Genomic DNA, 57,671 nt, shown 5'->3' with positions numbered 1-57,671 from the left:
ATTGAAAAATTAAGTATTTATAGAGTCAAGCTGAGTAGATTTAGAATATAAACAAAAAAACCACCCTAATTAGGGTGGTTTGAGGCAAGCTAATAATGGTAAGCGGATGATTAATAGCCAGAATTCTGTACTAATGACTTATTCGTGTCTATTTCTCTTTGTGGAACTGGGAGTACTAATGAATTGGCATTATAGTCAACAGCACCTACCTTTAATTTATTTCTTTTTATGTCAAGATAATTACTTCCTTCAAATGCTAATTCAAGTCTTCTTTCTTTGATGATATCAGACAAAGTCAAGCTAGCTAGATTATTTGCTTCTGCTCGTGATCTAATTAAATTAATATCAGATAAAGCAGTTGCACCTATTGAAGTACCTAAGCGAAAGTTACATTCTGCTCTGGTCAAATACATTTCTGATAAACGGATAATCGGTAAGTCTGCATATCTATCTGCAAATTTCAAAGTAAATACATTTCTATTGAGAACATTGAAGAATTGGCCTCTAGTGTCTTCAGGCGAATATAATGCTAAATGTTTCGATTGAACACGTATGTCTCCACGTCCTTGGTTAGAAGAAGACGCATAGAATGTATTTAAATCATTAACACCGTCTTGGTCTGTAACTATAATTCTGAAAATTAACTCTTCAGCGTTAGCATCGTCATTGAAGGCATCTTCAAAAGTAGGAGCTAGGCTGTGTGTACCAGAAGTAATTACTCTGTTAGCAGCATCACGAGCTAAAGCGTAGTTTCCTTGAGCTAAATATACTCTTGATAATATTGCTGTTGCTGCGTTTTTTGTGGCAAATCCAGTATTTGTTAATGATGAAGGTAGCAATTGTTCAGCTTTAGTCAAGTCTTCTAATACTTGTGTGTAAATCTGAGCCACAGTAGCACGAGGACGACTATCGTCACTTGTAATACCACGTGTAGGTGTTAACACCAAAGGAACTGCTAGGTTAGTGTTGTTGTCGCCATCACCCCAAAATTTACCGTATAAATTTACTAGTTCGAAGTATAAAAGTCCTCTAATAAAACGAGCTTGTCCTTCTACAGAAGGTTTTTCAGCTTGATCCACTTTATCAATAGCCGAAAGTACATTGTTTACTCTGTTAATGGTATTGTAACTATCCATCCACAAATTTGTGATATCACCATTTGTTGTACTGATTGTTTTTCTCCAAATTTCATCTAAGGTAGTAAAAGTACCACCAAAGACAACGTCTCTGTCATCTACCAATAGTTCTTTGATATACTGGTTACCACCACCAAGGACGTTTCCATCACTCAACCCATCATAAGCACCCACTAAAGTTACTTGTACATCTTTTGATGTATTAAGGGCTGCTAATTCATCAATACTAACTTTGGGGTCAATATCAAGTTCTTTGTCACAAGCTGTAAAAGTGTTTAAAGCTATGCTTGCAATCAATATATTTTTTATTGTCTTATTCATATTATTTTCTTCAATTAAGATTAAAAACCAAGATTAATACCAAATGTAATAGTACGAGCCTGAGGTGCTGTATAAAAGTCATAACCTTGAGCAATATTTGAAACTACATCATCAGCATTTACTTCAGGATCCCAGCCAGTGTATTTAGTTAATGTAGCTAAGTTCTGAGCAGATACATACACTCTCATATTATTGATTTTGGCCTTACTTAATATACTTTTTGGAAGGTTATAAGCAAAAGTAACTGTTCTTAAACGTAAGAAAGAGCCATCTTGGATAAATCTGCTAGAAGGCTGTGCACCGTTATTAAAGAATAAACGTGCTTCAGGAATATTAGTATTTCTATTATCGACTGTCCAAGCATTTAATTGATCTACAGTTTGATTATCTTCAAAACGACCATTTGCTGAAGAATATCTACCCACACCATAGAAGTTAATTTCATTACCTAATTGACCATTAATAAAAATACTTAAATCAAAACCTTTGTAGCTAAAAGTGTTTGTCATACCACCTGTCCAATCTGGTAATGCTTTTCCTACTACTACTCTTTGCGCTTGAGTGTAAACATTTGTAGTAGAACGATCAATAGAACCGTCAGCATTTTTAGTGTTTTTATACCATAGAGCATCTCCATTGGCAGGGTCAACACCAGCATATTCTGCTGTAAAGAATGTACCAATAGGTTCTCCTTCTACTGCACGGCTCATGTTATTTAACCCACCTTCAATAATTTGTCCTTGAATGTTAGTTACTTTATTGGCATTTCTAGCAATGTTAATGCTTGTTTTCCATTTGAATTGACCAACTAGGTTGTCTGAATTAATTACAAATTCAATTCCTTTGTTTTGTAATTTACCGATGTTTCTTGTTTGAGTAGCAAAGCCAGATGAGCCTGGTACGTTAACATTCAACAAAAGGTTTGAAGTATTCTTTTGATAAATATCAACTTCACCAGAAAGACGATTATTGAAAAAACCGAAATCAACACCTAAGTCAAATTGGTCAGTAGTTTCCCAACTTAAATCTGGATTGGCTAATTGAATAGGTCTTTGTCCAGGAATGGTTCCATATCCAGCATCACCAGCATACAAGCCTCTCTGAGGGAAGTTGATAGTATTGGTAGAAGCTCCACTACCATCTGCACCGATTTCAGCATTACCAGTTCTACCAAAACTTGTACGTACTTTTAAGAAACTTATACTTTTGTTATTTTTTAAGAATTCTTCTTCAGATACTACCCAACCTAATGATGCAGCAGGGAAGAAACCGTATCGTTGATTAGTACCAAATCTTGAAGAACCATCTATACGTGCACTTACACCTAACAAATAACGGTCGTTGAACTTGTAGTTTGCTCTAGCAAAATATGATAAGAAACTGAATGCAGTTTCAGATGAATTGCCATCTGTTTTGCGTGCCGCTGCAAAGATTGTTTGGTATGAATCTGAAGGGAAATCTTGCCCTTCAATGAAGTGACGTTTTGTTTCAGATTTTTGGAAAGAGAATCCAAGCGTTGCATCAAAGATATGCTTATCAAAAGCTTTGGTATAACCGAGGAAATTGTTTGTATTGAAGTTTTCGACACGTACAGTTCTTGAACGACCTAAGCCACCTGGAACACCAGTATTTCGAGCTGTCAATGAATTATAAAATTGTTCTTCTAATTGGCTCAAAACATCAACACCATACTCTGAACGCAAGAATAAATCTTTTGTAATTTTTAACTGTCCATAAACACTACTAATTGTACGGTTTACTGTTGTATTATAAAAGGCATTGCCGATATTAACGAGTGGGTTGTAATAATACGGGATACTTGCATCACCTGGAAGTGAACCCGTTGGTAAACCTGTACTAGGGTCTGTAGAAGGAGTCATTGGCGGTAATGCCACCATTTGCATTGGGTTGTCAAACTGACGGTCACCCGACAAACGTTTGTTCAGCGTTCTTGACATCGACATATTAATACCTACCTTGAATCTATCTGTCAAAGCATGTTCTAAGTTCATACGACCAGTTGCTCTTGTCAAGGCGTTTCCAACTAGAATCCCTTTTTGGTCAAGGTATTGACCAGACATAAAGATAGATGTCTTTTCAGAACCGCTAGTGATATTCATATCATACTGGTTCATGGGTGCATCCTGATAAGCTAAATCACCCCAATTAGTAGAAGTTTGTTGAGGAGTACCAAAAGTGCCAAGACTTTGTGTTACATAGAAATTTTCCATGTAAGAAGTATATGAGTCTGGGTCAGCTTGATCTAAGTCATCAATTCTATCAGAATTTGCTGCTGCTTGTCTGTAGAATTTAACATACTGTTCTGTATTGAGAAATTGCAATTTTTTGGTTGGTGTACTTGAACCAACTTGGTATCCAAAATTGACTCTCGTCTGTCCAGCCTTACCTTTTTTAGTAGTAATGATAATTACACCATTAGCTCCACGAGCACCATATATTGCAGAAGCAGCAGCATCTTTCAATATATCCATTGACTCAATATCTTGAGGGTTAATATCTGCTAATGGGTTAGTTGAACCAAACTGAAAAGATAAATTATTAGTTGTTAAAGGAATACCATCAATTACAAATAATGGCTGTGTATTTGCAGAAATAGAAGATTGCCCACGAACGTTGATACGAATACCTTGTCCTAGTTTACCACTACCAGCATTTACAAGTACGCCTGCCGCTTTTCCTTGAAGAGCTTGATCGAATGTTGGAACTGGCATATCTGCAATATCAGAAGATTTTATTTTAGCTACATTACCAGTCATGTCACGTTTGATTTGTGTACCATAACCAACAACTAGTACTTCTTCCAATGATTTAACATTTTCCTTTAGGGAAACATTGATAATAGATTTACTACCAATTTCAACTTCCTGTGGAACAAAACCAACAAAACTAAAAATTACTGTTTTTTGAGTACTAGAAACGCTCAATGAATAGCTACCGCTAGCATCTGTTTGAGTGCCTTTAGAAATCCCTTTTATTTGAACTGTTACTCCTGGTAAAACAGAGCCATCGCTTGCTGAAGTTACCTTTCCTGAAATGCGACGATCCTGAGCCATCATGCTCAAAGAACATCCCAAAAACAGAAGTAGATTGATAAATAATAAACGTTTGTTCATGAAATATTGGGGTTAATTGATTAAAAAAATAGTTTGTGAATTGTACTTTTCTATGTATTTAGTTTTGGGTTTCTTAGTTTGGTAAAGTTTTACTATTTGAATGAAAATTATTTTTTGTAAAATTTCTAAAAAAAGGATTGTGAAATGTGTTTTTTAAGTGTCTTTTTTATGAAAAAATGAAAATCAAGTATGATAATTTAGTTGATTTTTTGATAAAATTGAAATTTTAGGTTTTTTATGTTGCAATTAGTAGCAGCGAGGAGAGTTGTGCTAAGTTAAAAACACTTTCGGATATTATCAATATAAAATCTAATAAAAAAATATTTTTTGTATTTTTTTTATATTTAATTATCCTAAAATATATTTTCTGTTAAAGATAATGACTTGGTATATTCATACCCGACTTTGAAAATATCATTTGCTTTACGAATATCCTGAGGGTCAAAGTTTTTAAGAAGAGGCGGTTCTATAAGTAAATCGCATAGTGCTAGGCGACTTTTTGAGTTGTTGTTAATAGCTAAAAAAAGTGATTTTTGAACCATAGAAGCCATTGATTTTGGTAATTGGTTCATTCCATAAGGGTTACAGTGGCTACCAATAATGAAATCATATTTCCCTTTTAACGGTTCAATGGGCATATTGTTTAAAATTCCTCCATCCAACAAAGTCTGATTGTTCATGATGATAGGCTCAAAAAGTCCTGGAATACAACATGAAGCCATTACTGGCTTTAGTAATTCGCCACTAGAAAAGTAAATACTTTCACCAGCATACAGATTGGTAGCATTAATGGTAAGCGGAATTTTTAAATGTTCAAATGAATTATGAGGAATGTATTTTAAATAAGCTTCTTCAGCTTTTTTCATATTAAGCAATCCCACTCTACTCCAAGCAGGTCTTAATGCTCTTAGTGTATTGGTTGAAACTACGATTTCAAAAATTTTATCGGGCGAGTATCCCGCAGAAAACATTGCACCAGCAATAGCACCAGCACTACAACCCGAAATTGCCGAAATTTCTATATTTTTTTCTTGTAAAGCTTTTAATACACCAAGATGAGCAATACCTCTGGCGCCGCCACCTGAAAGAACTAGACCGATTTTCATAGTTTTAGATTGTTTTTTGCTTGAGACGATTTGTAATCCGTTCGTGTAAAATACTTCTCAAAGTAAGCAACTTCTTATAAATTGCAAAGCTTATTGAAACAAAATCATATTAAGAATGAAATTACATACTATCGATGCAGGGAATTTTAAATTAGATGGTGGGGCAATGTTTGGAGTAGTTCCTAAATCTTTTTGGCAGAAAACTAATCCTGCTGATGAAAATAACCTTTGTTCATGGGCAATGAGGTGTTTATTAATTGAGGATGGAAATCAGTTGATTTTAATTGATACAGGAATGGGTGATAAACAGGATGCCAAATGGCAAAGTTATTATTATCGACATGGGGAAGGCGATTTAGTGAAATCTATTCGAGCAAAAGGATATACAGAAAATGAAGTGACGGATGTTATTTTGAGTCATTTGCATTTTGACCATTGTGGTGGTGCTGTAAAATGGAATACTGATGGAACCCATTTTGAAATGACTTTCCCCAATGCTCGTTATTGGACTCACTCAGCACATTTTGACGCTGCAATTCATCCGAATCAAAGAGAAAAAGCTACTTTCTTTAAAGAAAATATTTTGCCAATTCAAGAGGCTGGACAATTGTTTTTTACGGATAAAGTAACTGAAAAGCCATTTAGTAATATTGAAATCTTGACGGCAGATGGACATACAGAAAAAATGTTAATGCCACTGATTACTTATCAAAATAAAAAAATACTTTTCATTGCAGATACTGTTCCTTCACAATCACATATTCCTATTCCTTATGTGATGGGCTACGATGTTCGACCACTGCAAACGATGGAAGAAAAAAGTGTTTTGTTGAATCAAGCTGTTGAAAATGACTGGATTTTATTTTTCGATCATGACCCAACGGTTGAATGTGCCAGTATTAAAATGACAGAAAAAGGCTTTAAAGTAAAGGACAATGGAAGATTGGATGCTTTTCTTTGATTTCTATTTCCCAAAGTGAAATAATTTTGTTGCATCAATTTTCGTTATTAACTTTAAGAAATATAAAAATAAGTTTATTTATATAATTTCTAATTCAAACAAAATATCTACTGAATTAAGGGCGAATCGTTCAGGGGTATTTTAAAATTTTAAGATTGATTCGTTCCTAAAACAGATGAAATTAAAGAATATCTTACTTTGCTCAAGCGTAGTTTTGACTCCATTTTTTGTAAATGCACAAACTAAACCAACTGCTAAAAAAGTAGCTGTAAAACCAAAAACAACAGCCGTTAAACCAGCTAACACCTCAACACAATCAATTGCTTTGGCATCCTTAAAAGATTCAGCTAGTTATGGACTAGGAATTTTGGTGGCACAGAATTTTAAGATGCAAAACATTGAAATCAATGCAGAACTTTTGCAAAAGGGTTTCAACGAAGTAATGAAAGGAGCTACCACGCCAATTACAGATATGCAGGCGAATCAGTTACTTCAAAAGTATATGCAAAAAGAACAATCTAAACAATTTGAACCAAACAGATTGGCAGGCGAGAAGTTCTTGGCAGAAAACAAAAAGAAAGAAGGCGTTGTTACTTTGGCGAGCGGTTTACAGTATCAGATTTTGAAAAAAGGTGATGGTCCAATCCCAACAGCGAGTGATAAAGTAAAAACTCATTATCACGGAACATTGATTGATGGAACCGTGTTTGATAGTTCAGTAGATAGAGGAGAACCAATTTCATTTCCAGTTACAGGTGTAATTCAAGGCTGGGTAGAAGCACTTCAATTAATGCCTGTAGGTTCTAAATGGAAATTGTTTGTTCCTTATGAATTAGCATATGGTACTCGTGGAAGTGGCCCAACAATCAAACCATATTCTACTTTAGTATTTGAAGTAGAATTGTTGGGTATTGAAAAATAGACTAATGAAAAATAAGATGATGAAATACTTTCTTGCTCTTGTGCCAATTTCGCTGCTTGCGTTTTTTGGTTTACAGTCCTTCTCGCACAATAATAGTGTTCTTTCTGGAGCAGATTATAAATTTGCGGCTGATGATTTACAACCGACTGCTACTCAAAAGAAAGTCGAGAACTTAGTGACTGAAATCCTAAGTAATTATCATTATCGTCGTGTGCCTTTGAATGACTCACTTTCTTCTAAAATCTTCGATAATTATATCAAAGAATTAGATTTCAATAAAATGAATTTCACTGCTGCAGACATTGCAGACTTTGAGAAATTTCGTTTTCAATTGGATGACCAATTAAGAAATGGAGAATTGACTGCTGCTTACCAAATCTATAATGTATTTAGAAACAGAGCTAAAGAGCGTTTTGCTTTTGTCGCTTCTGTGTTATCTAAGCCTGTAGATTTTAAAATGGACGAAACTTATACACCTGATCGTGAAAAAGCTTCGTGGGCAAAATCTAAAGAAGAATTAGATAATATCTGGAGAAAAGCTGTAAAAAGTACTTTACTCGATTGGAAAATAAGCGGTAAAGCAGATACTTCTGCCATAAAAGATTTAAGAGAGCGTTACAAGCGTACTGAAAAGTACTTTGATAAAACGAAGAGTGAGGACGTATTTCAACAGTTTATGAATTCCTTCACCGAAAGTGTTGACCCACATACTACTTACTTTATTCCTAAAACTGCTTCTAGTTTCAATCAAGAAATGGCACAATCTTTCGAAGGAATTGGTGCTACGCTTAGAAACGAAGGCGATTATGTAATGATTGTAGATTGTATCGTTGGTGGACCAGCTTTCAGAAGTAAATTATTGAATCCGAAAGATAGAATTGTTGCCGTAGCACAGGGCGATGATAAACCATATCAAGATATTGTAGGTTGGTTTACTGATGATGCTGTGAAGCTCATCAAAGGCCCTAAAAATACAGTAGTTCGTTTGAAAATCCTTTCAAGTGATGCACCGATTGGTTCAGTCCCAAAAGAAGTACGTTTGGTTCGTGAGAAAATTAAACTTGAAGACGGAACGGCTAAAAAAGAAGTATTGAATTTTAACCGTGATGGCAGAGAATTCAAATTAGGATTGATTACCATTCCACTTTTTTATCGTGATGCCGAAGGTGCAAGAAATGGCGAGCAAGGTTATAAAAGCACTACAGCTGACGTGAAAAAATACTTGAACGAATTGAAAGCTGAAAAAGTGGACGGAGTAATTGTTGACCTTAGAAATAACGGCGGTGGTTTCTTGAACGAAGCGGTTAGTTTAACAGGTTTGTTTATTTCGCAAGGGCCAGTTGTGCAACGTCGCCAATCAGACGGTGAAATTAGTGTTGAAAACGATAGAGACCCATCTATTACTTATGATGGTCCAGTTACTGTATTGGTTAACCGTTTTTCTGCTTCTGCTTCAGAGATTTTCGCAGGTGCTATCCAAGATTACAAACGTGGTTTAGTAATTGGTGAACAAACTTATGGAAAAGGAACAGTTCAAAGTTTAGTTGATTTAGACCGTTTCTTGAAAGGAGAACCAGAAGGAGTAGGGCAATTGAAAATTACGATGGAAAAATTCTATCGTGTTACAGGTAGCAGTACTCAACACAAAGGTGTAACGCCTGATATTGAATTTCCTTCGTCTTTTAGTGCTTCAGAATTTGGAGAAAGTTCTCAGCCAAGTGCTTTGCCTTGGGATATGATTGCCTCAACCAAATATTCGCCAACGACAGATGTGAATGAACAAGCGGTTGTAAAATTGAAAGCTTTGTATCAAGATAGATTAAAAACGGATGCTGATTTGAAAAAATTGGTAGCTGATATTAATTATTATAAAAAGGCAAAGGAAAAGAAAACTATCTCTTTACAAGAAGACAAACGTCGTAAAGAAATAGAAGATCAAAAGAAGAAAAATTTAGCAGATTTGGGAGATGAGTTGACAAGTGCTACAGAAAAAGAACCTGAAAAAGTACCAACAGATTCAACAAGTATTGCTCAGGCTAAATTGAAAATTTTGAAAGAAAGAAGAAGCAAAGATACTTATCTAAAAGAAAGTGAGAGAATTTTGACGGATTTTATCTTATTGAATCCAGTTACTCCTCAGATAAAACTTACTAATGTTGATAAGAAGAAGTAAGGTTGTTTTAAAAACAGATAAAAAATCCACTCAAAAACTGAGTGGATTTTTTATTTAAAGAGAAAAATTCAAAAAGAACTTGAAGGCGTGAGTAAATCTTAATTGATTATGTTGATTTAATGATACTTAAGTGAAAATTTTAATCTTTAAAATAAAGAATATCAGAAAAGCGTTTTCTAAAGTATTTTAAAAGAAATTCAATCATAATATTTTTCTTGGGATGAGATTTACTAGAATAATACTTTCTTACTTGATAAGTTTTAATCATATTGACACTGTGTAACGAATAATATTATACACTTTTATTTAGTTCAAAAAGAATAAAAGTGCCATTGTCAGTTGCTCCTTTTCCTTTTTCTTCAAAACCTTTTCTTTGGTAGAACTCTACGGCTTTAGTATTGTTAGACAAACATTTCAATTTGATAGGTAACCCAAATTTATCAATGACAGCTTTTATTAATACTGTTCCAACTCCTTGATTTTGATGTTTTTCGTCAATAAATAAATGATGAATAAAGTTGTCTTCTGCCCAAACAGTAATAAATCCAACGATTTTGTTGTCTTCCTTAGCTACAAGTATGTATTCTCCTGCTGTTTCTATGTCGAAATCGGCAATGGAAAATAAAGAAGTATTTAGCCAAGTAAAAGTATTTATTCTTTCTTGAAGGAATAATGTTCTTAAAGCTGGCAAATCTGTTGGTTTACTTTCTGAGATGAGTATCATTTTTAAATAGTTAGCCTTTTTCAAAATCTAAAAAAGAGGTTTGGCAGAGGCTAAAGTATTATTCAATTAGTTTAGATAAATTATATCTAAGGATTTCTTTTTCATTTTCAGTCATTCTATCATTGTGTTCTAAAAGTTTTAGAGCCAATATTCGAATAGTGTTATTAAACCACTTTTCATTTTTCTTTTTATTTACTGATAAAATAACATCTAACCATTCTGATGCTAGATTGTCTTGCCAGTCAGTAAGAAATTTGATTTTATCTTTGTTGATGTCTGTAATACTTTCAATTGTCAAAGTATCATTTTCAACTTTCCTATATTCTTTATTCCAAGCTAATAGAGTTTTAAATCCAACCTGAGGTCTTGGACTTCTATCAGGGAAAGGTAATTGTTCATTTATAGCATTGATATAAAAGCCAGTTGCTACAGTTACTTTTTCTTTATCTCTTTTAATAAAAATAACCCATTCATAAGGTGAAACTTGTTGAATACTTGAACCAGGTATTATATCGCCCTTCGTTGATTTTAATTCTACAGATTCAAAATAAATATTAACACCATCAGTAATCTTTAAGTATAAATCTGGGTTTGTATAAACTGATTTTTTAGATTCATTAATTTGCTTTTTTTGTTCAAATGTCAGTTGTTCTGGTAATAAAACATCTGTTATTTTGTATTGCTTTAAACTATCTATATCAATAAAATGCTCTTCTGAATCAATTTTTATGATTAAATGTTTTAATTTACTTGCTAAAATGTCACTATGAGTTGACAAAAAATCTTGAAAGTATATTTTCAGATGTTCGTCAGTATTAGCTTCTTCCGACTGAAATTTTAAATCGCTAAGTCTATTAGGGGAATGATTCAATATGTTTTCAATGGTGTAGAAATAGACCATTAAAAAAGAATTCAGTAAACTTTCTTTAGGAGTAAAAAACATTATTGTATTTGGTTTATATTTTCAGAATTAAAATAGAAATCCCAGTTAGATTCTATTTTTTTTGCGATATGATATGCTAAAAGTGGAGGAACTGCATTTCCTACTAATTTGTATCCAATTGAAGGACTTAAAGCAAACTTTGTTTTTTTATCATTTAATGGAATAACAAAATTAAAATCATCTGGAAATGTCTGAATTCTTGCACATTCTCTCAAAGTAAGTCTTCTTTCTTTATATCCTTTTTCTAATTCTTTAATTTTATTTCCTCCATTTTCAATATTAAGCCTTCTGTACTCAATATTGCCGTGATGTTCTGACCGAATTGTTGGTGCAAGTTTATCTAATTCAATTTCTTTTTGTCCTTGACAATGAATACCCATAAATTTTGCTTTTGAATAGTAGCTTTGTGATAAATCAGAAGTTTCTTCTGGTTCTTTTAAATCTAATAACACTTCTTTACTTTTTGTAAATGTTGTCATTAAATGTTCAACAGATGAATAGTGAATTTCTCCATTTAATCTGTGTGTCGCTATTGGGTATGGGCTGTATTTTTCTGAAATGTCTTTTTTTGATAATTCTTCTAAAGCTTTTTTAGTTAGGGCAGATTTTTTGAAGCCAATAAAAATAATTCTTTCTCGTGATTGTGGCACTCCGTATTGTCCAGCGTGCAAAATTTTAGGAGATAAGACTAAATAACCATCTCCATTAATGTTCGAAAAATCAGATTGAATAATTTCTTTAACTTCTCCTAAATTTGCTAAACCTTTTACATTCTCAGCAATAAAAATGTTGGGCAGAGTAATCTCAATAACCTCTTTCATCCACATATAAAGTTTTCCTCTTGTTTCTTCGGTTGGAATGTCTTTGCTTGCAATGTGACCATTATGGTCTTTATGAGAATCAAATCCTTTTCTTTTACCAGAAACACTAAAGTCTTGACAAGGAAAACCACCTGTAACAATATCTACTTTTTCTGGAAATACTTTTTTATTTCCACTTCTATATTCTTTTACAATATCTACAATACTAGCAACCTTAAAGGTATCAGCAATGTCATGTCCTCGTTTTTTAGAAAAATAATCATTCCATGCTATTTTGGCTTGTTCACTTATATCATTGGCAAATTTTGTTTCAAAAAATGTTTCTTTTAAATAATAGTAATGGGTGTCCTCTTTTTGAATCCAGTCTTTATGAATAGCTGTATTTATTGTTGCTTTTGGAATTTTAAACCCTCCCTCAAAGCCTATATCCATTCCACCACAACCAGAAAAGAGAGATAATAAGTTTTTTTTCATTGTTTATGTCCTAAAGATATTTCACTTTTGTTTTTACAATCATTAATATTTTACTAGACAAAATTAATCCAATTGCTTCAATTGTGAAATGTTTTATAGAATTGATAATGAGGCTTTTCAAAAACAGTACTGGCTTTAAATTCGCCAGTACCAGTTTTCTATTTTATCTTACTCCACCACAATCTCATCTACAAACAACCAAGGTTTGTCGCCTGCACCAGTTGTATTAGCTGGAATTGTACCAAAAGAATGTGCAATGATTTTGATAAATCTTACTGATTGTTGATTGAAGGTTACAGGTAATGTTACAACACCTTCTTGTTGAGGGACGGTTAATTTTTGAGAAGTAATCTTCGTGAAGTTAATACCATCATTTGAACCTGAAATTTCTACTTCTGATGGAATCCAAATCCAACTAGATGGTTTATGGAAAAAACGGAATGTTGCTTTTTGAATGGAAACGTCTTTGCCGAAATCTAAAGTACCTCCAAAATCTAAACCATTCCAACCCAACCATTCTTCATCGCCAAATCTGCTTTCTCCGCCAAACATACCGTTGGTTAAAGCTTTTGCACCACCACGATTATATCGTTGGTCGGCAGGAGTATCTAAATTAATTACTTTTCCTGTGGCTTTGTTATAAGTAATTCTTCTTGTGATTTCATCCACTAATTTACCTTTCATTACTGTAGCAGCTTTTACTGTACTACTTTCACGAATGTCGATTGGGCTTTTATATTGAGCAGATGCTAAGGTCGGACTCGTTCCATCTAAAGTATAATAAATAGGAGTGTTGCCATTATCACAATTGAAAGCCAATTGAATAACATTGTCTGCCGTGGTTGACATACTCGTTTTGATTTCATAAAAATGTTTGGCGTAATTTACTTGACGATAATCCATTCTATTCAAGTAAGGGCTTAGACGGTTCAGGAAATCATTATAATTTCTGGATTCTTTGGTTGACCAATCTACTTCTGCTAAAGCAACTGCTCTTGGAAAAGTCATGTATTCCACATGCGAACCTACAGGTACTTGTTCTGTCCAAAGATTTGCTTGTCCGCCTAAAATGTATTTTTCTTCTTCTTTTGTTAACCCTTCTGGAATAGGTTCAAAACTATAAATTTTTGGCAAATTAATAAATCCACTAAACGCTAAAGGTTCATTTGGGTCTTCGGATTGATAATAATCTAAGTAACAATGTGAAGTAGGAGAGATGATGGCTTGATGTTTCAATTTAGCAGCCGTTCCGCCACTTTCTATACTTCTCCAAGCCATTACGGTTGCGTTGGGTGCTAAACCACCATCCAAAATTTCATCCCAACCAATAATTTGTCTGCCTTTTTGATTAACGTGTTGCTCGATACTTTTAATAAAATCACTTTGTAGTTCATCAATACTTTTCAAGCCTTTTTCTTTGATTCTCTTCTGACAATTTGGACATTTATGCCAAGCCGTTTTTGAAGCTTCATCACCGCCAATATGAATGTATTTACTTGGAAAAATATCCATTACTTCGTCTAAAATATCATTGACAAAAGCAATAGACTCATCTTTCGGACAAAATTCTCCTTGAAACAAAAGCTGTTTACCAGTGCTATCCAAACAAGCAAATTGCGGATAAGCTACCAAAGCGGCGTTTGAATGAGCAGGAACATCAATTTCTGGAATAATCGTGATGAATCTTTCGGCGGCATATTTTACGATGTCTCGCATTTCTGCTTGTGAATAAAAGCCTTCGTTGGTTGGCCATTGAGGTGATTTTGCTGTGTGAAGTAAAGGATATTTTTTACTTTCAAAACGAAAAGCTTGCCCGTCGGTAAGATGCCAATGAAAACGATTGAGCTTTAATGCTGCCAATTCATCCAAGTACTTTTTAATAAAATCTACTGGCATAAAATGACGAGAAACATCTAACATGATACCTCTGTACGGAAATCTTGGAGCGTCTTCAATCGTCAAAGCTGGAAGTTTACAATCTATTTTTGAAGTAAAAATACTCTTTTCAATTTCAGCAGGTAATAATTGTAAAATACTTTGTACAGCATAAAATACACCAGAAGGAGTGGCAGCTTTGATGCTAACTTTTGAAGGAGAAATCGTTAAAAGATAAGCTTCTGGATTTTGAAGACTTTTATCCAATTCAACCACAATACAATTTACTTTAGTGATTTTTGATTGAAAGCTTAGATTGATACCTGCTGATTTTTGTAATTTCTCAGTGAGTGGCTTTAAAGCACTTTTTGTTTCAGCATTGTTAGTAAGGTCGATAATTTTTGTTTCTTTGTTGATATGAAAGAAACCTTGCTTTACACTAAGATGTTTTGGCAATGGAATAATATTGACTTGTGCAAATACTTTGCTAAATGAACAAAGACAAAGGAGGAAAAGAATGATACGATTCATTTTAAATTGGATTGAAGTATTGTTGAATGAAATACTTGTGGATAACTACTAAATTGAGAAGTAGAAATTTATAAAAAAATACTTATTAAAACTTGTCAACATTAAAATGAATGGCTTCTGAGGATAATCTTTAATTAATGGAGATAGAATCGTATTTTTGTAAACATTATTTTAATTAATTCCTTTTGAAAACAAATACTTTACATATTTTAACGAAAGTGAAATTCATTTCTCCATATTTTGATGCTAAGAAAATCACTCATTATCAATTGAGTATAGCGTTGTCGGAGACGTATTTTCATTATTGGGTAAAAGATTCGCTTGATAATTCACTGCTTGCTTTAGAGAGTTATCAATTGCCCGTTGAACCGCATTGCCATTCGATAGTTGCCAATTTAGAAATCATTTTTGCCGAACATGATTATTTGAAATCTTTGAAATGGAAAAACGTTTATATTTCAATTGATAATCATTCGTTTACATTGTTGCCTTTGTCGCTATTTAGAAAAGAATACACGAATAAGTATTTACAATTGGCAAAAGGAAAAGTAATTGAAACGGAGGAAGAAGTAAGAGTAAAAACACATGCTGATTTAGGCATCATCAATATTTACAGTAACGATCGTCAATTGTTCAATTGGTTTGAAGAGGTTTATCCACTTTTGAATGTAGAATATCAACATTTTGCTAGTCAGTTGATTGATTTTGCAGTGCGTTCTAGTAAAGCACAAACAGCTTTTCTGCATTTTGGAAAAGATAGTTTTACGATGGTGATTTCGATTAATGGTACTTTAAAGTTTTGTAATCGTTTTCATTATAAAACTTCAGAAGATTTAGTTTACTACGTACTTTTTGTAATGAGTGAACTAGAAATTGAACCAGACGAAATATTTATTAGATTGTATGGAAATGTTGATGCTGAATCGGTTGATTATTTATTGTTAAATCAGTACTTACCTAAAGTGAAAATTGGAGATATAATCCATGAAAATCTATTAGAAAACCAAATAGAGGAACATCGTTATATTGGAATTTTTAGCGTTGAATTTTAAGCTTTGCCATTCAGCAATCACAATTAGAAAATATAAACAAACAAGATCGTGCAGAAAAAAATCGCATTCTTCCCTGGTTCATTTGACCCTTTCACGAAAGGACATGAAGATATTGTTGTAAGAGCATTGTCGTTGTTTGATGAAATTATCATCGGAATTGGACATAATAGTAGCAAAGCACGCTATTTCCCAATCGAAAAAATGATTACTTGGATTGAGGAAACATTTGAAGGAAAGCCTGTAAAAGTTGTTGCTTATAATAATTTAACGGCAAATATTGCAAAAGAAATGGGTGCTAATTTTTTAGTAAGAGGACTCAGAAACACAACAGACTTTGAATATGAAAACTCTATTGCACAAGTAAATCGTTTTTTAGTGGATGGCTTAGAAACTGTTTTTCTAATTACTTCTCCACATTTAGCACCCATTAGTTCAACTATTATTCGTGATTTGTACCGTTACGGAACTAATATTGATACTTTTTTACCTTATAATATCAATAAGTAGAAGGATTTGAATCTGCTAAATTCTGATTCAATAGACTTTTATCCGACATGAAAAGCGAATTGTTGCTATCATAATTACTAACAACGTCTGATAAAATATTCTTTAGCTGCTCTACTTTTTCAAGACCAATTACTTCCGCAAATTTAGATTCAATATTAGCGGTACATTCTTTCCAATGTAGCATCGTACTAATACCTTTATCGCTTAGTTTAACAATAAGTGTACGGGCATCATTTGGATGTTTTTCAATACTCACAAAGCCTTCGTCTTGTAATTCTTTCACTAATTTACTCATTGCTTGCTTGGTAACACCTGCCAATGAAGCCAGATTATTGATATTAGAACCTTCTAAATCAATATGAATTAAAGCAACCATGTGTCCAACTCTGAAATTAGTATAACCTTTTGCACGTAAAAATTCACTCGCAATTTCTCTTACTAAGCGATGGGACTTCGCAATCAAACGACCGATATGGCGATCTTTATCTTGTTTAAAAAGATAGAGTTCTGATAATTTATCCTCATTCATGGCTTTCTAAGCAACACGTTTTTTAATGTGTTGTTGGTTTTTATATGTCTTTATTACTGTTTGTATGGATTTAAGAAAATTAAATCTACTAAATTTTATACAAAGATAACATAAAAAAAATAATTGTCAATATACTTGACTAATTTAGTAAACTTAGTTTACCTTTGTGGCATCAAAAGATTTTATTGTCTGATTCTCACAGACTTTTTACTCAAGGAAAATCATTTTATTCAACGAATAATCAATCATTGTTATCTTAAAAATTATTAAAAGGATGAAAAATCAAAATCCAATTAAAGCTTATCTTCCTCGAATAATACTATTTTGTGTTTTAGCAGTAGGTTTATATTTAGGTTATAGCAAGTACCAATATGCACAAGTGCATGAGGATACAGACAATGCACAAGTAGAAACATATTTTGTTCCTGTTTTACCAAGAATGGCTGGGTATGTAAAATCTGTTTCAGTAAAAGATTATGATGTAGTTAAAAAAGACGAGTTAATCTTAGAGATTGATTCAGACGAAGCAAAGTTAGCTTTAGACGAAATGGAAGCCGATTTGTTACAAGCACAGACAGATGTTGAAAATGCAAAAGCAAATATTTCAAATTTGTCGATGACGATTAAATCAAGCGAAGCGAATCTGAAAGCTAATTATTTACGCAAAGAAAAAGCTAGAAAAGATGCAGACCGAGATGCCGCTTTGGTTTCGGAAAATGCCATTACTCGTAAACAAGGAGACGACAGTAAATCAGCTTATGAAGTATTGTCGGCACAGTACGATGCAGGTTTGGCAGATATTTCAGCAACAAAATCAAGAATGCCGATTTTACAAGCAGCTTTGCATAAATCAGAAGCTACTTTGGCAATAAAAAGAGTGAAAATTGAACAGCAAAAATTGAAACTTACTTATTCAAAAGTGTATGCTCCAACTTCTGGAAGAATCGGAAAGAAAAGTGTAGAAGCTGGTCAATTTATTCAAGCAGGTCAACCATTGATGACTATCGTGCAAGATACTACTTTTTGGGTAGTTGCTAATTTTAAAGAAACACAAGTAAGTCGTTTAAAAATTGGTGGAGAAGTAGAATTAAAATTAGATGCTTATCCAAACAGAATTTTAAAGGGAAAAATCATTTCAATTTCAGAATCAACAGGAGCAAAAACATCTTTATTACCTCCTGATAATGCTTCTGGAAACTTTGTTAAAGTAACGCAACGTGTCCCTGTGAAAATTGAAATCCATGATTTAGAAAAGAATAAGGATATTCTAAGAGCCGGTCTTTCATTAGAGGTAAGTGTAGAGATTAAATAGTGAGTGATTGAGTGAGTTGTGAATTAGTGATTTTAATTTACTAATTCAATGAAAATAATCACTCATTCACAATTCACTAACTAACAACTTAAAAAAGAGACATGGCTGCTAAAACAGGGTTTGCAAAATATATAATCGTTATCACAACGGTTACGGCAGCAATCATGGAATTGCTGGATACCACTATTGTAAATGTGGCACTCAATCAAATGGCGGGTTCTTTAGGCTCAACGATTGAAGATGTTGCTTGGGTGATTACTTCTTATGCCATTGCCAACGTAATCATCATTCCCATGACGGGATTTTTAGGAGAGTATTTCGGTAGAAAAACCTATTACCTTACTTCAATGGTACTTTTTGGAGTAGCGTCTTATTTCTGTGGAGCTTCAGATGGTTTATGGGAATTAGTTTTCTGGCGTTTTATTCAAGGAATTGGAGGTGGAGCTTTACTTTCTACTTCGCAAGCCATTTTATTTGATGCCTTCGACCCAAAAGATAGAGGAATTGCTTCTGGACTTTTTGGGATGGGTATCGTATTAGGGCCAACGTTAGGGCCAGCTTTAGGCGGTTATATTCTTGAAACGTATAATTGGTCACAAATTTTTTATGTAAATATCCCTATTTGTATCATTGCCACAATTTTAACCTTGATTTATATCGATAGAAAAGAAGGAGAAGGCGAGCGTAAACAGGAAATTAAAATTGATTATATCGGAATTTTACTGCTCATTATAGGTATTGGTGCATTACAATTTGTGTTAGAAAAAGGAGAATCTGAAGACTGGTTTGAATCAAGAATGATTGTTACCGTTAGTTTGATGGCAGCTGTTGGTATCATTGGTTTTGTTTGGCATGAACTCCACACCGAACATCCAGTAGTGAATTTAGGTATTTTTAAATATCGAATTTTCGCATTTTCTACAATGTTCAATTTGGTTTCAGGCTTAGGTTTGTTTACTTCTGCTTTTGTGTATCCAGTTTTGGTGCAAAGAGTAAATGGTTTTACTCCTTTAGAAGCAGGACTTTCTTTGGTAGCTCCGACGATGGCAGCCGTAATTCTTTTCCCGATTATTGGTAAAAGAATGGGAGCAGGGGCTTCGCCAATTCCTTTTATGATTGCGGGAATTTGCTTTTTTGTCTTCTTCGGTTTTTACAGTGGAACGGCTACGCCAGATATGGGCAAATGGGATTTTTTCCCGATGCAAATTTGTAGAACTATTGGTATTTCATTGTTACAATTGCCCCTCATCAATCAAGCTGTAGCAGGGTTAAAACCTAAAGAATATCCAGCGGGAATTGCACTTTCGAATATGATTCGTCAATTAGGCGGTGCTTTTGGTATTGCTTTGGCGAACAATTTCGCAACCAATCGTGCGGCACAACATCGCTCAGATTTAATGGCGAATATGACTACCGATAACCCACTTTTCAATGAAAGAGTAGCCAATGCCACCAAAAATATGATAGCTTCGACAGGCGATACTTTCAATGCTGTCACAATGGCATATAAGCAATTGGAAGCAGCGGTGGCTCGTCAGGCGTATTATTTGGCTTATTTGGATACTTTTAGACTGATTTCCATCTTCTTTATTTGTTTACTTCCTTTTGTGTTTTTACTAAGAACCAAGAAGTTGTCGCCAGAAGAAGCTGCTGCTATGGCAAAAGCTGCTGCGGAAAGCCATTAATAAAAGTGATGAGTTGGGAGTGAAGAGTGAGGAGTATTTTTCTCAAATTTTCTAATATGAACTTGATTAAATTTTCAAACAATGAAAATCAATAATAATTATATCGCTTCGTTTTTACTTTTTGCCGAAATATTGGTTGGACAAGAAGTATCAGCACAAGAAAAAACCGATGAGACGCTCAAGCAATTGGTGCGTTCAGCCATTGAGTATGCTCCAAAAATTAAGGAACAACAACAGATGGTTTCCATTGGAGATTATCGCACCAAAGTACAAGAATCGGCTTTGAAACCTCAGATTCAATCTGAAATAGGAGTAACCCGAATCGACCCAGTTGCAAAAGCTAATTTTGGCACGACTAATTTGCAGTTTCAACCCAATATGAATTACAATGCCAACATTGGTGCAAACTATGTATTGTACGATTGGGGTAAGCAAAATATCAATATCGAAAAATCTAAATTAGAAACTGAGCTTTCTAAAACTGGTGTTGAAGGCTTAAAAAACATTTATGCTTACCAAGTAGCCAATCTGTACTACGGAATTATTTACACACAAAAAGCGATTGAAGTACAAAAAGAGCAATTGAAATTGGTAGAAGATAATGGTAAAATTATCGGTGACCGATTAAAACAAGGTGATGCTTTAGACTATGACCAAGTATCTATTCAAGTAAGATATAAAAATGCGGAAAGCAGATTGACAGATTTACAAAGTCAGTTAGAACGTCAATACATTTATCTTTCTTCTTTAATTGGAAAAGATGCCCACGGAGTAATTCCAAACAATGCAGATTTCAATTTGGGATTAGCCGCACTGAGTACTGAAGAAGCTTTTAATCAGGCTCAGAACAGTAATTTTGATTTAAAAACCTTGAAAGACAGAGATTTAATTGCTGAGCGTGAAGTGAAAATTGCTAAAATGGGTTCAGCACCTTATATCGCTGCAAATGCTTCTTTGGGTTTAAGAAATGGTTATTTACCAAGAATTAACGGAGAAATTCCTCCAATTTCTGATGACTTTAAATTCGGAAGTACTGTAGGAGTGAAATTGACGATTCCTGTGTACTCAGGCAATAAAACGGCTCATCAAACTGAAATTGCAAGATTGAATCGTGAAATGTTGAAATACTCTGCTGAAGTAACTAATCAGAATTTAAAGCGTGATTTAGAAGCAGCTCAAAATGATTATAATACTGCAAAAAACAAATTAGAATTATCCGAACGCAATGTTTTTCAAGCTCAATACGCTTTGAAATTAGCCAATGCTCGATTTAAAAATGGAGTAATTACCAACGTGGAAATTGAAGCGTCACAGACTGCTTTGCGAGAATCACAACTTACTCAACTTCAATATCAGTACCAAATGTCGATTGCTCAATTAGAACTTAATCGTTTGACGGGAATCAAATTTTGGTAAATTATTTGAGACTGACTATCTTATTTAGTCAGTCTCAAATTCAATAAAGAAAGAACTACTTTTACTTTATTTAAGCTAAAGCTTCACTCGGTCCAAAGAATTCATAATGCAATTGTGATGCTGGAATTTCAGCACTTTCTAACATTTGTTTTACACTTTTCATAAAACCAACTGGTCCACAGAAGTAATATTCTGCATCTAAAGTGGATAATTTTTCTTTCAAAATATCAATCGTGAGTAAACCTGAAAATTCTTGAACTCCATCAGCAATATCTGTACTCAGTGGTTCGTCGTATAAGCTGATTGTTTGTAAAGAAGGTTTTTGTTTTGCCAATTTCTGGCTTTTTGCTTTGAAAGCATGCACTGACGAATTTTTAGCACATTGAACAAACAGTACTTCATTGTTTGCAAAATGGAAAAGCTCCATATACATACTCATTAATGGCGTAATACCTACTCCGCCCGCAATCAATACAATTGGCTTTTCAGTTTTTGCCAACACAAATTCACCCGCAGGAATACCTAATTTTACAGTATCGCCAACCACTAAATGGTCATGAAGAAAATTTGAGACTACTCCATCAGGACTTCCAGTTTCTCTTTTTACCGAGATTCTTAAAGTATTTTGCGTAGGGCAACCCGACAAACTATAATTTCTGGTGTGTAAATGTTCTAAATCTGGAATTTGAACACTTACTGCTATATATTGTCCTCCTTTGAAACTAGGTATTGCTGAACCATCAGCAGGTTTGAAGTAAAATGATGTAATATTGCTACTTTCAGCTTCTTTTTTCGTGATTGCAAATTCTTTTTGTCCTCTGAAACCTCCTTTTTTAGCTTCAGCATTTTGATACAATTGTTCTTCTTTTTTGATAAAAAGTGAAGCTAAATCTCCATAAGCTTCTGCCCAAGCGTCCATGATTTCTGGTGTTGCGGCATCTTGCAATACTTCTTTAATGGCTGCTAGTAAGTTTGCTCCAACAAGCTGATACATCGCTGGCGTAATGCTTAAACTACTATGTTTTTGAGTGATTTGCTCCACAGCAGCACTTAAAACAGCTAAATTATCAATGTTTGCAGCATAGGCATAAACGGCATTGGCTAAAGCTTTCGACTGTGTGCCATGTGTTTGATGCGTCATGTTGAATACATTTTTTAATTCTGGATGATTTTGAAATAAAAGCTGATAAAACACCTTAGTGATGCTTTCTCCATGAATAGCTAATACTGGGGCTGTTGATTTTACGATTTCAATTGTTTTTTGACTTGCCATGATGGTTTGAATTAATTTAAAATTGTTTAGATAAAGAATAAAAGACCTTTATGTCTTTTATTTAAAAATGAAAAGTACTTGAAATAAGGTTTAAAATTCATGAAATATTAAGCTTGATTTTGTACTGATGTTAAAAAAGTAAGTCCAGAAGTAAGTCCAGTAGCTAGTTCTTCTAAGCTTGTGCTTTCCAACAATTTTGTAATATCATTTCTGATTTTAGCGAATTGATTGTGAAGCGGACAAGGATTTTTAGCCGAGCAATTTTTAAGTCCAAGTCCACAATTGATAAAAATATTATCGCCATCAACAGCTTTCACAATGGCTGAAAGCTTTGTAGAACGCATTTTTTCTGGTTGAATTTCAAAACCTCCGTTGGGTCCTTTGATTGAATCTACCAAATGATTTTTTGAAAGTACTTGTAAGATTTTAGCCGTAAAAGCCTCTGGCGAAGAGATTTCATGAGCAATTTCTTTTATCCCCACCCTTTTATTTTCAAGAGATTGAGAAGCAATATAAATGCTTGCTTTAATGGCGTACTCACAAGTTTTGGAAAACATAAGAAAAATATTTCTGCAAATATAGTAATGAAAAAATAAAAGACAAAAAAATCTTTTATTTTCTTGCTACAATTTAACTAAAGTATTTAAAAGTTTTTAACAATGAATAATGACAATAAACTAAGGAGAAAAACTTTATGAAAGAGTAATTTTATCACTCAGATTTGCTGAAATTAATGACATTATAAATCCAAATGTTTAAAGAAATATCCTTTGGTTATTTAATCTAAATAAAAATTATTTCATATTTCCTGCAACGCTTTTTTTCTTTTGACGGTCATAATGTTTAAACGATTTTGAGTGACACAGCTTTTTCATTGATTGATGTACCAAACCTAACCATTTTAAAGTACAGATATTTTGAAAAACCAAGAATAGATTTTCTGAAAGCTTTTCACTGAAACACCAATATAAAACCTTCTTTCTCATGACTAAATCAAAATTATTTTATGCTCTTTTTTTAATTAGTACCATTATTTTTACTTCAGGAATAATTTCTTGTAAAACAGCTTCTGAAGACGAAGTAATTGAAACTGGTGAAGAAGTGATTGTGGACGGTGACTTTGATACAAAAACCCAAGACACCACTTTTGCCAACGCCGTAGTAATAAAATACTCAGGAACTACCGCTACAGTAACCAATCCTTTAGAAAGTTCGGGTGTAAAAGTCGTTGTGACCAACGGAAACGTTGTGGTTACTTCAACGACGACAACTACCGAAGTAAATTATGTTTTGTCGGGTTCGACTACGAATGGTAGTTTTAAGATTTACAGTGATTATAAATTTAATCTTGTTTTAAACGGTACAAGTATCGTTAATAGTAGCGGACCAGCTATTAATATTCAATCTGGCAAGAAAGTTTCTGTGAATTTATTGACTGGAACTAATAACCGTTTGGTTGATGGAAGTACTTATGCTACCAGTTCTGAAGATCAAAAAGGAGCTTTCTTTAGTGAAGGACAGTTAAATTTTGCAGGAACAGGTGCTTTAACTGTGATGGCAAATTACAAACATGGAATTTGTAGCGACGATTATATCGCCATTACAGATGGAACAATTACGATTACCAAAACGGTATCAGACGGTATTCATGCCAATGATTATTTTAAAATGAGTGGTGGCACTTTGAATATTACTGCTGCGGGCGATGGTATCGATTGTGAAGAAGGATATGTTGCTATTTCTGGAGGTAATATTACTGTAAATAATGTTGACGATGGAATTACGGCATCTTATGATGGGACGGATACAGCCATTACTCCTTATGTGTCAATTACTGGAGGAACAATTAATGTAACAACAACAGGAGATAAAGGAAATGCCATTAAAAGTGAAAGTTACACAACCGTCAATAGTAGTGGAGCAATTACTTTAAAAGTATCTGGGAGAGCATCAAAAGGTTTCAAAACGACGGGAAATTTAACCATTACGAATGCCAACGCTAATATTACAACTTCTGGAAATGCTTTTTATGATACTTCAGATGCAGATATTGCTTCGGCAGCAGGTATTAATTGTGATGCAAATTTTGTAATGGAACAAGGAACAGTAACAATTAATAGTACAGGAATTGCAGGAAAAGGTATTACGGTAGATGGTACTTCAACTATCAATGGTGGAACTATCAATATTATCACAAGTGGAACAGCTTTTACTTATAGTTCACAAGATAGCGAAGCTAAAGGGATTAAAAGTGATGGAGCTTTAGTGATAAACGATGGAAATATAACGATTTCGGCAGCAGATGATGGCATAAAATCAGATGCTTCGATAACAATTAATAAAGGAAATATTTCTATTACAAAATCTACAGAAGGCATTGAAGCTCCCAAAGTAACAGTCAATAACGGAACGGTAAACGTAGTTTCATCAGACGATTGTATTAATACAACGAATGGAAGTGGAGGAGAATCAAATGATGGAAGTTTAATGTCGTTTACTGGTGGATTAGTAACAGTAAGTTCAACTGGTGGAGACCCGCTAGATAGTAACGGAAGTATTGTAATGACTGGAGGAACAGTTGTGGTGCAAGGACCACCATCTCAGCCAGAAGTAGCGATAGACTATAATGGAACATTCAATATTTCAGGGGGCTTATTAATCGCTTCTGGACCCAATGCTAATAGTAGAATGCTTCAAGCAACCAGTACTACTTCTGCTCAAAATGCTGTATTGGTTAAATTAAATACTGCACAGTCTGCTGGTACTTTGTTTACTGTTCAAGATGCTTCTGGGAATAATTTGGTGACTTATACATCAAGTCGTTCTGCTTCTTATTTTATATTTTCATCGCCAAGTTTAGTAACAAATGCTACTTACAAAGTACTAACAGGAGGTTCGTATGCAAATGGAACAAATACTGGAGGTTATTACACTGGCGGAACTTATAGCGGAGGTACTCAGAAAGGAACGTTCACCGTTTCAAGTAAATTAACGACGGTGACGTATTAAACTTACGAATTGTGAATGACGAGTTCTGGATTTTCACTAAAACGACGATTCTTTTATAAAGAAATCAGTAATTGATTTTTAGTCAATTAACATAAAAAAACCTTTAGTTTCATAAACTAAAGGTTTTTTTACTTTTTTCAATCTTATTCCGAAAGCAAGTATGCTGATGGTTTAAGGCTCATAGCTAAAAACTACAATACACTCTCAAGACTTGAAAGCTCTAAGCCCCAAGCATCTGAAACGCCTTTGTAAACAATTTTTCCAGCTACAACATTCAAGCCTTTTTTCAACTCTTCGTTATCAGCACAAGCTTTTTTCCAACCTTTATTTGCTAACAGAAGTGCATAAGGCAAAGTAGCGTTTGTTAAAGCCAAAGTAGAAGTATAAGGCACAGCACCCGGCATATTAGCTACACAATAATGTACTACACCATCAATCACAAAAGTAGGATTTTCATGCGTTGTCGGCTGACAAGTTTCAATACAACCGCCTTGGTCAACGGCAACGTCAACTAAAACTGTTCCTTGACGCATTTCTTTTAACATTTCACGAGTAATTAAATGTGGTGCTTTTGCTCCAGGAATTAATACAGCCCCGATAATTAAATCAGAAACTTTAATCGCTTCACGAACATTGTATTCATTCGACATTACAGTGTCAACATTGGCAGGCATTACATCTTCCAAATAACGTAACCGTGGCAAGCTAATATCCATAATCGTTACGTTTGCTCCTAGACCTGCTGCCATTTTTGCCGCTTGCGTTCCTACGATTCCACCACCTAAAACCAATACGTTGGCTGGTTTTACACCTGCTACACCACCTAACAAAATACCTCTTCCACCCATAGGTTTCTCTAAATATTTTGCTCCTTCTTGAATCGCCATTCTACCCGCTACTTCCGACATTGGTACTAATAATGGCAAAGAGCGGTCTGTTTTTTCAACAGTTTCGTAAGCCAAACAAATCGCTTTGCGTTCAATCATGGCATGTGTTAATGGCTCAGAAGAAGCAAAGTGGAAGTAAGTAAAAAGTAACTGATTTTCTTTGATTAAATTATATTCAGAAGCAATCGGCTCTTTTACTTTGCAAATCATTTCAGCAATGGCATATACTTCTTCGATGGTTGGTAAAATACTTGCGCCAGCTTTTACATATTCTTCATCCGAAAAACCGCTTCCTAAACCTGCTTGTGTTTGAATATAAACTGTATGACCGTTCTTTTTGAATTCTGCAACGCCCGCAGGAGTTAATGCAACACGGTTCTCATTGTTCTTAATTTCTTTTGGTACACCGATAATCATGGGATTGTGGGGTTAATTTCTGCTTTTCTGTTATTGGCTAAACCAATCATGCCCAATAACAGAATTGCAGAGATGTTTGTAAATGAAGTATGTACAAAGTTAAGAATACAGGAAATAGTTTTACATTTGTTGAATAAATAAGGAATTAGTAGTTAGATTTAGGTTTTTTCACGAAAAAAATCCTGTATTAAGTAAATATTACCTTTCTGTAAAGTAAATTTTTCTTTATGACTTTAGATGCGACAGATTTGCGGATTCTTCAATTGTTACAAGAGAATGCCCAACTTACGATAAAAGAAATCTCAAAGCAGATTAATTTATCGATGACACCCACCCACGACCGCATCAAAAGGTTGGAACAAGAGGAAATCATTGAGAAGTATGTGACGATTTTGAACAAGAAAAAACTTGGAAATCCACTCGTGGTTTATTGTAGCATTACCTTGGATAAACAGCAAAAAAATCATTTTGAAGAATTTGAGGAAGCCATCAAGCAATTTCCTGAAGTAATAGAATGCAGTGTAGTTTCTGGAAGCTATGATTATTTGGTAAAAATCATCGCCAAAGATATGGAAGCTTACAACGAATTTTATCAGAAAAAGCTATCCGCTTTACAAAGTGTTGCCCATATCAGTAGTTCCTTCGTGATGTCGGAGGTGAAGAATACGACGGTACTGCCTTTGTGATTTTGGATGTCAGATTTCGGTCGTCGGATTTCGACTTTCAGTCATCAGAATTCAGCATTTTGATTTGTGGAGAATAAATTCTCTCAGCGAAGCACAACAAAATAAATCCAAAGTCTGATAGCCGACGACTGAAATCTGACATCCACAATCCAACATCCAAAATCAAATCACTTCCCCATGCGTTGCCCTAATAATCATTCCCAAAGCAGGTTTGAAGTTTTTTAAACTCAGTAAAGCGATTTCAGAAAGTACTTCGTTACCAAATAGTTTTTGAACCGTTCTTCCCACCCAAAGTCTTTGAGCAAAGGTTTTTTGCCAAGCTTTTTGATAGTTTTCTTCTAATTGCTTTCGGTCATCAAAGTATTGTAAAAGATGTTCTGATAAAATTTTTGCTCCATGAATCGCCATTGCCATGCCGTTGCCACACAAAGGCGTAATCAAACCAGCAGCGTCGCCAACCATCAAAATATGATTTTCGATAGTCGTTTTAGGAGCGAATGAAATTTCATTAATTACTTCTGGCTTGTCGTAAAGAAATTCAGATTCTGTAAATATTTTTTTGAGATGAGGATTTTTCCAGAGAATATTTTTCTCCATTTCGGCAATTGTCCCATGTTGGCGGAGGTTTTCACGGGTTGTTAAATAACAAAGACAATACTTGTCGCCTTCGATGGCGGAAATGCCACAATAACCATCTTTGAAATTATGAAGGGAAATTAAATCTTTCGGAAAATCGGTTTTGATATGATACTTTACGCCAATGTAAGGACTTCTTTTTCCGAAAAAATCTCTCTTTAAAGTGGCATCCAATTTCGTTCTTTTTCCATAAGAACCAATTACGTATTTAGCTTCAAAATTTTCAGTATTGGTACTTAGGGTAAAATGATTATCTTGAAATTCAACATTTTCAACACTCTTTTCTAATAAAAAATCAACGCCATTTTTGATTGCTAATTGATACAATACTTCATCAAAAGTATAGCGACTAATACCAAAACCGCCTAAATCAAGATTGGTTTCAAGAACTTTTCCCGAAGGAGAAGTAAATTGAAACCGTGAAATTTCTTTATAATTTAGCAAACTAAAATCGACTCCAAGCGATGCTAAGAATGGTCGGGTTTCGTTGGAAATGTATTCGCCACAAACACGATGAAAAGGGTAGCTTTTTCTTTCAATCAGTAAAACTTTTTTACCTGCTTTTGAAAGTAAAATACTATTGACGAGTCCAGCTAAACCGCCGCCAACGATGATGATGTCGTACATAAATTTTATTTTTTACCAATTAGCTCAGAACAATGTAGTAAATTTAGGCTATGAAACCAAGACTTTATCATATTGTAAGCCCAGAATGGTGGGCTAAGTTTTCGGATTTAGATGATTTTGAATCAGAAACGTTTTTAGTAGAAAAATTTATACATCTTTCTACTTTCGAGCAAGTACAAGGAACGCTCAATAATTATTTTGTGGGCAAACCGCACTTGTTGTTATTGCATCTTGACATTGATGCTTTGAGAGCCGAAACTCGTTTTGAAGACGTTCCTCATGGTGGAACTTTTCCGCATTTATACGGGAAACTGAATAAAAGTGCCATTACAAAAGTGGAAGATTTACTTCCAAATCCAGACGGAACATTTACTTTTCCTGCTGAATAGCACAATATCGAAATCAAAATTTCAGAAACCCCGTAAGTAATTTTTACTTCACGGGGTTTCTTTAGTATTTAAACCTCAGAACTTTGTGTAATGTTTGATGGTTTCATTAAAAGCAATTATTTTAAAAGAGCATGTTATACCCACAAAATATAGAACAAAAATTAGGCTTCGACCGCATCAGAGAACACTTGAACGAATTGTGTGTGAGTTCGCTGGGAAGAGCCTTTGTCAACAAAATTCGTTTTGCTGATAATTACGATTTAATCCAAAAAATGATTCGGCAAGTAGCTGAAATGAAAGATATTTTGGCTTTTGAGCCTCAAGCTTTTCCTTCACAGAATTATCTTGATGTAAATCTTCAACTTTCAAAAGCAGCAATCGAAGGGGCTTTTTTGACAGAAGAAGAGTTTTTCGACCTCAAACTTTCGTTAAGAACTATTCAAGAATGTTTGCGTTTTTTCGATAATAAAGAACCAGAAGCCTATCCGCAATTGAGAGAATTAGTCGTAACGGCTTTTTCTGCTGATTTGAACCTTCGTCAAATCTTGGATTCTTTAGATAAAGTAATCGACGACCGTGGCAAGCTGAAAGATAATGCCAGTCCTGAATTACAAAGTATTCGTCGTAGAATTCAAAGTCAGGAAATTGATTTACGTAAAAAATTAGAAAGTATTCTGAAAAATGCACGTTCAAATGGCTGGATTTCAGATGATTTTTCTTTGACTTTACGTAGCGGAAGAATGGTAATTCCTATCGCCGCTGAACACAAACGTAAAATTAAAGGTTTCGTTCACGATGAATCAGATACTGGAAAAACAGTATTTATGGAACCGACGGAAGTACTGGAAGCCAATAACGAAATCCGTGAATTAGAATCAGCTGAAAGACGAGAAATTATCAGGATTTTGATGGAGCTTACGACGAGAGTACGCCCTCACGTTCCCGTTTTGCGAAAAGCTTATACCTTTCTCGGCATCATAGATTTTATCAGAGCCAAAGCTCGTTTGGCGATTGAAATCAACGGAGTAGCTCCTTTGAGTTTGAACAGCCAAATTGTAGATTGGAAAAATGCGGTTCATCCATTATTGTTTCTTTCTTTCAAAAAACAAGGGAAAAAAGTACAGCCACTGACGATAAAATTGGATTCAGAACAAAGAATTTTATTGATTTCTGGACCAAATGCAGGAGGGAAGTCAGTTACTTTAAAAACTTTGGGCTTGGTGCAATATATGTATCAATGTGGTTTGTTAGTGCCAATGTCGGAGTATTCTACGATTGGAATTTTCAGAAGTGTATTTATTGACATTGGCGATGAGCAAAGTTTGGAAAATGATTTAAGTACTTATTCGTCTCACCTGACGAACATGAAGTACTTTTTGATTAATTCAGATAGAAAAACCTTGTTTCTGATTGATGAATTTGGAACAGGTACAGAACCAACTTTGGGAGGAGCGATTGCCGAAAGCATTCTGGAAGATTTGAATCGTTCGGGAGCTTATGGAGCAATCAATACGCATTATACAAACCTCAAAACCTTTGCCGATAAAACAAAAGGATTGGTCAACGGAGCGATGCGTTATGATGCCGAACACCTTGAACCTTTGTACGAATTAGAAATCGGAAAACCAGGAAGTTCTTTTGCGATAGAAATTGCTTATAAAATTGGTTTGCCCAAAGCGATTATTGATAAATCGAAGCAAAAAATTGGTAATCAGCAAGTGAGTTTCGAGAAATTGATTAAAGAATTAGAAATTGAAAAGAAGGTATTTGCTGATAAAAACGTTGAAAATGCTCAGAAACAACGTAAACTTGACCAATTATTAGAGCAATACAACTCGCTGAAATCGTATTTAGAAACTGAAAAGAAAACGATTTTAAATACTGCCAAAATCCAAGCGAAAGAATTAATCAAAAACACGAACCAGAAAATCGAAGCAACGATTAAGGAAATTCGTGAGCAAGGAGCAGAAAAACTGGCAACCAAAGAAATCCGACAAGATTTAGTGGATTTCCAGCAAAGTTTAGTACTTGATAAAGTAAATACAAGTGCTAAAAAGCCAACGCCAAAAGAGGAGAAAGAAAAAGAAGAACGGGAAGAAATTGAAGTGATTTTAGGCGAAATTTCGGTTGGTTCTTTGGTAAGAATCAAAGGTCAAGAAGCTTTGGGTGAAGTATTAAGTTTAAGAGGAAAAGATGCTGAAATTGCCATTGGTGATTTGAAAACGACGGTAAAAATTAATCGTTTAGAAAAAATTTCTCGTAAAGAATACAAACAGAAAATTTCACCAAGTACTAAAATTGTTGGCGTTGATATGAATGATAAAATGATGAATTTTTCATTCAATCTTGATTTGCGTGGAAAACGTGGCGAAGAAGCTTTGGTGGAAGTCGATAAATTTATGAATGATGCGATTATGGTTGGTTATGACGAACTCAGAATTGTTCACGGAAAAGGTGATGGAATTTTGAGAAATCTCATTCGTCAGCATCTCAGAGGTTATAAACAAGTAGCTGGAACACAAGACGAACATGCCGATAGAGGAGGAGCAGGGGTTACTTTGGTGAGTATGCGATAAAACGGTTATCAGTTACCCGTTAATTGTTATTAGTATTATTGCCTAAATGCTGATAACAATTAACGGATACACAGTTAACAACCTTTATAAAACATTCGAAGTTTGTTCTTTAATTTTCTCTAATTCATCTTTCATATTAATAACCATTCTTTGAATTACAACATCGTTTGCTTTTGAACCAATCGTATTGATTTCACGACCAATTTCTTGGCAAAGGAAATTTAGTTTTTTGCCATTTCCTTCTTTCAATACTTCTTTGAAATAAACCAAATGCGTTCCTAAACGTACTTTTTCTTCAGAAATGTCGTACTTCTCGATATAATAAATTAATTCTTGTTCGAATCGATTTTTATCAAAATCATCTGCTTCCAATAAATCAGTAACTGATTTTCTTAGACGTTCACGAACGGCGGGAATTCGCAATTTGTCTTGCTCTTCTACTTCTTTCAGGAGTTCGCCGATTTTATCAATGTATTCGATAAATTTATTTTTTACGATTTCTCCTTCACGTAAACGAAATTTTGTACATTCTGCAATGGCTTGATTGACCGATGACAAAATGGTTTTCCATTCTTCTTCAGCTTGTTCTTCCGAAACCGTTTCAGTATTATAAGCATTTGGTAAAGTAAGGGCGATTTTGAACAATTCTGTATTATCAGCTATTCCATAAATGCTAGAAGATTCTTGCAAATCTTTCATGTAAGCTTCAACCAATGGACGGTTGATACTTGTTCCCGAACTGGCAACATCAGTGTAATTGATTGAAAGGTTGAATTCAATTTTACCACGTTCTAAGGATTGAGTAAGTAAGTTTCTTACTTCTATTTCTCTGAAAGACAGACTTTTAGGGATTCTGCAATAAATATCTGTAAACTTAGAATTCAGCGTTTTTACTTCAGCAGTAACGGTTAAAGATTTTGCTTCTATCACCGATTTGCCAAAACCTGTCATTGATTTTAACATTATATAATAATTTAGAAAACGTGGATGTCTTTGTATGAATAATGGTGCAATATACAGAAAATAAAAGTGTTATAAAGCAAAAAACTGTAAGTGACATGCTTTCATGTACTTACAGTTTTTTGCTTTTTTTCTCCCTGAAATTTGACCTATATTTCTTTGATTTTGATGTTTCTAAACCAAACTTTATTACCATGATCTTGGAATACGATATGTCCTTTTGTGAAAGTACCCCAGTTTTCCATGCCTTTGAATTTACTGGCAGCTACTAATTTTTTATACTCTTCGCTACCAATTGTGTATTCAATGACCATTCTGCCGTTTACGAATAATTTTACATGACCGTTCTTTTGCTCAATCATTACTTTATTCCATTCACCAACTGGTTTTACGTTTTCTGGTTCATATTTGATTAAATCGTATAAATTACCAGCTCTGTGCTTGTCGATTTTACCATCTGCATGACCATCGTTATCTAACACTTGAAATTCTGGGCCAGTAAACCAAGAATATGGATGTTTTACAGCATCGTCTTCTTGTGCATTGAAGATAATTCCAGAGTTACCACCTTCAGAAATTTTCCAGTCGCAAGCTAAGATAAAGTTTTCGTAAATTCCATCAGTAGTTAACTCTCCACCACCTTTAGTATTCCAACCGTCCATTTGACTGTTGTCTAGCATAATAGCATCATCAGAGATTTTCCAAGCTGGACCAAGGTCTTTTTTATTGAAATTTCTCCAACCATTTAATGTTTTACCGTCAAAAAGGAGTTTCCAGCCTTGTTTTTTTTCTTTGGCTGTCAAGGTGTTAGGCTTCTGAGCAGTAGCTGATAAAGAAGCGAACAACAAAGTAATGATAACAAATAGATTTTTCATGTTCATTAATTGAAATAATAGTATTGTTTAATTGGCGTCTAAATTAAGCATTTTAGTGAATTATTCAATCCTTATTTATGCTTAAAGGCTTTTGTAAACAACTCCATCTTTCATCACAAACGATACTTTTCGCATTACTTTTATATCTTGTAATGGATTGCCATCAGTCGCAATAATGTCTGCAATTTTACCTATTTCAATAGAACCCGTTTCTTTTTGAGTACCTAAAATGATGGCTGGAGTCATCGTCGCAGCCTTAATCGCTTCCATCGCTGGCATTCCTGCTTCAACCATGTATTGAAACTCATAAGCATTATAACCATGAATAGAAACGCCAGAATCTGTTCCAAAAGCAATTTTAACTCCTGCTTTGTAAGCTTTAGCAAAAGTAGCCTGAATTAATGGTCCAATTTCCAAAGCTTTCGGTGCAACTAATGGATGAAAGTAACCTGGGATTTTAGCAGAATCGCCAACAGTTTTACCTGCAATAATGGTTGGAACATAATAAGTGCCATTTTTTTTCATCAATTCAATAACTTCGTCGTCCATGTAAGTACCATGTTCAATGGTTGTTACTCCAGCTTTTACGGCTCTTTTCATACCTTCAGTTCCGTGTGCATGAGCTGCCACATGGAAACCGTAATCTTTAGCTGTTTCAACAATTGCTCTGATTTCTTCTTCGGTAAACTGTGGAGCTTTACCACTTTTTGCCAAACTTAATACGCCACCTGTAGCTGTAATTTTAATACAATCTGAACCTTCTTTATAACGTTGACGAACCGCTTGACGACATTCATCTACACCATTTACAACGCCTGTTAAATATCTTGGCTCTAGCGATAATTTATCCGCTAAAGCATTTGAAGGGTCGCCATGTCCGCCTGTTGTGGCAATAATTCTGCCCACAGTATAAACTCTTGGTCCAATCGTAGTACCTCTATTGATGGCATTTCTTAAGGCAAGATTTACGCCTGAACCTCCCAAATCTCTTACCGTAGTAAAACCTGCCATTAAAGTAGTTTTTGCATACTTTGCAGCATCGAATGCAATATCGGCATCATTTTGTTGATAGCGTTTTATCGCCCCACCTTTGCTAGTTTCTTCTTCCAAATGTACGTGCATATCGGTGAGTCCGGGCATTACAGTTTGGTTTTTTAGATTGATAACTTTATCTGTTCCTGTCGGAGCAGTAAAGCCTTTTTGAACAGCAATAATCTTTTTGCCTTCAACAACGATGGTTACTTGACTTTGTGCTTCATTTTGAATGCCGTCGATAAGTGTACCACAGTGAACAAGGGTTTTTTGTGCAAAAGAAGCGGTACTTAGCAGACAGAGTCCTGCTAGTGTAAGGATTTGTTTTTTCATTTGTTGATATTATTAATAAAGGTAATGGATTGGATGATGTTATAAAAATAGAAAAATAGCACAGAATACCATGCTATTTTAGTTAGAATTATCATTTTTTTTTGAACTATGAAGTTAATTCGGTGCTAACTTCTATCGGATTCGTTAATATTTTATGAACAGGACAACTATTAGCGATGGTGAGTAACCTCGCTTTTTGTTCTTCATCTAAATTGCCAATCAATTCTATTTTTCTATTGAAGAAGGATTTATTGGCTGTAGCATCTCTATCAAAAGTTACTTCAACTTTTACTTCTGCTAAATCCCAAGCTTTTCTGTCGGCATACATGCGTAAGGTTGCCGAAGTGCAAGCCGCTAGTGCAGCCGCTAAAAGTTCTTTAGGATTAAACCCTAAATCTTTTCCACCTACTTCAACAGGTTCGTCTGTAATCAGCGTATTCGTAGCAGTTTGAATAGTAGTTTTGTAAAGTTCTTTGCCGATTTGTGCGTGTACTTTTTCCATTTATTTATTTTTTAAAGGATGAGCTTGTGGAAGAGGAACGAAGGTAGTTTCGCCCGGAACTTTAGGGAAGCTTTGTTCAATCCATCTAGTCTTGGCATCTTCAATTAATTCTTTGGTTGAGGCAACAAAATTCCAATAGATATATCTTTCTTCAGGAAAAGGTTCGCCTCCAAAAATATACACAGTAGTATTTTCAGCCATGTCAAAACTGCATAATTTACTATCATTAGCAATCAAAATATGCTTGGGTTCATAGCTATGTCCTTCGCTACTAATACTTCCTTCTAAAATATACAAGGCACTTTCTCCAAACAAATCATCACCAATATTGATTGTCGTAGCGTTTGTCGTTTTTATCTCTAAAAAATATAAAGGACTATAAACTGGCACTGCCGATTTTTTACCAAAAGCTTCTCCAGCAATTAATTTAAAAGAAACGCCATCGTTTTCCCAAGTAGGAATTTCTTCCTCTGTAATGTGTGCAAAACTTGGTGACATCTCTTCAAGTTCTTTGGGCAAAGCAACCCAAATCTGTAAACCATGCAAGTTTTTATCAGAATGACGTAAATATTCGGGTGTTCTTTCTGAGTGGACGATGCCATTGCCAGCAGTCATCCAGTTTACTTGATTGGGTTTTATTTCTATGGCTGTTCCTAGGCTGTCTTTGTGCATCACACTTCCTTCAAAAAGATAAGTCAGCGTAGAAAGCCCGATATGAGGGTGTGGACCAACGTCTAAATTCTCATGGTCACTTAATTTTGCTGGCCCCATGTGGTCTATAAAACAAAATGGACCAACCATTCTTTTCTCTCTAAAAGGTAATAATCGTCCCACCATGAAATTCCCAATATTACTTGGTCTTTCTTCGATGATTAATTTAATGTTAGACATTGTTCTTTCGTTTTTAGGTTTTTCTTTTTGAGTATTTTGAATCACCAAAGATGCAAGTTTTCTGGAATACCTTGATTTATTTGTGAGGTAATTTTAAATAGCGGATGTAAATATTTTTAAAGAAAGTCTGTAGAAAGAAAATCAGTTTTCTCCTTCAATACCATCGCAAAGGTTTTATAACTATTGCTAACAATTTTTTACAGAATTATCATTAATTTGCAAAAACAATGTGTTGTAAATACGTGATTGTTAATCGCTTTCAAACGTTTTACTTCCCAAGAACAATCCATTTTTATAAACATGAAAAAATACGCACTACTTTCGGTTGGCGAACTTTTGGCTGACTTTATTGGAACTGAAATACAAGAAAGTATTCTTGAAACCTCCACTTTTGAACGTTTTCAAGGAGGAAGTCCCGCCAATATGGCTGCTAATATGGCTCGTTTGGGCATGAATACCGCCTTAGTTTCTTGCATTGGCAATGATAATATTGGTATTTATCTGAAAAGAGAAGTAGCCAAAACAGGTATAGATGTTAGTCATGTAGCCGTAGATGATTTTCAACCGACCAGTATTGTAGTGGTTTCACGTACCAAAGGCACGCCCGATTTTATTGCTTATCGCACCGCTGACCGTATGCTTCAACCACAGCATATTCCTGATAGTTTATTGGCGGAATCCGCTATTTTTCATACTACTTGTTTTGCTTTAAGCCAAGACCCAGCCCAAAGTACCATCGTTGATGCCGCCAAACGTGCTAATGCCTTGAATTGCCGTGTAAGTTTAGACGCTAACTACGCTATTCAGATTTGGCCCGACAGAAAACAGGCTTGGGAAACCATTTCAGCGTATTGTTCACACGACGCTTTGGTAAAATTGAGTGAAGACGATGCCGAAAGAATTTATGGACATAAAGTTTCCGAAGCACAAATCTTACAAGATTTTCATGCGATGGGTGCAGACTTAATTTGCTTGACCAAAGGCGGAGATGGTTCTATCATTTCTACCGAAAAGGGAGCAAAACAAATCACCTTGGGCGTAAAACCCCTTGAAGTAATTGATGCTACTGGAGCAGGGGATGCTTATTGGGCAGGATTTCTAACGGCATATACAGAAGGTGCTTCGCCAGAAACCTGTGCCAATGCAGGTGCCAACTTAGCAGCCTTAAAATTAGTAACTAAAGGTCCTTTGCCTGCGAAAGTGGATAAGGGGATTTTGTATGCGTAGTAGTGATTAATGACAGGCTGTCGATTTATTTACTACAAAATATTAAACTACTAAAGACCTCACCCCCAACCCCCTCTCCGTCAGAGAGGGGGCTTTTTTGCTTCAAAATCTCCCCTCTCAGCAGGAGAGGGGTCGGGGGTGAGGTTTCGTACTAAAGAATATTTCACTATACTTTCATTTTCAATGACTACTAAAAACTGATTACGGATGCCTATATTCTCCGAGAAGGTGGTCATATTCTTCGAGTGATTGCCTATATTCTCCGAGATGGTGGTTATATTCTTCGAGAGGTTGCCTATATTCTCCGAGAAGGTGGTCATATTCTTCGAGTGATTGCTTATATTCTCCGAGATGGTGGTTATATTCTTTGAGTGATTGCCTATATTCTCCGAGAGGGTGGTCATATTCTTCGAGTGGTTGCCTATATTCTCCGAGAGGGTGGTCATATTCTTCGAGTGGTTGCCTATATTCTCCGAGAAGGTGGTCATATTCTTTAAAATCTCCCCCCCAATACTCTTCTATTTCTTAGAAGCAGAGTGGTTAAATTTGATTTCCTATCAATAGGGCTGGACTTAAGTCCAGCCCTATTGATAAAGAGGGGAAGTTATCTTCTTTTATAAAATATTCTACTTTAAATTCTTGAAATTAAGTCCCTTCACCATCCCATACTCCATGCTACTCGTACCGAAAACCGCTTTGATATAATTTTTCACGTCCAAAGCCGTATCAATCAAGCCAGTTTCTGGAGAATATAAGCACTTATTTCTAGCTGCACGGCTAATCGTCCAAGCCGTGTTAGCGACCATCACATTGCTGTTGGCATTTTGTAAATCCGTTAAATAAGCTTGCAATGTACTTACTTTCAAGGCATCTTCATTAGGATTATACACCGAATGCGAGCGAATCAATTCTATCAAAGTATAAAAATGCTCTACCATATACTCATAACTCTGTTGCGAGCTAGAAATGGTTTTAGGCTGAGGCGTTTCTCCTTCAACGGCAGTACTTGTACTCTTCTCGCCAGACGAAGCCCTTTTCCCTTGAATTTTTCGATTAATGGTTTTAACCTCCGCCACGGCACTATCTGGCACACCCGAAACAGAAAAAGCATTGAGAATTTTGGTAGCCAAAGGCTTGAGCGGAGCAAACAAATCCCGACGAGTATCAGTGGCTTGAATATACACCGTTTCGTTCGTGATACTTTGTTGTAATAAAGTGTTTGCGGTAGTGAGTTGGCTTTGCAGATTGGGGATTTTCAAGGCATCTTTTGTAGGATTGTAGCCAGCACCAAAGCCAATGCAAAAATTAATCAGGTTTCTAAAATTTGCAATGTTCGTAGCATTGCCAGAATCTTGTGAGGTGTTCATGATATATATTGTTTAAGTTAAAAAATACAACCTATAGAAATTGTACTTATACACCCAATAAATGAAGTGATGAATAAGTAGTTGAACGTATTGAGTGGTAGGTAAAGTATTGTAAAATAGCTACTTGTCGTAGGCTTATACTTTAAAATTAATGAATTGATTTTAGAAAATGATGGGGTGGGAGGGAAAATGTTTTGTAAAAATTAAAAATAATTCCTCTCCCAATACTGAAAGGATTAAACATGAATTTATCGTTTGAAAATAACAAAGCCGTAGAGACGAAATTTATCGTGACTACGGCTTTGTTGATAACAAAATTATATTAAGCCCATTCAATTACTAATTGCTCAGGTTTTGTTTTTTCTTTTAAACCATGGTTATGCTGAATAAAATTTTCTGTTTCAAAATTGCATACTAAAGCTTCTACAATTGTTCTTCTATTTTCTATATTTCCGCCATTATGATAAAAATGGTCTTTGGTAACGATATTGAATTTATCCCAATACTTTTTTATCATTTCGTTTTCTCGCCAATCGTTATGATGCCACGTAGAAAGTATAAACTTAGCCTTCGTTTCACTAAGAAGATGAAACAAAAGTTCCTCGTCTTTTTCTTTCCAACCATTATAATAATCTACGTGTCTGCCGTAATAAGGAGGGTCGCAGTAAATAATATCATTTTCGGTAGCTAAAGGAATAATACTTTCAAATGATTGATTATGAAAACTCCAATCAGGTTCAGGTTGGATGATTTGCGATACCATCGAAAGTTGGTTTGTTATTTTAGTGATATATGCCTGAGCAAACCTATCTGGTTTTTTACAAAAAGGAATGTTCCAATTGCCTTTACCTCCAAATCGCATCATTCCATTAAAACCTGCACGAGAGAGAAAAATAAAATCATAAGGAGAAAATTCTCCACTATTGAATCTACTTCTTACCTTCAAATAATGTTCGTAACCATTGTTGTCGGCTTTACTTAAAATTTCGCCTTCATGTTCAAGATATTGCTTCATCAAAGGAGCTGTAATTGCCTTTTGTTGAACACCTTTATAAAAATTGATGATATGAGGGTTAGTATCGTTAAGAATCGCCTTTTTGTAGCCCGCATTGAAGGCAACCACACCAGTGCCTAAGAAAGGCTCAATCCATCTGCCACTTACTTTTGGAGCAAGTTCCATAATCCAAGGCACTAACTTAGTTTTGATACCTTGACTTTTTATCGGTGGAATAAATACTTTCATCTTATTTTTTATTAAAGGTTTTAGAAACAATTTTCTCATGAAGGTCTGTACGTCCTTTAAATGTTAAGAAATCTTTCAGAGAAGTAATCTTATGCAGTTTTCCATCTTTCAACATGGTAGCTATGCCATGATTAATCCAATATTCATCAAACCAATTTTCTCCTAACTGACTAAAAACTCCATTCTCATTTTTCAGGTCTTCAATGTCAAATACAGAACCAATATTAGCCGTGTTTCCTGAGCCTTGTTTATCACTGGCAATTTTCCATTTTTCAGCAGCAAAAAAATCAAAATCTTTGATAACAGAAGTGATAGAACTAAGCTTATTCACATTTGTTACTTTCCGATTCCCTACTTTTTGATTTGTTACTTCAAATTCATCTTTTAAATCTTCTACTTGAAAAATTTCAGTGTCCGATAACTCATCAGTAATATCTGTTCTGGTATAAATAACTCCCAAACAATAATGCCCTATGTATTGATTATAAGGAAATTGTATGTTTTTATCCTTGTCCCTTTCCTTAAAATATCCTCCATGACTTCCCAATGTAAACCCAGTGGTTTTACCATTACGTCTGAAAGTTGTTTTGAGGTCAACAGCAAATTTAACTTCATCGTTTTCTTGATGTACAAAAGTTAAATCTGGATACCAATTTTGTTTTTCAGCAAGAATGATTTTGTAATTGATGCTTTCTGCGAAAGCTAATATTTGAGGAAAAATATGTATTTCAAGAATTTTGGAAATAATCTTTGTATCAGATGAAATGGTGTAAATATTCTTGTAAACATCAATAAATCCTTTGATTGTCCAATCACCATTATTTGTAGAAACATATTCTTCAAGCTTGGTAGCAAAATGGTCAAGCTCTGTTTTAAAGTCTGATTTGTATTTATTTTTATCTTTTAAATTCATATTTCAAAGGTACATAAAAATGTTGTTTGGGAGACTATTTTAGATTACTCATGATATTTTGATTTACTAATTCCTCTCCCAATCCTGAAAGGATTAAACATGAATAGCCAAAAGTAAAATGAAGAAGATATATGACCCCGAATGGGGTCGAACATCGGTGTTGTTATGTTGCCTTTTCTATAAATATGTCATTCCTTCGGAATTGTTTACTATTTCATGATTGAGTATTTTTAAAAACCTCGACAAAATCAATATCCTAAATAATTATCACTATTTTAGTGATTCAATTCAACAAATTAATCAACAAAATGAAAATCACTTTTCCTCAAACTAATCCTAAAAATCTATTGATAGGATTGTTTGTCGGCACTTTTGCGATTGTCGGCATGGCAAATTCCTTTAAACATTCATCGCCAAGGCATCTATCTTCTGGCGACTCCCTTAAAAAAGACACAACGAAATTTGTTCGTTACAAAGATTTACCGCTAAAGGCTACTCGTAAGTTCAAACTCAATACTGACGAAGGTACTTGGCTTTCATTAGATGTGAGTCCAGATGCGAAAAACATCGTTTTTGATTTGATGGGCGATTTATACACTATTCCTTTTACTGGCGGAAAAGCGACTAACATCACCAAAGGTTTGGCTTTTGATACGCATCCACGTTATAGTCCAGACGGAAAAAAACTGATTTTTATCTCAGATCGTAGCGGTTCGGATAATGTTTGGATGATTGATTTCGAGAAAAAAGATACCATCCAAGTAACGAAAGACCGTGACCAAAACTATGAAGCTGCCGAATGGACTCCCGATGGCAATTATATCATTTTCGCCAAAGGTCGCATGAATGTACAACTGTGGATGGTGCATAAAGATGGAGGCGGAGGCGTTCAATTGATTGACCAACCTGCTACTTTAAAAACTATCGACCCAGCCGTAAGTCCCGACGGAAGATACATTTACTTCTCGCAACGTTCGGGTGCGTGGAATTATAATGCCATGATGCCACAGTACCAAATTGGCGTTTACGACCGTGATAATGCCAAACGCACTACCATTACTTCAAGATACGGTTCAGCATTTTCGCCTACTTTATCAGGCGATGGCAAATGGTTAGTCTATGGTTCTCGCTTTGAAGAAAAAACAGGTTTGGTATTAAGAAATCTGGAAAGTGGCGACGAAAAATGGTTAGCCTATCCCGTACAAAGAGACGAACAAGAATCAATCGCAACGATGGGCGTGTTGCCTTCTATGGCTTTCACGCCTGATAATCAATCGTTAATTGCTTCTTATGGCGGAAAGATTTATAAAATTGCTATCAATGGCGGAAACCCTGTTCAGATTCCATTTAGTGTTGATATGGATTTGGAAATGGGACCAAGATTGGAGTTTAAATATCCCGTTTCAGATACTACTCAAACCTTAATTTCACAAATTCGTGATGCTGTTCCTTCGCCAAATGGCAAGCAGTTGGCTTTTACTTCATTGAACCGTTTGTACGTTGCAGATTATCCGAATGGTACGCCACGTAGAATTACTTCGCATGAATTTACCGAAGCAAATCCTATTTGGTCGAACGATGGAACGCAAATTGCCTTTATCACTTGGACAGCCGAAGGCGGAAATCTTTATAAAGTAAATACCAGCGGAACGCCAAACGTACAAAAACTAACGTCAGTGCCAGCTTTGTATTCGCAACCAGTTTTCTCGCAGAAAGACGATAAAATCGTTTTCATTCGTAGCAAAATGCGTACTTTCAAAGAATCTGTTGGACCAGTTGCTAATAGTTCAGAAGATGAAATTTGTTGGATTGATGCCAAAGGCGGAGCAATCACCGTGATTGATAAAGCACAAGGCAGAAGTACGCCTCACTTCGTGAAAAATTCTGATAGAATCTATTTAAGCGGTGGTGATGGTTCTTTACAGTCGATTAAATGGGATGGAACAGACGAAAAAGTTCATGCAAAAATCACAGGCATCACTACTTATGGCATGAGTATCGAAGGCGAAGATTATGTGCATAATTGTATGTTGGGCGAAAAAATGGCGGAGGCAATGGAAGTAAACAGAGCGTCAAATGCTTCACAAGTATTAATGTCGCCCGATGGAGACAAAGCTTTGGCACAAATTAACAATGATATTTATGTAATGACGATTCCTAAAACAGGAAAAACAGTTAACATTTCTGTATCAGACCCAAGTTCAGCACAGTTTCCTGCACAAAAATTAACAGAAATAGGAGGGGAGTTTCCAGCTTGGTCGAGCGATGCGAAGAAAGTACATTGGTCTTTAGGTCGCTTTCATTTTGTGTATGATTTAGACAAATCCAAAGCTTTTGAAGACAGTGTGAAAACCGCTAAAAAAGCACAAGAAAAAGCAAAGGCAGATTCTTTAAACAAAGCTAAAACCGATACTTTGAAAATTAAAGTTGATGTAAAAGCCAAAGCAGATTCTGCCACAAAAAAAGTAGCCGTTAAAAAAGCTGAAACTACTTATAAGCCAGAAGAAACTGAGATTAAACTGTACTTCACCAAAGATATTCCGACAGGAAATGTATTGTTGAAAGGCGGAAGAATCATCACGATGAATGGCAATGAAGTGATAGAAAATGGAGATATTTTAATAGAAAACAACCGAATAAAAGCCGTTGGGAAAAGTGGAAGTCTGAAAGGCGTTGGCAATGCCAAAGTAATTGATGTAAAAGGCAAAACCATCACGCCGGGTTTTGTAGATACACATTCGCACATGTGGCCACAATGGGGCATTCAGAAAAACCAAGTATGGATTTATGCCACCAATTTAGCCTATGGCGTAACCACTACTCGTGACCCACAAACGGCTACTACCGACGTACTCACTTATAGCGACATGGTGGACGCTGGCAAAATGGCTGGGCCAAGAATCTATTCAACGGGGCCGGGTGTTGGTTTCTGGTCGTACAATATCAAAGATTCAACAGGGGCAATCAATGCTTTGAAGCAATACAGCAAATATTACAATACCAAGTACATCAAAATGTATTTGACGGGCAATCGTCAAACTCGTCAATGGATTATCAAAGCGGCAAAAGACCAAAAACTAATGCCAACTACTGAAGGCGGTTTGAACTACAAACTGAACATGACCAATATGTTGGATGGCTATCCCGGACACGAACACGCTATTCCAGTTTATCCATTGTACAACGATGTGGTGAAATCCATCGCTTACTCAAAAATGGCAGTAACGCCTACTTTCTTGGTAGCCTATGGAGGTCCTTTTGCTGAAATTTTCTATTTTGAAACAGAGAATCCGTATCATGATAAAAAGATGCAATACTTTATGCCTTATGAAGAATTAGCGGAAAAAACTCGTAGAGTAACAGGTTGGTTTATGCCAGAAGAACACGTTTTTCAGAAACACGCCAAGTCGATGAAAGCAATGGTAGAAAATGGTTCATTGGCAGGTATCGGTAGTCACGGAGAATTTCAAGGTTTGGGTTATCATTGGGAATTATGGTCGATGCAAAGCGGAGGTATGAAAAACCTTGATGCTTTAAAAGTATCAACCATTCTCGGAGCAACCGCTTTAGGTTTAGACAAAGATTTGGGAAGTATCGAAAAAGGAAAATTAGCCGATTTATTAATCATGGATAAAAATCCTTTAGAAAACATTCGTCATTCAAACACCTTGAAAATGGTGATGAAAAACGGCAGAATCTACGATGCCAATACCCTAAACGAAGTATATCCAAGCCAAAACAAACTCATCAGAAGCGAATGGGAATTTGAAAAACCTGTAGAGAATACGGGGATTAAGGAGTAAGTAAATTAATAATTTATCCCAAATACATGGGCTTTGCACAGCTCGTGTATTTGGGATTGTACTATCACAAATTTGACAACCAAGCTATTCAAATGCGAAGGACAGTTAATACACTTTATTATACTTTCTTAATCCTGATATTTTTTTTAATAGTAATCCACATTAAGAGAATTGACTATTATGAAAACCCATCTAAGGAAATAATTGAAAATATTTACACAGGGCTTACAAATATTTCGACACATTTTTCCCAAGAAGACAGTTTAGATTATAGGCTAAACCTAAGTTTTAATCACATACAAGCAAAAATATTAGTAAAGGATATTGAGGTTTTTGTAGTTGGGATTAACGATGACAATTCAACTGTTTTAAGAATAAATAAAATACTTCCTTATAGTGGTATGCACAATTGGGACATCCCAGAATTTAAGAAATTTTCTAAAATTCCAACGAACTTAAAAAGTCTAAACTCTGAGAGTAACTCATATTTTGCGTATGATTTTATTTTAACTCCAAAATCAGATATAGAACTGGAAAAATTCAAAATCATTATAAAACTAAATTTTACAGAGAACTCAATTGATAAAAACATTAACAAGGAGTTAATAATTTTAAAGAAAAATAAAATACGATTTAAACCATTAGATAATCATAGCGATGGAACGCTGATTTTAATTCCAATTTTAATTATTGTAACGATTATACTTGCGGTTTGTAAGTCTCAACGTAGACGAAGAGAAAATCAAGTTAAGCGAGAATAAAAACAACCCTCAACATGAGTTGTGGTAAGTTGGACGCTTTCCGTGTTCTGTGGCTGACATAACACTGAGAGAAACAACAAATAAATTCTGTTTTGCCATTGCCCGTGTCCTCATGGGCAATTTTTCTTTTAACATTTTATCAAAATCCTAAAACAGTAAAACCATAATCATGACACTGAACAAAATAGTACTTTTTAGTTTTTTGATGATTGTTACGGCTTGCCACGGACAAGAAAAGAACAGTAAGCTTAATGCTTCCAAGCCAAGTCCAAGAGTAATCAAAAACTTTAAATCAGTGGGATTAGCTCCTGATTTTGATACAACTTTAGTGAGCCAATACATCCGAAGTATTTTTGAAGACTCCAAAGGGAATTTATGGTTTGGTACTATTGGCGAAGGTGTAGTGAGGTACGACAAAACAACTTTAACCTATTTTGCTAATCCTGATGGTTTTGAAAGCAAGTCTGTTTTTTCCATTAATGAAGATAAAAAGGGCAATATGTGGTTTGGCACTGACCAAGGAGTATATAAGTATGACCCTAAATTGGCAGTTGGTAAAAGATTTAGAAATTATACTCAAAAAGATGGGTTAAGTCATATTGGCATCAGCCGAAAAAGTATTCTTGTTGATAAATCGGGGGCGGTTTGGGTAGGTACACATGGCGGAGTTTATCGATATAATCCATTAGCAGATAGTTTGGATAATCAATCTTTTTCGTTATTTTCTTTACTTCCGCCTATCAATGTTGCGTGCATTATGGAAGACAAAGCCGGAAATATTTGGTTTGCCTCGTCTAATAAAGGTGTGTTTCGTTATGATGGCAAAACGATTGTCAATTTTAATGAAAAAGAAGCTTTGGGCGAGAACTATGCAGGCGGTATTGCACAAGACAAATTGGGCAATATGTGGTTTACCATGAAAAATGGTATCTGTAAATTTGATGGCAAAACTTTTACCGAATACACGCCCAAAGATGGCTTAGGGGGTACAGAGTTTTGGGGAATAATCATAGAAGATTCGGGTATAATATGGATTACAGCACGTGGTAGCACTACCAGATTTGACCCTTCTATTCCATTGCCAAATCCGAAAGCATTTAAGGTATTTACCACAGCTGACGGGATAAACTGTTGCGTACAAAGTATGTTTCAAGATAAATCAGGAAATATGTGGTGGGGTGCAGGAAGCGGACTTTATAGATTCAACGGAACGCAATTTTATCAAGTGAAGCAGAATGGACCTTGGTAGGATTTATAGGAATTTGAAAGATTACTTCGGAATGACTATTACAAGTCAAAAGATTTTCCTGCCTCACAATTAGTCTGGACAGATAGAAATGATAAACTTCCTTGGGAAACTGATTTTGAAGAAGAATTTATATACAAACATCCCTTACTTGATAGAAATGCTTTTTAAAATTTAGCCATCAAACCTAAGATTTAGCCTGAGTTTCCTTGTTTAAAGAAGGGATTAAATTTGTTGGATTAGTTCATTAAAAATAGAACCTCAATGGACAATTGAGTATTCTCATTTGGGCTAAATATTACACCCATATCAGGCTTGATTTGATTGAAACGAATAGTAAACTTGAGCCAACGGATTTTATTTTCCAGATCTAGTCATTTCATCATTCTACTGAAAATGGACTAATCATGATATTGCCATATAAAAAAATGATAATTTTATCAGTATATTTTGCAATTTTCACCTTATTGTTTGTGTCAATGAGATTCGTTGAGTAAAATGAATATTTTCAGAGATATTCATTTCAGTTTTATCAATTCAATTCATTCATTTTGGCAATTAAACCCTTGCATAGCGATGATTTATTACTTTGGCAAACCTTCAAAAAAGGTGATAAGAAAGCTTTTTCCAAAATTTATCAGCTATACGCAAAGCCATTATTAAACTATGGAATTACGCTCAGGATTTCTCCTAATTTATCAGTAGTAGAAGATTGCATTCAAGACATTTTTTTAGAGCTTTGGCAAAGTAAGGAGAATCTTGCTGATACAGATTCTATTAAATTTTACTTGTTTCGTTCGCTCAAAAATAAATTAATGCGTACGATGAAGTACGATTTTACTAACAAAGCTGATGAAATAGATCAGAACTTGGAAGCACTGTTTGAATCGTCTTTTGAAGGACTTTTGATTGAGGAAGAAAATCAAAAAGAGCAATTAGAAAGACTTGAAAAAGCCTTTGGTCAATTATCGCAACGCCAGCGAGAAGTAATCAATTTAAAATATTATCATCAATTCTCGAATGCTCAAATCGCTGAAATGATGGAATTGAACTATTCTTCGGTAGGCAATCTTATTCAAAAAGCCTTGTACTCTTTGCGCCAATCCATTCATTTTCCTTCACATTTTTTACTCTTTATTATTAATTTTTTGAATTGATAAATAGCTGATTTATTTATACTTAGCTATTATGTGCAAATTAAATGTAAAAATTTTTACATTTAATAGGATATATTTTTGTTGTTTATGACATTCTATAATTAAAGCCCTCTATAAATGATGAACTACTCTGATTTCGATATAATGGATTTTGTAAAAGACGATTTTTTTTGTCGATGGGTACAAAATCCAGATGAACAAACTGAAAAGTTTTGGCAAGATTTTCTACAAGAGAATCCTGATAAAGAAGTATTGATTTTAAAGGCAAAATCAATGGTAAAAAGCTTGGCTTCTATTCAAAATACGTCTATTGATGAAGAAGCATCGGTAGCAAAAATTTGGCAAGGAGTAGAATCTGAGATAACTGAGAAGTCAAACTATTGGGGACGGTATGTTTGGCCATTGGCGGCATCGATTACAGTATTAATTGGTTTAGGTTGGTGGATAAATTATCAAAAAGAGGCTGAAAAAGCATTTGATATTCCACAATTATCAGCTAAAAGTTCGGAGGTAGAATTTATAGAAAAAGGAAATACTTCAAATGAGCCAATGAGTGTTTTTTTGATGGATGGAAGTGAAATTGTTCTTGAGAAAAAATCAAAGATTCGTTATCCAAAGGTTTTTGAAGCAGATAAAAGAGAAGTATTTCTGGTAGGAGAAGCTTTTTTTGAAGTAACTAAAAATCCCAAAAGACCTTTTCTGATTTATACCAAAAAATTAATTACCAAAGTATTAGGTACAAGTTTTACGATTAAGGCAAATCCTGAAACAGAAGAAGAAAGAGTTGTAGTAAAGACAGGTCGAGTTTCGGTGGTTGCACAACTAGAATCAAAAACAGTTGAAAAAAGCATACATTTTTCAGAAGCAAACGGCATTGTGGTTACTCCAAATCAAGAAGCTGTTTACTTATCATCCGATGCCAAATTGATGAAGAGAATCGTTCCTAAACCAGCAATACTTTCATCTATACTACAAAAGCAAGAATTTATCTACAAAAATGCTTCTTTGGCTAAAGTCTTTACAGATTTAGAAAATGCCTATGGCATTAAAATTATTTATGATGAAAACCTTTTTGAAGAATGCACCATCAACGGAAATCTATCAGATGCAACCATGTTTGATAAGCTGAATAGTATTGCAAAAATTACTGGAATAAATTATCAAGTAGTTGATGCACAGATAATTGTATCTGGAAAAGGTTGTGAATAATTGTTTGATTATTAATGAATCTTTATAAATACTCTAACTCAAAAAATATCTCAAATATGAAAAAACGCATTACCAATTCCTCCTGAAAAAAAGAAAAGTCGATAAATGTTCTCAGCATTTATCGACTTGATACCATTCCCTTAGACGCAAATCAAACACTTCCTTAGGAAGAAGTGTTAGGGAATATTTTTGTCAAATTTTCCAAAAAAACAAAAACAGTACAATTTATGAAAAAAAATCTATTAACGTTAGCAACGTTGCTATCCATTATGAAAATTTCAGCTGGACAGATATTAATTGCGATAATCTTCACTACGTTATCGTATGCGAGTGAAGTAAGTGGGCAAGATATACTGCAACAAAAAATAACTGTGCGTATTGAAGAAAAAGGTTTGACTGAGGCTCTTTCTGAGCTTGAGAATGCTGCCAAAATCAACTTTTTCTATAGCCCAAAGAATATTAGTGCTAAACGTAAAATTAGCATTGTAGCGAAGAATCGTGAATTAAGAGATGTTTTAAAGGAATTATTTACTCCTCTAAGCATCAGTTATGAAATTCAAGGCGAACGCATTCTTTTGAAGAAGAATAATCCCAGTATTGAGAAAAAGGAAGAAAGCCTTGAAACTCAGATTGAGCTTCAAGAACAAAATATAACGGGAACCGTAACTGATGAAAAAGGTGAACCTTTAGTTGGAGTAAGCATTGCTATAAAAGGAACAACGAAAGGAAGCGTAACCAATGAAAAAGGTCAGTTTACTATTAATTTACCAGACAGTTACAACGTGTTAGTTTTTTCATACATTGGATACAAAAAGCAAGAAATCCAAGTAGGTAAAGTAACCGAATTGAATATAAAATTAGTAGCAGAACAACAAAGTTTAGATGAAGTTGTTGTTGTGGGTTATGGTACTCAAAAGAAAATCAATCTAACAGGCTCTGTGTCAACTATTTCTTCCAAAGAAATTGCAGACAGACCGATTACACAATCTTCTCAAGCATTAGCAGGTTTAATGACAGGAGTTTCGGTATCACAAGGTTCTGGACAGCCCGGTAATAATGGTGCGAGTATTACGATTCGTGGTATTGGTTCTTATGGTGCTGGTGGTGGTGCATTGATACTTGTTGACGGATTAGCAACTTCTATTAATGATGTTGACCCCAACAACATCAAGAGTATTTCGGTATTGAAAGATGCAGCCTCTGCGGCCATGTATGGTAGCCGAGCGGCCAATGGTGTAATTCTTATCGAAACCAAAAGAGGAGAAGCTGGCAAAATGAAAATTAGCTATAATAGCTATGCAGGATGGCAAAATGCAACACAACTGCCTGATTTTGTGGAGTCTGCTGAATATGCCAAATTAAGAAATGAAGCAAATTTAAACGCTGGTGCTGGTATTTCTTACACTGACACCGAGATTGAAAAATTCAGAAATGGCTCAGACCCTGATAATTATCCCAATGTACCTCACCTTAAAAATCTCTTAACTTCAGGAGATGGCTTTCAGAGTAACCATAACCTAAGTTTTATGGGAGGGAATGATAAAACAAGGTATCTTTTTTCTATTGGGTATTTGCAACAAAACGGTATCGTGGCTAAAAATGGCTATTCAAAATATAATATCCTTTTGAATACTGATACTAAAATTAAGGATAACCTTACGTTAAAGGTGAATTTGGCTGGCTACACTTCTGAAAATCATTCTCCACGTCAATATGATGGTGGGATGAACAGCATGATAAACTTTGCGGTAAGACAGGGACCTATTTTTGCAGGTAAAAAATCTGATGGAACGTATGGTTACCAAGACAATTACAGCCCAGAAGCGTGGATGGCTAGTGAGTCTTTTTACAAGGGAACAAATAAATACTTTTTAGGAAGTAGTGAAATTGCTTGGGAGGTCATCAAAGGATTAACCTTGAGTGGTAAAGTTGGATATAATTTTTGGAGCTACTATAACAAAGATTATGCTTCAGAATTTGTGTTTAATGCAAACAAGACCGTTGGTCCCAATAATTTAAGCGTATCATCTGGACAAGGACAGCAATTAACAATGCAGTCTTTAGCAACTTATAGCAAACAATTTGATAAACACTCATTTACAATACTCGGAGGTGTTTCACAAGAACAATATGATGATTGGGGAATGTCAGCGTATCGTAAAGATTTCCCTACTAATACACTCTATGAAATCAATGGTGGCTCTGCAACAGGTATGAGTAATTCAGGTTCTGCTTCGGCATGGTCAATGCGTTCATTTTTTAGTAGAGTGAACTACTCGTTTAACAACAGATATTTGTTTGAAGCCAATATGCGTTCGGATGCGACTTCTCGCTTTCCTGCAAAAGGTAGATGGGGTTATTTCCCTTCTTTCTCAGCAGGATGGATTCTTTCAGAAGAGGATTTCTTGAAAAATGTTTCTTGGATTAACAGCCTAAAAGTAAGAGCAAGCTGGGGAAAATTGGGTAACCAAAACGTAGGTACATACCCTTATCAGAATATCGTTTCGCTTGGGCAAAACTATTCTTTAGGCGGTGTTTTAGTTTCTGGAGCGGCGACAACAAGACTGAGCAACGCCGATGTTACTTGGGAAACTACCACTACCACAGATATTGGTGTAGATGCTAGTTTGTGGAAAGGAAAGTTAGATTTTACCTTGGGTGTTTTCAAAAAACAAACTTCTGGCGTACTTTATAGCATAGCCAGCTCTGCCACTTTGGGTCTTAGTACTTCGCCAGTAAACATTGGTGGGGTAGAAAATACAGGCTTTGAAGCAAGCTTAAACTATCATGCCAACATTGGAAAAGTTAAGATTGGAATATCGCCAAACTTTACGGTTGTTAACAATAAAGTAACTGAACTAGCCAATGGACTTCAGCAAAATATTGGAGCCAATTTATTTGTGGGACAGTCATTAGGCGTTACTTATGGTTACGTTGCAGATGGCTTATTTAAGGATGCAGACGATGTGGCAACTTATCCAAAACAACCCTATTCGGCACAACCCGGCTTTATTCGATACAAAGATATAAGTGGTCCTAATGGTGTGCCTGACGGTAAAGTAGATGCTACTTACGATAGAACATTTATCGGTAACACTGTCCCTAAATACAACTTTGGATTAACGCTTACTGCTAATTACAAAGGATTCGATTTCTTAATGTTAGTGCAAGGACTTGCTGGATGGCAAAAACAAATGAATAACTATCAGGCATTTGCCTTCTTTAACGGAGGACAAATCCAAAGATGGCAAGTAGAAAACCGTTGGACAACTGAGAATCCTAATCCAAATGCACTTTATCCAAAACTAACAAATCTTAATGAAGGAAGCGGTATTGTTCAAACATCAACATTTTGGAATAGAGATGCCAGTTTTGCAAGATTGAAAAACTTACAAGTTGGCTATACATTTAATAATGAATTGATAAATAAAATGAAGATTGATAGGCTCAGAGTATATTTTAGTGGACAAAATCTCCTTTCGATTAATTCATATTATCAAGGATGGGATCCAGAAATGGCACAAAATGGTGGATTTTATCCCCTTACAAGTGTTTATACTTTTGGTGTAAATGTATCATTCTAAATTATACAGACATATTTTATTAAACGATTGAGAGACATGAAATTCAAAAATATATATTCAAAACTGCCATCCTTCAAAATAGGCTTACTGTTTGTGCTATACTTTTTTATAGTAGCTTGTAAAAGTGATTATTTTGACAAACAACCACTTGACTCCATTTCAGATGGTACTTTCTGGAAAACAGAGAAAGACGCAAACTTAGCCTTGATTGGATGTTATAACATTGGAGCAGGCTGGTCTGGTGAAGATTTCTGGAATGCTAGAGCTGTGTTTTACCTTGACTTGATGGCAGGACTAGGTTCAGAGAAAGAGCTAATCCCTGACCGTGTTACAGATGGTTCATTAAACTCCTCTTATTGGGTAACAAATAGCTATTGGAGCAATACTTACAATAAGATAGCCAAATGCAATAACTTCTTAGACCATATTGATGCTATTCAGATGGATCAAACGAAGAAGAGTATCTTAAAATCTGAAATTCGTACTTTAAGAGCTTATTGTTTGTTCAACCTTGCCCTATATTTTGGGGATGTGCCTTTGCCTAAAAAGCTATTAACCTTGGATGAGGCAAACTCTATTACGAGAACGCCTAAAGCAGAAGTTTGGACTTTTGTAGAAAATGAATTAAAAGAAAGTGCTGCATTATTACCTACCACTCGCCCAAGTAGTGAAATGGGACGCATTACAGCTGGAGCTGCTTTGGCTATCTTGGGTAGAGTACAAATGGCGGAGAAAAAATGGAGTGATGCGGCAGTTACCTACAAAAAAATTATAGATAGCGGTGTTTATTCGATTGAACAAGGAGGTTTTAAAAAGTTGTTTATTCAAACAGGAGAAAATAGCAATGAAATCATTCTTGCCTCACAATACCACGAGGATACGTACAGCCATGTGTTTTTACAATATCTTTATCCTGAAACTTACGGAGGATGGCATCAATTTTCGCCATATAACGAATTAGTGCAATCTTATGAATGTACTGATGGAAAAACAGTAGAAGAATCTCCTTTATACAATTCAAATAACCCTTATAATAATCGTGACCCAAGGCTTGACCAAACGATTATGATTTCTGATCGTGCAGTATTTAAAGGAGTAAAGTACATCTCAAGACCAGAAAGTAGCTCACCTGATAGAATGAATCGATACAATTGGAGTGGCTACTGTGTTAATAAGTTTATGGATTCAACCTTTGCAGGAAACCTCATGAATTATGGTGGAAACTTCACTTTGATTCGCTATGCAGAAGTACTTTTAAGCTACCTTGAGGCAAAAGTTGAAGCTGGAGATGCTATCAACCAAGCGTTATTGGATGAAACTATCAACAAAGTGAGAGGTAGAGCTTCAGTAAATATGCCACCAGTGAAAGTTACAGACGCTGCCTCTTTGAGAACAATCTTTAGAAGAGAACGCAAAGTAGAATTGGCATTTGAAGGAATACATTACTATGATATTCTGAGATGGGGAACCGCTGCAACGGAACTGAATCGCCAGTTTACAGGTATGAAACTCACCAATTCTCCATCTACATATAAAGATTTTCCTGTGGATAATCAAGGATTCTTGCTTTATCAAAAAAGAGCTTTTGTCGCAGGAAGAAATGAATTATGGCCAATTCCTCAGTCTGAAAGAGATATAAATAAAAACCTTACACAGAACTCTGGCTATTAATCTCATTCATTAATTCATATCTCTGAAACGTCTTAGCGAATGAAAACCTGTTTTTCATTCGCTAAGTTTTTTTAATTAAAATGCTCAATAGAGCTAATTCCATGAAAAAAATATTTGTACTACTTATTCCCTTCTTACTTCCTGTTTGTATGTATGCACAGGAAAAAAATCCATTACCAACAATTTCAAAACCTAAACCCGTTGATAGCGAAACTTTAGGAGATTGGAAAACATTTCCAGAAATGAAACTGGATATTCCCATCGCCAAAGGCCCTTTTGAACCTACTTGGGAGTCTATTGAAAAAAACTATCCCGGTACTCCGCAGTGGCTTCGTGATGCGAAGTTTGGAATTTGGGTTCATTTTGGTCCACAATCAGCAGGAGAAAGTGGTGATTGGTATGCACGAAAGTTATACAGACCTGATAAAAAAGCTTATGCCAATCATTTAAAAAAGTACGGGCATCCATCTGAGGTTGGCTATAAAGAAGTATTACGTGACTGGAATCCCATCAAGCTTAAACCATCAGAACTCACTAAAATATACCGAGATGCTGGTGCAAAATATTTGATGATTCAAGGCGTGCATCATGATAATTATGATTTATGGAATTCAAAATATCAACCTTGGAATTCGGTCAATATTGGTCCAAAACGTGATTTGATAGGCGAATGGGCAAAAGCTTGTAGAACTGATGGAATGCGTTTTGGCGTGACCTTTCACCATGAATATACATGGTGGTGGTGGCAAACAGCTTTTGAAAGTGACAAAGAAGGCGAGAAAAAAGGTATTCCTTACGACGGGCATCTGACTCTTGCCGACGGCAAAGGAAAATGGTGGGAAGGCTATGACCCTCGAATGCTCTATGGTATCGACCTCCGAGAATACAAAGGAGTAGAACAAAATGCAAATTCAGAATGGTCACCACCACCAGCAGGTATTTTTTCAAATCATCTTGATTATGCCAAATGGTACACTACCAATTGGGCTTTACGAATGATGGATGTTGTAGAACACTATGACCCTGATTTTATTTATACTGATGGTACTGTGCAAGGTCCTTTTACTGGGAATGGAACAGGAACAGGGATTAAAGCCGATGCTATGCAACACGTAATTGCTGATTTCTACAACCGTACACTCCAAAGAAGAGGTAACGTAAATACTTTCAGTATTGTAAAATTCCGTGATAATACCAATGGCACGGTAAATACTGAAGAGTTTGGCGTTCCTGAAAAAATCAATACAGCTCAAACTTGGATTGCCGAAGCACCAGTTGGAGACTGGTTTTATGCTCCTGGTTTTACTTATGATTCGGGAATGATGATTAGATATGTAATTGAAGCCATAGCACGTGATGGAAATGCTGCTCTTTGTATATCTATATTACCTGATGGTTCTTTAGACGAAGGTAGTTTGAAAATGTTAAAAGAAGTAGGCATTTGGATGCGTAGAAATGGATCTGCTGTTTATGGAAGTAAGGCTTGGAGTATTCCCGGTGAAGGAGAAATCATCAATAATAAATTGAAAATGTTACCAGGGGGTGGATTAACGAAAAGACACGCCGAGTTTAAATTCAATGAAACAGATTTTAGATTTACGGTTGGGAAAGACAAAGCACTTTATACTTTCTGTATGACAGTACCCGCTCCGAATACGACCATAAAAATAAAATCTTTGGGTTCAAATGCTGGTTATTATGCTCAAAGTATAAAGAAGGTTTCTTTGCTTGGTTACAAGGGAAAACTCAACTGGAAACAAGAAGCAGATGGCTTAACAATTACTTGTCCTTCAAAGATGCCTTATGAAACCTCTGTAGTTTTTAAGGTTGAATGATATTTAGTATAAAAACAATATTAGAGGAATTTAAAGGCATTTTCCCTAAAAGGTTTCACTTATGGCATGACTGCCAATGAAATGGCAATGACGATAAAGCAAGAATAGTTATGCCATGAGTAAAGATTATAGCGTGTTTTAAATAAACCAAGAGGTCAAAAGTTAGCTTTTGACCTCTTGGTTTATAGAGCCATCGAACGCCAACTACTTGAAAATTAGTACCATATATTTTATGTCATTAAATTATGATTGTCCGTATCATTGAGTAAAGACTGTAAATTCTCAAGCTATCAGGGATAATATTTTTAAAAAAGTTTGACACAACACTCATCTTGTTAAATGGAATGGTCATAAAGTAAAAAATAATAGGCATCTTGTTAAATGGAATGGGCGTAAAGTAAAAAGTAGTTGGCATCTTGTTAGATGAAATGGTCATAAAGTAAAAAATAACTGGCATCTTGTTAAATAAAATGGTCATAAAGTAAAAAGTAGTTGGCATCTTGTTTGATGGAATGGTCATCTAGTAAAAATTAATTTGGGTTTTGTTTAATGGACAGGTTATAAAGTAAAAAGTAGTTGGCATCTTGTTGGATGTAATGGTCGTACAGTAAAAAGTAACTGGTATCTTGTTAGATTAAATGGTCATAAAGTAAAAGGCAATTGTCACATTGTTGGATGAACAGTCCCTGTAATATAGAAAAACAGTATGTATTGTAAAGAAGATACTATGTCATCCATAATGCCAAGAACATATAAAAAATGACAATCTCCATCTAAAATGGAATATATAAAGTTGTTTATTCAAAATACTTTTATAAACAAAGGCACCCTCCCCTTAGTTGTGTAAGTTTTGTTGGGGCTTTGATTTTTTAAAAAATCAAAGCCCCAACAAAAAACTTTAAATAACTTAGCAACAATAATTGTCATTTTTATGGATAAG

General features: G+C 35.0%; 43 protein-coding genes and 1 pseudogene. 22 read left to right on the top strand and 22 right to left on the bottom strand.

Annotated features, from left to right (window positions below; all coding sequences use genetic code 11):
- Positions 1 to 110: 110 nt before the first annotated feature.
- The 3 genes from VB776_RS15050 to VB776_RS15040 all read right to left on the bottom strand — a co-directional run bounded on the left by VB776_RS15050 (position 111) and on the right by VB776_RS15040 (position 5,697).
- Positions 111 to 1,457, bottom strand: coding sequence for a RagB/SusD family nutrient uptake outer membrane protein (locus VB776_RS15050; protein WP_323697557.1), 1,347 nt, complete (start codon positions 1,455 to 1,457; stop codon positions 111 to 113).
- A 20-nt stretch (positions 1,458 to 1,477) separates the two neighbouring features.
- Complete coding sequence (locus VB776_RS15045; protein WP_323697556.1) at positions 1,478 to 4,591, bottom strand: SusC/RagA family TonB-linked outer membrane protein; 3,114 nt, start codon at positions 4,589 to 4,591, stop codon at positions 1,478 to 1,480.
- Between the two features lie 353 nt (positions 4,592 to 4,944).
- Positions 4,945 to 5,697: a patatin-like phospholipase family protein gene (locus VB776_RS15040; protein ID WP_323697555.1), complete on the bottom strand. Its 753-nt coding sequence runs from the start codon at positions 5,695 to 5,697 to the stop codon at positions 4,945 to 4,947.
- Between the two features lie 115 nt (positions 5,698 to 5,812).
- Between VB776_RS15040 and VB776_RS15035 the strand changes: the two genes are divergently transcribed.
- From VB776_RS15035 to VB776_RS15025, 3 genes are all read left to right on the top strand, one after another.
- Positions 5,813 to 6,658, top strand: a complete 846-nt coding sequence (locus VB776_RS15035) for an MBL fold metallo-hydrolase (RefSeq protein WP_323697554.1) — start codon at positions 5,813 to 5,815, stop codon at positions 6,656 to 6,658.
- A 175-nt stretch (positions 6,659 to 6,833) separates the two neighbouring features.
- Complete coding sequence (locus tag VB776_RS15030) at positions 6,834 to 7,580, top strand: FKBP-type peptidyl-prolyl cis-trans isomerase (RefSeq protein WP_323697552.1); 747 nt, start codon at positions 6,834 to 6,836, stop codon at positions 7,578 to 7,580.
- 16 nt (positions 7,581 to 7,596) lie between these two features.
- Positions 7,597 to 9,753, top strand: a complete 2,157-nt coding sequence (locus VB776_RS15025; protein ID WP_323697551.1) for a carboxy terminal-processing peptidase — start codon at positions 7,597 to 7,599, stop codon at positions 9,751 to 9,753.
- Positions 9,754 to 10,045: 292 nt separating this feature from the next.
- On the opposite strand, the gene VB776_RS15020 is transcribed toward VB776_RS15025, so the two are convergent.
- The 4 genes from VB776_RS15020 to VB776_RS15005 all read right to left on the bottom strand — a co-directional run bounded on the left by VB776_RS15020 (position 10,046) and on the right by VB776_RS15005 (position 15,121).
- Positions 10,046 to 10,477 (bottom strand): GNAT family N-acetyltransferase, encoded by a 432-nt coding sequence (locus VB776_RS15020; RefSeq protein ID WP_323697550.1) that lies wholly within the window; start codon positions 10,475 to 10,477, stop codon positions 10,046 to 10,048.
- A 58-nt stretch (positions 10,478 to 10,535) separates the two neighbouring features.
- Positions 10,536 to 11,420 carry a hypothetical protein gene (locus VB776_RS15015; RefSeq protein ID WP_323697548.1) on the bottom strand — a complete coding sequence of 295 codons (885 nt, stop codon included), beginning with the start codon at positions 11,418 to 11,420 and terminating at the stop codon, positions 10,536 to 10,538.
- The gene (locus VB776_RS15010) at positions 11,420 to 12,715 is read right to left on the bottom strand and encodes a DNA cytosine methyltransferase (protein ID WP_323697547.1); all 1,296 of its coding nucleotides are present in this window, start codon (positions 12,713 to 12,715) and stop codon (positions 11,420 to 11,422) included. The genes VB776_RS15015 and VB776_RS15010 overlap by 1 nt, the downstream gene beginning before the upstream one ends.
- Positions 12,716 to 12,883: 168 nt before the next feature.
- Positions 12,884 to 15,121, bottom strand: a complete 2,238-nt coding sequence (locus VB776_RS15005; protein WP_323697546.1) for a beta-N-acetylhexosaminidase — start codon at positions 15,119 to 15,121, stop codon at positions 12,884 to 12,886.
- A 185-nt stretch (positions 15,122 to 15,306) separates the two neighbouring features.
- Here VB776_RS15005 and VB776_RS15000 point away from each other — a divergent pair, with 185 nt between their 5' ends.
- Complete coding sequence (locus tag VB776_RS15000) at positions 15,307 to 16,173, top strand: DUF3822 family protein (RefSeq protein ID WP_323697545.1); 867 nt, start codon at positions 15,307 to 15,309, stop codon at positions 16,171 to 16,173.
- A gap of 48 nt (positions 16,174 to 16,221) precedes the next feature.
- The gene (coaD, locus tag VB776_RS14995; protein ID WP_323697544.1) at positions 16,222 to 16,680 is read left to right on the top strand and encodes a pantetheine-phosphate adenylyltransferase; all 459 of its coding nucleotides are present in this window, start codon (positions 16,222 to 16,224) and stop codon (positions 16,678 to 16,680) included.
- Here the strand turns inward: coaD and VB776_RS14990 are convergent.
- Entirely contained in the window at positions 16,670 to 17,209 is a 540-nt protein-coding gene (locus VB776_RS14990) for a MarR family winged helix-turn-helix transcriptional regulator (protein ID WP_323697543.1), read from the bottom strand. The two genes, coaD and VB776_RS14990, sit on opposite strands and share 11 nt — an antisense overlap.
- A gap of 274 nt (positions 17,210 to 17,483) precedes the next feature.
- Between VB776_RS14990 and VB776_RS14985 the strand changes: the two genes are divergently transcribed.
- The 3 genes from VB776_RS14985 to VB776_RS14975 all read left to right on the top strand — a co-directional run bounded on the left by VB776_RS14985 (position 17,484) and on the right by VB776_RS14975 (position 21,622).
- Positions 17,484 to 18,521, top strand: a complete 1,038-nt coding sequence (locus VB776_RS14985) for an HlyD family secretion protein (RefSeq protein WP_323697542.1) — start codon at positions 17,484 to 17,486, stop codon at positions 18,519 to 18,521.
- Positions 18,522 to 18,622: 101 nt separating this feature from the next.
- Positions 18,623 to 20,206 carry a DHA2 family efflux MFS transporter permease subunit gene (locus tag VB776_RS14980; RefSeq protein ID WP_323697541.1) on the top strand — a complete coding sequence of 528 codons (1,584 nt, stop codon included), beginning with the start codon at positions 18,623 to 18,625 and terminating at the stop codon, positions 20,204 to 20,206.
- Positions 20,207 to 20,287: 81 nt separating this feature from the next.
- Positions 20,288 to 21,622, top strand: coding sequence for a TolC family protein (locus VB776_RS14975; protein ID WP_323697539.1), 1,335 nt, complete (start codon positions 20,288 to 20,290; stop codon positions 21,620 to 21,622).
- Between the two features lie 70 nt (positions 21,623 to 21,692).
- Here VB776_RS14975 and hmpA read toward each other — a convergent pair whose 3' ends face one another.
- The 3 genes from hmpA to VB776_RS14960 form a co-directional block, all read right to left on the bottom strand.
- A complete protein-coding gene (gene hmpA / locus VB776_RS14970) occupies positions 21,693 to 22,895 on the bottom strand; it encodes an NO-inducible flavohemoprotein (RefSeq protein ID WP_323697538.1) in 1,203 nt (400 codons plus the stop codon).
- Between the two features lie 107 nt (positions 22,896 to 23,002).
- Positions 23,003 to 23,452, bottom strand: coding sequence for an RrF2 family transcriptional regulator (locus VB776_RS14965; RefSeq protein WP_323697537.1), 450 nt, complete (start codon positions 23,450 to 23,452; stop codon positions 23,003 to 23,005).
- Between the two features lie 237 nt (positions 23,453 to 23,689).
- A complete protein-coding gene (locus VB776_RS14960; RefSeq protein ID WP_323697536.1) occupies positions 23,690 to 23,881 on the bottom strand; it encodes a hypothetical protein in 192 nt (63 codons plus the stop codon).
- On the opposite strand from VB776_RS14960, the gene VB776_RS14955 reads away from it, so the two are divergent.
- Complete coding sequence (locus tag VB776_RS14955) at positions 23,880 to 25,904, top strand: carbohydrate-binding domain-containing protein (protein ID WP_323697534.1); 2,025 nt, start codon at positions 23,880 to 23,882, stop codon at positions 25,902 to 25,904. The genes VB776_RS14960 and VB776_RS14955 overlap by 2 nt on opposite strands.
- A gap of 191 nt (positions 25,905 to 26,095) precedes the next feature.
- On the opposite strand, the gene ald is transcribed toward VB776_RS14955, so the two are convergent.
- The gene (gene ald, locus VB776_RS14950) at positions 26,096 to 27,208 is read right to left on the bottom strand and encodes an alanine dehydrogenase (RefSeq protein WP_323697533.1); all 1,113 of its coding nucleotides are present in this window, start codon (positions 27,206 to 27,208) and stop codon (positions 26,096 to 26,098) included.
- 227 nt (positions 27,209 to 27,435) lie between these two features.
- On the opposite strand from ald, the gene VB776_RS14945 reads away from it, so the two are divergent.
- Positions 27,436 to 27,894: an Lrp/AsnC family transcriptional regulator gene (locus VB776_RS14945; protein ID WP_323697532.1), complete on the top strand. Its 459-nt coding sequence runs from the start codon at positions 27,436 to 27,438 to the stop codon at positions 27,892 to 27,894.
- Between the two features lie 162 nt (positions 27,895 to 28,056).
- Here the strand turns inward: VB776_RS14945 and VB776_RS14940 are convergent, their stop codons facing one another.
- Positions 28,057 to 29,157 (bottom strand): NAD(P)/FAD-dependent oxidoreductase, encoded by a 1,101-nt coding sequence (locus tag VB776_RS14940; protein WP_323697531.1) that lies wholly within the window; start codon positions 29,155 to 29,157, stop codon positions 28,057 to 28,059.
- A gap of 50 nt (positions 29,158 to 29,207) precedes the next feature.
- Between VB776_RS14940 and VB776_RS14935 the strand changes: the two genes are divergently transcribed.
- Both VB776_RS14935 and VB776_RS14930 read left to right on the top strand, forming a co-directional pair.
- Positions 29,208 to 29,546 (top strand): DUF952 domain-containing protein, encoded by a 339-nt coding sequence (locus VB776_RS14935; RefSeq protein WP_323697530.1) that lies wholly within the window; start codon positions 29,208 to 29,210, stop codon positions 29,544 to 29,546.
- A gap of 131 nt (positions 29,547 to 29,677) precedes the next feature.
- Entirely contained in the window at positions 29,678 to 32,122 is a 2,445-nt protein-coding gene (locus tag VB776_RS14930) for an endonuclease MutS2 (RefSeq protein WP_323697529.1), read from the top strand.
- 84 nt (positions 32,123 to 32,206) lie between these two features.
- On the opposite strand, the gene VB776_RS14925 is transcribed toward VB776_RS14930, so the two are convergent.
- The 5 genes from VB776_RS14925 to VB776_RS14905 all read right to left on the bottom strand — a co-directional run bounded on the left by VB776_RS14925 (position 32,207) and on the right by VB776_RS14905 (position 36,715).
- Positions 32,207 to 33,085 carry a YicC/YloC family endoribonuclease gene (locus VB776_RS14925; protein WP_323697528.1) on the bottom strand — a complete coding sequence of 293 codons (879 nt, stop codon included), beginning with the start codon at positions 33,083 to 33,085 and terminating at the stop codon, positions 32,207 to 32,209.
- A 146-nt stretch (positions 33,086 to 33,231) separates the two neighbouring features.
- Positions 33,232 to 33,957 carry a 3-keto-disaccharide hydrolase gene (locus VB776_RS14920; protein ID WP_323697527.1) on the bottom strand — a complete coding sequence of 242 codons (726 nt, stop codon included), beginning with the start codon at positions 33,955 to 33,957 and terminating at the stop codon, positions 33,232 to 33,234.
- A gap of 81 nt (positions 33,958 to 34,038) precedes the next feature.
- Complete coding sequence (locus VB776_RS14915) at positions 34,039 to 35,322, bottom strand: metal-dependent hydrolase family protein (RefSeq protein WP_323697526.1); 1,284 nt, start codon at positions 35,320 to 35,322, stop codon at positions 34,039 to 34,041.
- 106 nt (positions 35,323 to 35,428) lie between these two features.
- On the bottom strand, positions 35,429 to 35,824 hold the full coding sequence (locus VB776_RS14910; protein ID WP_323697525.1) for an OsmC family protein: 396 nt from the start codon (positions 35,822 to 35,824) through the stop codon (positions 35,429 to 35,431).
- A complete protein-coding gene (locus VB776_RS14905; protein ID WP_323697524.1) occupies positions 35,825 to 36,715 on the bottom strand; it encodes a pirin family protein in 891 nt (296 codons plus the stop codon).
- A 300-nt stretch (positions 36,716 to 37,015) separates the two neighbouring features.
- Between VB776_RS14905 and VB776_RS14900 the strand changes: the two genes are divergently transcribed.
- Positions 37,016 to 37,942, top strand: a complete 927-nt coding sequence (locus VB776_RS14900; RefSeq protein ID WP_323697523.1) for a carbohydrate kinase family protein — start codon at positions 37,016 to 37,018, stop codon at positions 37,940 to 37,942.
- Positions 37,943 to 38,022: 80 nt separating this feature from the next.
- On the opposite strand, the gene VB776_RS14895 is transcribed toward VB776_RS14900, so the two are convergent.
- From VB776_RS14895 to VB776_RS14880, 4 genes are all read right to left on the bottom strand, one after another.
- Complete coding sequence (locus VB776_RS14895) at positions 38,023 to 38,430, bottom strand: hypothetical protein (RefSeq protein WP_323697522.1); 408 nt, start codon at positions 38,428 to 38,430, stop codon at positions 38,023 to 38,025.
- A 138-nt stretch (positions 38,431 to 38,568) separates the two neighbouring features.
- Positions 38,569 to 39,309, bottom strand: coding sequence for a hypothetical protein (locus VB776_RS14890; RefSeq protein ID WP_323697521.1), 741 nt, complete (start codon positions 39,307 to 39,309; stop codon positions 38,569 to 38,571).
- 322 nt (positions 39,310 to 39,631) lie between these two features.
- Entirely contained in the window at positions 39,632 to 40,552 is a 921-nt protein-coding gene (locus VB776_RS14885; protein ID WP_323697520.1) for a DNA adenine methylase, read from the bottom strand.
- A gap of 1 nt (position 40,553) precedes the next feature.
- Positions 40,554 to 41,465 (bottom strand): type II restriction endonuclease, encoded by a 912-nt coding sequence (locus VB776_RS14880; protein WP_323697519.1) that lies wholly within the window; start codon positions 41,463 to 41,465, stop codon positions 40,554 to 40,556.
- Positions 41,466 to 41,773: 308 nt separating this feature from the next.
- On the opposite strand from VB776_RS14880, the gene VB776_RS14875 reads away from it, so the two are divergent.
- The 9 genes and pseudogenes from VB776_RS14875 (at position 41,774) to VB776_RS14840 (ending at position 56,731) form a co-directional block, all read left to right on the top strand.
- Complete coding sequence (locus tag VB776_RS14875; protein WP_323697518.1) at positions 41,774 to 45,268, top strand: amidohydrolase family protein; 3,495 nt, start codon at positions 41,774 to 41,776, stop codon at positions 45,266 to 45,268.
- Between the two features lie 26 nt (positions 45,269 to 45,294).
- Positions 45,295 to 46,029: a hypothetical protein gene (locus VB776_RS14870; RefSeq protein WP_323697517.1), complete on the top strand. Its 735-nt coding sequence runs from the start codon at positions 45,295 to 45,297 to the stop codon at positions 46,027 to 46,029.
- A 169-nt stretch (positions 46,030 to 46,198) separates the two neighbouring features.
- On the top strand, positions 46,199 to 47,278 hold the full coding sequence (locus VB776_RS14865) for a ligand-binding sensor domain-containing protein (protein WP_323697515.1): 1,080 nt from the start codon (positions 46,199 to 46,201) through the stop codon (positions 47,276 to 47,278).
- Positions 47,279 to 47,320: 42 nt separating this feature from the next.
- Positions 47,321 to 47,446 (top strand): annotated as a pseudogene (locus tag VB776_RS24580) (hypothetical protein); the annotation flags it as partial.
- 380 nt (positions 47,447 to 47,826) lie between these two features.
- Complete coding sequence (locus VB776_RS14860) at positions 47,827 to 48,432, top strand: RNA polymerase sigma factor (protein ID WP_323697514.1); 606 nt, start codon at positions 47,827 to 47,829, stop codon at positions 48,430 to 48,432.
- Positions 48,433 to 48,549: 117 nt separating this feature from the next.
- Positions 48,550 to 49,641, top strand: coding sequence for a FecR family protein (locus VB776_RS14855; RefSeq protein ID WP_323697513.1), 1,092 nt, complete (start codon positions 48,550 to 48,552; stop codon positions 49,639 to 49,641).
- Between the two features lie 227 nt (positions 49,642 to 49,868).
- Positions 49,869 to 53,225, top strand: a complete 3,357-nt coding sequence (locus tag VB776_RS14850; RefSeq protein ID WP_323697512.1) for a TonB-dependent receptor — start codon at positions 49,869 to 49,871, stop codon at positions 53,223 to 53,225.
- A gap of 36 nt (positions 53,226 to 53,261) precedes the next feature.
- Positions 53,262 to 54,896 carry a RagB/SusD family nutrient uptake outer membrane protein gene (locus VB776_RS14845; protein WP_323697511.1) on the top strand — a complete coding sequence of 545 codons (1,635 nt, stop codon included), beginning with the start codon at positions 53,262 to 53,264 and terminating at the stop codon, positions 54,894 to 54,896.
- Between the two features lie 101 nt (positions 54,897 to 54,997).
- The gene (locus tag VB776_RS14840; RefSeq protein ID WP_323697510.1) at positions 54,998 to 56,731 is read left to right on the top strand and encodes an alpha-L-fucosidase; all 1,734 of its coding nucleotides are present in this window, start codon (positions 54,998 to 55,000) and stop codon (positions 56,729 to 56,731) included.
- The last annotated feature ends 940 nt before the right edge of the window (positions 56,732 to 57,671 follow it).

The sequence above is a fragment of the Arcicella gelida genome (assembly GCF_034931025.1).
In the GTDB taxonomy this organism is placed as follows: Bacteria; Bacteroidota; Bacteroidia; order Cytophagales; family Spirosomataceae; genus Arcicella; species Arcicella gelida.
The sequence above is the reverse complement of the archived record's forward strand: the minus strand, read 5'-3'. Positions and strand labels throughout refer to the sequence as shown.

Bases quoted from the DNA above. Each gene is read 5' to 3' on its own strand.
- VB776_RS14870 (WP_323697517.1), top strand. From the start codon at position 45,295: ATGGGCTTTGCACAGCTCGTGTATTTGGGATTGTACTATCACAAATTT.
- VB776_RS14900 (WP_323697523.1), top strand. From the start codon at position 37,016: ATGAAAAAATACGCACTACTTTCGGTTGGCGAACTTTTGGCTGACTTT.
- VB776_RS14975 (WP_323697539.1), top strand. From the start codon at position 20,288: ATGAAAATCAATAATAATTATATCGCTTCGTTTTTACTTTTTGCCGAA.
- VB776_RS15025 (WP_323697551.1), top strand. From the start codon at position 7,597: ATGATGAAATACTTTCTTGCTCTTGTGCCAATTTCGCTGCTTGCGTTT.
- hmpA (WP_323697538.1), bottom strand. From the start codon at position 22,895: ATGGCAAGTCAAAAAACAATTGAAATCGTAAAATCAACAGCCCCAGTA.
- VB776_RS14920 (WP_323697527.1), bottom strand. From the start codon at position 33,957: ATGAAAAATCTATTTGTTATCATTACTTTGTTGTTCGCTTCTTTATCA.
- VB776_RS14885 (WP_323697520.1), bottom strand. From the start codon at position 40,552: ATGAAAGTATTTATTCCACCGATAAAAAGTCAAGGTATCAAAACTAAG.
- VB776_RS14965 (WP_323697537.1), bottom strand. From the start codon at position 23,452: ATGTTTTCCAAAACTTGTGAGTACGCCATTAAAGCAAGCATTTATATT.
- VB776_RS14945 (WP_323697532.1), top strand. From the start codon at position 27,436: ATGACTTTAGATGCGACAGATTTGCGGATTCTTCAATTGTTACAAGAG.
- VB776_RS15030 (WP_323697552.1), top strand. From the start codon at position 6,834: ATGAAATTAAAGAATATCTTACTTTGCTCAAGCGTAGTTTTGACTCCA.
- VB776_RS14980 (WP_323697541.1), top strand. From the start codon at position 18,623: ATGGCTGCTAAAACAGGGTTTGCAAAATATATAATCGTTATCACAACG.
- VB776_RS14925 (WP_323697528.1), bottom strand. From the start codon at position 33,085: ATGTTAAAATCAATGACAGGTTTTGGCAAATCGGTGATAGAAGCAAAA.
- VB776_RS14930 (WP_323697529.1), top strand. From the start codon at position 29,678: ATGTTATACCCACAAAATATAGAACAAAAATTAGGCTTCGACCGCATC.
- VB776_RS14915 (WP_323697526.1), bottom strand. From the start codon at position 35,322: ATGAAAAAACAAATCCTTACACTAGCAGGACTCTGTCTGCTAAGTACC.
- VB776_RS15020 (WP_323697550.1), bottom strand. From the start codon at position 10,477: ATGATACTCATCTCAGAAAGTAAACCAACAGATTTGCCAGCTTTAAGA.
- VB776_RS14955 (WP_323697534.1), top strand. From the start codon at position 23,880: ATGACTAAATCAAAATTATTTTATGCTCTTTTTTTAATTAGTACCATT.
- VB776_RS14845 (WP_323697511.1), top strand. From the start codon at position 53,262: ATGAAATTCAAAAATATATATTCAAAACTGCCATCCTTCAAAATAGGC.
- VB776_RS14840 (WP_323697510.1), top strand. From the start codon at position 54,998: ATGAAAAAAATATTTGTACTACTTATTCCCTTCTTACTTCCTGTTTGT.
- VB776_RS14880 (WP_323697519.1), bottom strand. From the start codon at position 41,465: ATGAATTTAAAAGATAAAAATAAATACAAATCAGACTTTAAAACAGAG.
- VB776_RS15050 (WP_323697557.1), bottom strand. From the start codon at position 1,457: ATGAATAAGACAATAAAAAATATATTGATTGCAAGCATAGCTTTAAAC.
- VB776_RS14985 (WP_323697542.1), top strand. From the start codon at position 17,484: ATGAAAAATCAAAATCCAATTAAAGCTTATCTTCCTCGAATAATACTA.
- VB776_RS14850 (WP_323697512.1), top strand. From the start codon at position 49,869: ATGAAAAAAAATCTATTAACGTTAGCAACGTTGCTATCCATTATGAAA.
- VB776_RS14875 (WP_323697518.1), top strand. From the start codon at position 41,774: ATGAAAATCACTTTTCCTCAAACTAATCCTAAAAATCTATTGATAGGA.
- VB776_RS14905 (WP_323697524.1), bottom strand. From the start codon at position 36,715: ATGTCTAACATTAAATTAATCATCGAAGAAAGACCAAGTAATATTGGG.
- VB776_RS14940 (WP_323697531.1), bottom strand. From the start codon at position 29,157: ATGTACGACATCATCATCGTTGGCGGCGGTTTAGCTGGACTCGTCAAT.
- VB776_RS14865 (WP_323697515.1), top strand. From the start codon at position 46,199: ATGACACTGAACAAAATAGTACTTTTTAGTTTTTTGATGATTGTTACG.
- VB776_RS15035 (WP_323697554.1), top strand. From the start codon at position 5,813: ATGAAATTACATACTATCGATGCAGGGAATTTTAAATTAGATGGTGGG.
- VB776_RS15045 (WP_323697556.1), bottom strand. From the start codon at position 4,591: ATGAACAAACGTTTATTATTTATCAATCTACTTCTGTTTTTGGGATGT.
- VB776_RS14895 (WP_323697522.1), bottom strand. From the start codon at position 38,430: ATGACCACCTTCTCGGAGAATATAGGCAACCACTCGAAGAATATGACC.
- VB776_RS15040 (WP_323697555.1), bottom strand. From the start codon at position 5,697: ATGAAAATCGGTCTAGTTCTTTCAGGTGGCGGCGCCAGAGGTATTGCT.
- VB776_RS14890 (WP_323697521.1), bottom strand. From the start codon at position 39,309: ATGAACACCTCACAAGATTCTGGCAATGCTACGAACATTGCAAATTTT.
- VB776_RS14960 (WP_323697536.1), bottom strand. From the start codon at position 23,881: ATGAGAAAGAAGGTTTTATATTGGTGTTTCAGTGAAAAGCTTTCAGAA.
- ald (WP_323697533.1), bottom strand. From the start codon at position 27,208: ATGATTATCGGTGTACCAAAAGAAATTAAGAACAATGAGAACCGTGTT.
- VB776_RS14935 (WP_323697530.1), top strand. From the start codon at position 29,208: ATGAAACCAAGACTTTATCATATTGTAAGCCCAGAATGGTGGGCTAAG.
- VB776_RS15005 (WP_323697546.1), bottom strand. From the start codon at position 15,121: ATGAATCGTATCATTCTTTTCCTCCTTTGTCTTTGTTCATTTAGCAAA.
- VB776_RS14855 (WP_323697513.1), top strand. From the start codon at position 48,550: ATGATGAACTACTCTGATTTCGATATAATGGATTTTGTAAAAGACGAT.
- VB776_RS15015 (WP_323697548.1), bottom strand. From the start codon at position 11,420: ATGTTTTTTACTCCTAAAGAAAGTTTACTGAATTCTTTTTTAATGGTC.
- VB776_RS15010 (WP_323697547.1), bottom strand. From the start codon at position 12,715: ATGAAAAAAAACTTATTATCTCTCTTTTCTGGTTGTGGTGGAATGGAT.
- VB776_RS14990 (WP_323697543.1), bottom strand. From the start codon at position 17,209: ATGAATGAGGATAAATTATCAGAACTCTATCTTTTTAAACAAGATAAA.
- VB776_RS14910 (WP_323697525.1), bottom strand. From the start codon at position 35,824: ATGGAAAAAGTACACGCACAAATCGGCAAAGAACTTTACAAAACTACT.